This is a genomic window from Microbacterium sp. P03 (assembly GCF_043556235.1).
In the GTDB taxonomy this organism is placed as follows: domain Bacteria; phylum Actinomycetota; class Actinomycetes; order Actinomycetales; family Microbacteriaceae; genus Microbacterium.
Genome location: NZ_JBIGIM010000003.1, coordinates 1 through 55,692, shown reverse-complemented (window position 1 = coordinate 55,692; position 55,692 = coordinate 1). Strand labels below are relative to the sequence as shown.

The 55,692-nt window shown below is 70.4% G+C and carries 55 protein-coding genes and 1 tRNA gene (1 of these 56 only partly in view); 38 read left to right on the top strand and 18 right to left on the bottom strand.

All coding sequences use genetic code 11. From position 1 onward, the window contains the following. Positions 1-1,088: the 3' portion of an alpha-amylase family glycosyl hydrolase gene (locus ACFXOO_RS09930; protein WP_394563432.1), read on the top strand. It extends 199 nt beyond the left edge of the window; 1,088 of the gene's 1,287 nt are visible here — the last part of the coding sequence; its start codon lies off the left edge, out of view; its stop codon occupies positions 1,086-1,088. Positions 1,089-1,157: 69 nt separating this feature from the next. Further along, positions 1,158-2,570, top strand: coding sequence for a GMC family oxidoreductase (locus tag ACFXOO_RS09925; protein WP_394563431.1), 1,413 nt, complete (start codon positions 1,158-1,160; stop codon positions 2,568-2,570). Positions 2,571-2,583: 13 nt separating this feature from the next. Here the strand turns inward: ACFXOO_RS09925 and ACFXOO_RS09920 are convergent, their stop codons facing one another. Further along, positions 2,584-3,282: an alpha/beta hydrolase gene (locus ACFXOO_RS09920; protein WP_394563430.1), complete on the bottom strand. Its 699-nt coding sequence runs from the start codon at positions 3,280-3,282 to the stop codon at positions 2,584-2,586. A 95-nt stretch (positions 3,283-3,377) separates the two neighbouring features. Here ACFXOO_RS09920 and ACFXOO_RS09915 point away from each other — a divergent pair, with 95 nt between their 5' ends. Continuing rightward, complete coding sequence (locus ACFXOO_RS09915; RefSeq protein ID WP_378842570.1) at positions 3,378-3,896, top strand: glycine cleavage system protein R; 519 nt, start codon at positions 3,378-3,380, stop codon at positions 3,894-3,896. A 4-nt stretch (positions 3,897-3,900) separates the two neighbouring features. On the opposite strand, the gene ACFXOO_RS09910 is transcribed toward ACFXOO_RS09915, so the two are convergent. Continuing rightward, positions 3,901-5,697 (bottom strand): alpha/beta hydrolase fold domain-containing protein, encoded by a 1,797-nt coding sequence (locus tag ACFXOO_RS09910; RefSeq protein ID WP_394563429.1) that lies wholly within the window; start codon positions 5,695-5,697, stop codon positions 3,901-3,903. After that, positions 5,694-7,055, bottom strand: a complete 1,362-nt coding sequence (locus ACFXOO_RS09905; RefSeq protein WP_378852748.1) for a DUF222 domain-containing protein — start codon at positions 7,053-7,055, stop codon at positions 5,694-5,696. Before ACFXOO_RS09905 ends, ACFXOO_RS09910 begins: the two co-directional genes overlap by 4 nt. 314 nt (positions 7,056-7,369) lie before the next feature. Here ACFXOO_RS09905 and ACFXOO_RS09900 point away from each other — a divergent pair, with 314 nt between their 5' ends. The 3 genes from ACFXOO_RS09900 to ACFXOO_RS09890 all read left to right on the top strand — a co-directional run bounded on the left by ACFXOO_RS09900 (position 7,370) and on the right by ACFXOO_RS09890 (position 11,239). After that, a complete protein-coding gene (locus ACFXOO_RS09900) occupies positions 7,370-9,103 on the top strand; it encodes an AMP-binding protein (protein ID WP_394563428.1) in 1,734 nt (577 codons plus the stop codon). A 65-nt stretch (positions 9,104-9,168) separates the two neighbouring features. Continuing rightward, positions 9,169-10,230, top strand: a complete 1,062-nt coding sequence (locus ACFXOO_RS09895) for a GNAT family N-acetyltransferase (protein ID WP_378852752.1) — start codon at positions 9,169-9,171, stop codon at positions 10,228-10,230. A gap of 151 nt (positions 10,231-10,381) precedes the next feature. Continuing rightward, positions 10,382-11,239 carry an SGNH/GDSL hydrolase family protein gene (locus ACFXOO_RS09890; RefSeq protein WP_394563427.1) on the top strand — a complete coding sequence of 286 codons (858 nt, stop codon included), beginning with the start codon at positions 10,382-10,384 and terminating at the stop codon, positions 11,237-11,239. On the opposite strand, the gene ACFXOO_RS09885 is transcribed toward ACFXOO_RS09890, so the two are convergent. Both ACFXOO_RS09885 and ACFXOO_RS09880 read right to left on the bottom strand, forming a co-directional pair. Continuing rightward, the gene (locus ACFXOO_RS09885; RefSeq protein ID WP_378842582.1) at positions 11,208-11,642 is read right to left on the bottom strand and encodes a hypothetical protein; all 435 of its coding nucleotides are present in this window, start codon (positions 11,640-11,642) and stop codon (positions 11,208-11,210) included. The genes ACFXOO_RS09890 and ACFXOO_RS09885 overlap by 32 nt on opposite strands. A gap of 142 nt (positions 11,643-11,784) precedes the next feature. Next, positions 11,785-12,525 carry a sulfurtransferase gene (locus tag ACFXOO_RS09880; protein ID WP_378842584.1) on the bottom strand — a complete coding sequence of 247 codons (741 nt, stop codon included), beginning with the start codon at positions 12,523-12,525 and terminating at the stop codon, positions 11,785-11,787. Between the two features lie 70 nt (positions 12,526-12,595). On the opposite strand from ACFXOO_RS09880, the gene ACFXOO_RS09875 reads away from it, so the two are divergent. From ACFXOO_RS09875 to ACFXOO_RS09865, 3 genes are read left to right on the top strand one after another with little or no spacing between them, the layout of a single operon-like run. Then, positions 12,596-13,285, top strand: a complete 690-nt coding sequence (locus ACFXOO_RS09875) for an acyl-CoA synthetase (protein ID WP_378842586.1) — start codon at positions 12,596-12,598, stop codon at positions 13,283-13,285. Further along, positions 13,282-13,629 carry an amino acid transporter gene (locus ACFXOO_RS09870; RefSeq protein ID WP_394563426.1) on the top strand — a complete coding sequence of 116 codons (348 nt, stop codon included), beginning with the start codon at positions 13,282-13,284 and terminating at the stop codon, positions 13,627-13,629. The genes ACFXOO_RS09875 and ACFXOO_RS09870 overlap by 4 nt, the downstream gene beginning before the upstream one ends. A 59-nt stretch (positions 13,630-13,688) precedes the next feature. Further along, positions 13,689-15,083, top strand: coding sequence for a pyridoxal phosphate-dependent decarboxylase family protein (locus ACFXOO_RS09865; protein ID WP_394563425.1), 1,395 nt, complete (start codon positions 13,689-13,691; stop codon positions 15,081-15,083). Positions 15,084-15,102: 19 nt separating this feature from the next. On the opposite strand, the gene purB is transcribed toward ACFXOO_RS09865, so the two are convergent. Both purB and ACFXOO_RS09855 read right to left on the bottom strand, forming a co-directional pair. Then, complete coding sequence (purB, locus tag ACFXOO_RS09860; protein WP_394563424.1) at positions 15,103-16,482, bottom strand: adenylosuccinate lyase; 1,380 nt, start codon at positions 16,480-16,482, stop codon at positions 15,103-15,105. A gap of 35 nt (positions 16,483-16,517) precedes the next feature. Continuing rightward, the gene (locus ACFXOO_RS09855) at positions 16,518-17,024 is read right to left on the bottom strand and encodes a low molecular weight protein-tyrosine-phosphatase (RefSeq protein ID WP_394563423.1); all 507 of its coding nucleotides are present in this window, start codon (positions 17,022-17,024) and stop codon (positions 16,518-16,520) included. 111 nt (positions 17,025-17,135) lie between these two features. Between ACFXOO_RS09855 and ACFXOO_RS09850 the strand changes: the two genes are divergently transcribed. Beyond that, positions 17,136-17,423, top strand: a complete 288-nt coding sequence (locus ACFXOO_RS09850; RefSeq protein WP_394563422.1) for a hypothetical protein — start codon at positions 17,136-17,138, stop codon at positions 17,421-17,423. Further along, on the top strand, positions 17,423-18,793 hold the full coding sequence (locus tag ACFXOO_RS09845; protein WP_394563421.1) for a hypothetical protein: 1,371 nt from the start codon (positions 17,423-17,425) through the stop codon (positions 18,791-18,793). The genes ACFXOO_RS09850 and ACFXOO_RS09845 overlap by 1 nt, the downstream gene beginning before the upstream one ends. Positions 18,794-18,809: 16 nt before the next feature. On the opposite strand, the gene ACFXOO_RS09840 is transcribed toward ACFXOO_RS09845, so the two are convergent. Continuing rightward, on the bottom strand, positions 18,810-19,217 hold the full coding sequence (locus ACFXOO_RS09840; protein WP_378842599.1) for a phage holin family protein: 408 nt from the start codon (positions 19,215-19,217) through the stop codon (positions 18,810-18,812). 148 nt (positions 19,218-19,365) lie between these two features. Here ACFXOO_RS09840 and ACFXOO_RS09835 point away from each other — a divergent pair, with 148 nt between their 5' ends. The 4 genes from ACFXOO_RS09835 (at position 19,366) to ACFXOO_RS09820 (ending at position 24,158) form a co-directional block, all read left to right on the top strand. After that, on the top strand, positions 19,366-20,496 hold the full coding sequence (locus ACFXOO_RS09835) for a histidinol-phosphate transaminase (protein ID WP_394563590.1): 1,131 nt from the start codon (positions 19,366-19,368) through the stop codon (positions 20,494-20,496). A gap of 10 nt (positions 20,497-20,506) precedes the next feature. After that, on the top strand, positions 20,507-21,634 hold the full coding sequence (locus ACFXOO_RS09830) for a thiamine pyrophosphate-dependent dehydrogenase E1 component subunit alpha (RefSeq protein ID WP_378842601.1): 1,128 nt from the start codon (positions 20,507-20,509) through the stop codon (positions 21,632-21,634). Between the two features lie 65 nt (positions 21,635-21,699). After that, positions 21,700-22,665, top strand: a complete 966-nt coding sequence (locus tag ACFXOO_RS09825; protein ID WP_378843035.1) for an alpha-ketoacid dehydrogenase subunit beta — start codon at positions 21,700-21,702, stop codon at positions 22,663-22,665. Positions 22,666-22,796: 131 nt separating this feature from the next. After that, a complete protein-coding gene (locus tag ACFXOO_RS09820; protein ID WP_378852760.1) occupies positions 22,797-24,158 on the top strand; it encodes a dihydrolipoamide acetyltransferase family protein in 1,362 nt (453 codons plus the stop codon). Between the two features lie 15 nt (positions 24,159-24,173). Here ACFXOO_RS09820 and ACFXOO_RS09815 read toward each other — a convergent pair whose 3' ends face one another. Continuing rightward, positions 24,174-24,536: a VOC family protein gene (locus tag ACFXOO_RS09815; protein ID WP_378852762.1), complete on the bottom strand. Its 363-nt coding sequence runs from the start codon at positions 24,534-24,536 to the stop codon at positions 24,174-24,176. 59 nt (positions 24,537-24,595) lie between these two features. Here ACFXOO_RS09815 and ACFXOO_RS09810 point away from each other — a divergent pair, with 59 nt between their 5' ends. Continuing rightward, on the top strand, positions 24,596-25,042 hold the full coding sequence (locus ACFXOO_RS09810; RefSeq protein WP_378842607.1) for a MarR family winged helix-turn-helix transcriptional regulator: 447 nt from the start codon (positions 24,596-24,598) through the stop codon (positions 25,040-25,042). Between the two features lie 42 nt (positions 25,043-25,084). On the opposite strand, the gene ACFXOO_RS09805 is transcribed toward ACFXOO_RS09810, so the two are convergent. The 3 genes from ACFXOO_RS09805 to ACFXOO_RS09795 all read right to left on the bottom strand — a co-directional run bounded on the left by ACFXOO_RS09805 (position 25,085) and on the right by ACFXOO_RS09795 (position 27,025). Next, positions 25,085-25,753, bottom strand: a complete 669-nt coding sequence (locus ACFXOO_RS09805; RefSeq protein WP_378852764.1) for a DUF4166 domain-containing protein — start codon at positions 25,751-25,753, stop codon at positions 25,085-25,087. Beyond that, a complete protein-coding gene (locus ACFXOO_RS09800; protein WP_378842611.1) occupies positions 25,750-26,376 on the bottom strand; it encodes an SRPBCC family protein in 627 nt (208 codons plus the stop codon). The genes ACFXOO_RS09805 and ACFXOO_RS09800 overlap by 4 nt, the downstream gene beginning before the upstream one ends. A 253-nt stretch (positions 26,377-26,629) precedes the next feature. Further along, positions 26,630-27,025 (bottom strand): ester cyclase, encoded by a 396-nt coding sequence (locus tag ACFXOO_RS09795; RefSeq protein ID WP_378852766.1) that lies wholly within the window; start codon positions 27,023-27,025, stop codon positions 26,630-26,632. Positions 27,026-27,463: 438 nt separating this feature from the next. Between ACFXOO_RS09795 and ACFXOO_RS09790 the strand changes: the two genes are divergently transcribed. Genes ACFXOO_RS09790 through ACFXOO_RS09755 form a run of 8 tightly spaced genes read left to right on the top strand, consistent with a single transcriptional unit; the run spans position 27,464 to position 34,533 of the window. Beyond that, positions 27,464-28,444, top strand: coding sequence for a metal ABC transporter solute-binding protein, Zn/Mn family (locus tag ACFXOO_RS09790; RefSeq protein ID WP_394563420.1), 981 nt, complete (start codon positions 27,464-27,466; stop codon positions 28,442-28,444). Continuing rightward, on the top strand, positions 28,441-29,256 hold the full coding sequence (locus tag ACFXOO_RS09785; RefSeq protein ID WP_378842621.1) for a metal ABC transporter ATP-binding protein: 816 nt from the start codon (positions 28,441-28,443) through the stop codon (positions 29,254-29,256). Before ACFXOO_RS09790 ends, ACFXOO_RS09785 begins: the two co-directional genes overlap by 4 nt. Further along, a complete protein-coding gene (locus tag ACFXOO_RS09780; protein WP_378842623.1) occupies positions 29,253-30,149 on the top strand; it encodes a metal ABC transporter permease in 897 nt (298 codons plus the stop codon). The genes ACFXOO_RS09785 and ACFXOO_RS09780 overlap by 4 nt, the downstream gene beginning before the upstream one ends. Positions 30,150-30,178: 29 nt before the next feature. Continuing rightward, positions 30,179-30,592: a Fur family transcriptional regulator gene (locus ACFXOO_RS09775; RefSeq protein ID WP_378842625.1), complete on the top strand. Its 414-nt coding sequence runs from the start codon at positions 30,179-30,181 to the stop codon at positions 30,590-30,592. Next, positions 30,579-31,607 (top strand): permease, encoded by a 1,029-nt coding sequence (locus tag ACFXOO_RS09770; protein ID WP_378842627.1) that lies wholly within the window; start codon positions 30,579-30,581, stop codon positions 31,605-31,607. Before ACFXOO_RS09775 ends, ACFXOO_RS09770 begins: the two co-directional genes overlap by 14 nt. Further along, positions 31,600-32,403: a TIGR03943 family putative permease subunit gene (locus ACFXOO_RS09765; RefSeq protein WP_378842629.1), complete on the top strand. Its 804-nt coding sequence runs from the start codon at positions 31,600-31,602 to the stop codon at positions 32,401-32,403. Before ACFXOO_RS09770 ends, ACFXOO_RS09765 begins: the two co-directional genes overlap by 8 nt. Further along, positions 32,393-33,844 carry a hypothetical protein gene (locus ACFXOO_RS09760; RefSeq protein ID WP_378842631.1) on the top strand — a complete coding sequence of 484 codons (1,452 nt, stop codon included), beginning with the start codon at positions 32,393-32,395 and terminating at the stop codon, positions 33,842-33,844. The genes ACFXOO_RS09765 and ACFXOO_RS09760 overlap by 11 nt, the downstream gene beginning before the upstream one ends. After that, positions 33,841-34,533 (top strand): DNA-3-methyladenine glycosylase, encoded by a 693-nt coding sequence (locus ACFXOO_RS09755; RefSeq protein ID WP_378843037.1) that lies wholly within the window; start codon positions 33,841-33,843, stop codon positions 34,531-34,533. The genes ACFXOO_RS09760 and ACFXOO_RS09755 overlap by 4 nt, the downstream gene beginning before the upstream one ends. A gap of 24 nt (positions 34,534-34,557) precedes the next feature. On the opposite strand, the gene ACFXOO_RS09750 is transcribed toward ACFXOO_RS09755, so the two are convergent. Further along, complete coding sequence (locus ACFXOO_RS09750) at positions 34,558-39,555, bottom strand: SCO7613 C-terminal domain-containing membrane protein (RefSeq protein ID WP_394563419.1); 4,998 nt, start codon at positions 39,553-39,555, stop codon at positions 34,558-34,560. A gap of 264 nt (positions 39,556-39,819) precedes the next feature. On the opposite strand from ACFXOO_RS09750, the gene rpmB reads away from it, so the two are divergent. The 5 genes from rpmB (at position 39,820) to ACFXOO_RS09725 (ending at position 43,283) form a co-directional block, all read left to right on the top strand. Further along, positions 39,820-40,056, top strand: a complete 237-nt coding sequence (rpmB, locus tag ACFXOO_RS09745; RefSeq protein ID WP_378842635.1) for a 50S ribosomal protein L28 — start codon at positions 39,820-39,822, stop codon at positions 40,054-40,056. Continuing rightward, positions 40,056-40,226, top strand: a complete 171-nt coding sequence (rpmG, locus tag ACFXOO_RS09740; RefSeq protein WP_018173550.1) for a 50S ribosomal protein L33 — start codon at positions 40,056-40,058, stop codon at positions 40,224-40,226. Before rpmB ends, rpmG begins: the two co-directional genes overlap by 1 nt. Positions 40,227-40,229: 3 nt before the next feature. Then, on the top strand, positions 40,230-40,535 hold the full coding sequence (rpsN, locus tag ACFXOO_RS09735) for a 30S ribosomal protein S14 (RefSeq protein ID WP_378842637.1): 306 nt from the start codon (positions 40,230-40,232) through the stop codon (positions 40,533-40,535). 296 nt (positions 40,536-40,831) lie between these two features. Beyond that, positions 40,832-41,119, top strand: coding sequence for an HU family DNA-binding protein (locus ACFXOO_RS09730; protein ID WP_378842639.1), 288 nt, complete (start codon positions 40,832-40,834; stop codon positions 41,117-41,119). Positions 41,120-41,324: 205 nt separating this feature from the next. After that, positions 41,325-43,283, top strand: coding sequence for a cytochrome c oxidase assembly protein (locus ACFXOO_RS09725; protein ID WP_378843039.1), 1,959 nt, complete (start codon positions 41,325-41,327; stop codon positions 43,281-43,283). A 38-nt stretch (positions 43,284-43,321) separates the two neighbouring features. Here the strand turns inward: ACFXOO_RS09725 and ACFXOO_RS09720 are convergent, their stop codons facing one another. Continuing rightward, positions 43,322-44,440, bottom strand: coding sequence for a hypothetical protein (locus ACFXOO_RS09720; protein ID WP_394563418.1), 1,119 nt, complete (start codon positions 44,438-44,440; stop codon positions 43,322-43,324). Positions 44,441-44,543: 103 nt separating this feature from the next. On the opposite strand from ACFXOO_RS09720, the gene ACFXOO_RS09715 reads away from it, so the two are divergent. After that, a complete protein-coding gene (locus ACFXOO_RS09715) occupies positions 44,544-45,914 on the top strand; it encodes an ATP-dependent RecD-like DNA helicase (RefSeq protein WP_378842643.1) in 1,371 nt (456 codons plus the stop codon). Between the two features lie 40 nt (positions 45,915-45,954). On the opposite strand, the gene ACFXOO_RS09710 is transcribed toward ACFXOO_RS09715, so the two are convergent. Together ACFXOO_RS09710 and ACFXOO_RS09705 are read right to left on the bottom strand one after the other, a co-directional pair. Continuing rightward, a complete protein-coding gene (locus ACFXOO_RS09710; RefSeq protein WP_394563417.1) occupies positions 45,955-46,608 on the bottom strand; it encodes a heme oxygenase (biliverdin-producing) in 654 nt (217 codons plus the stop codon). Positions 46,609-46,655: 47 nt separating this feature from the next. Beyond that, the gene (locus tag ACFXOO_RS09705) at positions 46,656-46,964 is read right to left on the bottom strand and encodes a DUF2470 domain-containing protein (protein WP_378842647.1); all 309 of its coding nucleotides are present in this window, start codon (positions 46,962-46,964) and stop codon (positions 46,656-46,658) included. On the opposite strand from ACFXOO_RS09705, the gene ACFXOO_RS09700 reads away from it, so the two are divergent. Both ACFXOO_RS09700 and ACFXOO_RS09695 read left to right on the top strand, forming a co-directional pair. After that, positions 46,963-48,330, top strand: coding sequence for a serine hydrolase domain-containing protein (locus ACFXOO_RS09700; RefSeq protein ID WP_394563416.1), 1,368 nt, complete (start codon positions 46,963-46,965; stop codon positions 48,328-48,330). The genes ACFXOO_RS09705 and ACFXOO_RS09700 overlap by 2 nt on opposite strands. Before the next feature lie 31 nt (positions 48,331-48,361). Then, the gene (locus ACFXOO_RS09695; protein WP_394563415.1) at positions 48,362-49,309 is read left to right on the top strand and encodes an EamA family transporter; all 948 of its coding nucleotides are present in this window, start codon (positions 48,362-48,364) and stop codon (positions 49,307-49,309) included. 49 nt (positions 49,310-49,358) lie between these two features. Here the strand turns inward: ACFXOO_RS09695 and ACFXOO_RS09690 are convergent, their stop codons facing one another. Next, positions 49,359-50,309 (bottom strand): nucleoside hydrolase, encoded by a 951-nt coding sequence (locus ACFXOO_RS09690; protein WP_394563414.1) that lies wholly within the window; start codon positions 50,307-50,309, stop codon positions 49,359-49,361. A gap of 97 nt (positions 50,310-50,406) precedes the next feature. On the opposite strand from ACFXOO_RS09690, the gene ACFXOO_RS09685 reads away from it, so the two are divergent. Next, a complete protein-coding gene (locus tag ACFXOO_RS09685) occupies positions 50,407-51,246 on the top strand; it encodes a ribokinase (protein ID WP_378842655.1) in 840 nt (279 codons plus the stop codon). Positions 51,247-51,686: 440 nt separating this feature from the next. Here the strand turns inward: ACFXOO_RS09685 and ACFXOO_RS09680 are convergent. Beyond that, positions 51,687-51,760, bottom strand: a tRNA-Gly gene (locus ACFXOO_RS09680). Between the two features lie 164 nt (positions 51,761-51,924). Here ACFXOO_RS09680 and dcd point away from each other — a divergent pair. The 5 genes from dcd (at position 51,925) to ACFXOO_RS09655 (ending at position 55,440) form a co-directional block, all read left to right on the top strand. Continuing rightward, positions 51,925-52,530 (top strand): dCTP deaminase, encoded by a 606-nt coding sequence (gene dcd, locus ACFXOO_RS09675; protein ID WP_394563413.1) that lies wholly within the window; start codon positions 51,925-51,927, stop codon positions 52,528-52,530. Continuing rightward, complete coding sequence (locus ACFXOO_RS09670; RefSeq protein WP_378842659.1) at positions 52,523-52,996, top strand: GNAT family N-acetyltransferase; 474 nt, start codon at positions 52,523-52,525, stop codon at positions 52,994-52,996. Before dcd ends, ACFXOO_RS09670 begins: the two co-directional genes overlap by 8 nt. Before the next feature lie 113 nt (positions 52,997-53,109). Then, complete coding sequence (locus ACFXOO_RS09665; protein ID WP_394563412.1) at positions 53,110-54,483, top strand: polymorphic toxin type 15 domain-containing protein; 1,374 nt, start codon at positions 53,110-53,112, stop codon at positions 54,481-54,483. Positions 54,484-54,502: 19 nt separating this feature from the next. Further along, a complete protein-coding gene (locus tag ACFXOO_RS09660; RefSeq protein WP_378842663.1) occupies positions 54,503-54,877 on the top strand; it encodes a hypothetical protein in 375 nt (124 codons plus the stop codon). Then, positions 54,874-55,440 carry a T6SS immunity protein Tdi1 domain-containing protein gene (locus ACFXOO_RS09655; RefSeq protein WP_394563411.1) on the top strand — a complete coding sequence of 189 codons (567 nt, stop codon included), beginning with the start codon at positions 54,874-54,876 and terminating at the stop codon, positions 55,438-55,440. Before ACFXOO_RS09660 ends, ACFXOO_RS09655 begins: the two co-directional genes overlap by 4 nt. Positions 55,441-55,692: the final 252 nt, after the last annotated feature.

Below are 55,692 nucleotides of genomic sequence, written 5' to 3'. Positions count from 1 at the left end.
CCACGCACGGCTACGACACACTCGACTTCGATGTGGTCGATGCGCGTCTGGGCGGGGACGAGGCGTTCGACAGGCTGGTCGCGGAATGCCGGCGGCGCGGCATCCGGATCCTGCTCGACGGGGTGTTCAACCATGTCGCGCCCGCCTTCGCCCATCAGGGGTGGATCCGCTGGGGCGCCGACGGCGAGCCCGAGACGTTCGAGGGGCACGGCGGTCTGCTCGAGCTCGACCACGACGACCCCGACGTCGTGGACGCGGTGGTCGAGGTGATGAGCCGGTGGCTCGAGCGCGGGGCGGACGGCTGGCGACTGGATGCCGCGTACGCCGTCGATCCGCGATTCTGGGCGCGCGTGCTGCCGCGGGTGCGGGAGCGTCATCCGTCCGCGTGGTTCTCGGGTGAGGTCATCCACGGGGACTTCGGCGCGTTCGTGACCGCCGCGACCGTCGATTCCGTGACGCAGTACGAGCTCTGGCAAGGCATCTGGCACGCGATCTCCGACCGCAACCTGTTCGAGTTGGCGCACGCCATCGAACGTGACAACGCGATGCTCGACGTGTTCGTCCCGACGACGTTCGTCGGCAACCACGATGTGACCCGGCTGTCTTCGGCGATCGGCGCGGATTTCGTGCCGCACGCGGTCGCACTGCTGTGCACCCTGGCCGGCACGCCGATGATCTACGCGGGCGATGAGGACGGCCTCACCGGAGTCAAGGAGGAGCGCTTCGGCGGCGATGACGCCGTGCGTCCCGCTTTCGCCGACGCTGCACCCGCCGCCGATGCTTTGAGTCCCGCCGCCCGGGCGCTGCGGACGGTGCATCACGACCTCCTCTCGCTGCGACGGCAGCACGCCTGGCTGCACAGCGCCCGCACCGATGTCATCGACGTGGCGAACACCTCCATCGTCCTGCGCACGGCGACGGCCGACGACGGGGTGGTCACCGCGCTCAATCTGGCGGACGGACAGGTCGAGCTTCCCGCGGCGGATGCGATGCGGGTCCTGGCCGGTGAAGCCACGGTCGCGGACAGCATGGTGCGCCTGCCCCCCCGCGGCTGGGCGGTCCTGTCCACCCGCCCGTCCGGCGACTGACCGGGCGACGGACTCGCCCGGTCCGGCGCCGCGGCGGCAGCGCTGCGGCAGATGTGCGACGCTGGCAGGGTGCAGCGGGCGGTGGTGATCGGGGCGGGCAGCGCCGGATGCGTCGTCGCGTCGAGGCTCGCCGATCGTTACGACGTCGTCCTGATCGAGGCGGGGCGTCCCGCGGATGCCGGTGCCGTCGGCGACGCACACGACGCGGTCGCCCATCCGCAGACGTGGGCGTTACCGGGTCAGCTGACCGCGGACCGCCGGTGGACGGCGATGCCCGGTCGCGTCGTCGGAGGCTCATCGGTGGTCAACGGGGGGTACTTCGTCGCGCCGGGGGAGTCCGATCTGCGCGACTGGCACGAGGCAGGGGGAGACGCCTGGGAGCCGAGCAGGGTCGCCGCTCAGCTCGATGAAATCACGACGCGGTGGGGCGTGCCGTTGGCCCCCCAGACGCACCCGATCGCTGTCGCCTTCGCCGCCGCCGCTGAGGCCTCCGGCCTTGACCGCGGTCTGCTGGCCCTGCGCACCACGGTCGCCGACGGCGTGCCCCGCAACATCGCCGACGAGCTCACCCCGCGAGGGTCGCTCACCGTGCGCAGCAACTGTCGGGTCCTGCGCATCGAGGTCGAGGATGGCCGTGCGGTGGCCGTCGACATCGCCGACGCCGAGGGGGAGCGCGAACTGATCACCGCCGACGAGATCGTCGTGTGCGCGGGAGGCTTCGGCACCCCGCGTCTGCTGCTCGCCTCGGGCATCGGCCCTGCCGATCAGCTGCGCGCCGCCGGTGTCCACCCGGTGGCCGACCTGCCCGGTGTCGGCACTGCTTTCAGCGATCACCCCACCGTATGGGTCGAGTGGATGCCCACGCCCGAGTTCGCCGCGACGTCGGCGCGGCCGGAGGATGCGTATGGTGCGTTCCCCGTGGCGCTGCAGCTCAGCGCCGACGGCGGACCGGGCGAGGACCTCGAGATCCTCGCGTGCACGCAGCCCCCCGACCTCGAGGCGCGCGCGGAGACGCGCGATTCCCCGTTCGGTGTGATCGTGGGGTTGCAGCGTCCCCGCACGCGCGGCACGGTGGCCGTGGCATCGGCCCGTCTGCTCGCAGCGCCGCGGATCGACTACCACTACCTCGAGGACGCCCGCGATCGCGCGGCGCTGCGTACGGGTGTGCGTGCCGCGGCGGGGATGCTGCGATCCGCGCCGTTCGCCGGGCTCGTGGCGGGTCTCGTCGACCTGGACGACCTGACGCTGCGCGACGACGACCTGCTCGACGGGTGGATCCGCGAGCGGCTGGGAAGCGCCGCCCACACGTGCGGGTCGGCGCCGATGGGCGTCGACGACCTGGCGGTGGTCGACGGTGCGGGTCGCGTGCGCGGCATCGCGGGGCTGCGCGTGGCCGACGCGTCGGTGCTGCCCCGCGTGCCGTCGCGGGCTCCCGCGGCGGCGGCCATGCTGGTGGGCGCGATCGTCGCAGACCAGATGTGACGCGTCTGCGGGGTCAGCTCCGCGCGGCGCCCTCGATGATCTCGGCGACGGCCTCGGGCTGAGAGAGGAACGGGGAATGGCTGGTGTCGAGTCGGTGCACCTGCGATCCGGAGCGTGCAGCCAAGGCCTCCTGGGCGAAGACGGGGAAGATCACGTCCTGTTCCGTGACGATGTACGTCGTCGGTCGATCGCGCCACGCGACGGTCGTCAGCGTGTCGGTGAATGCGCGAAGGCTCTGCGGTCGCAGCTTGGCGGTGTACGCGTCGGCCGCCGCCGGGTCGACGTCGCCGTAGAAGAGCGTCTGGGGTGGCTGGGCGTCGTCGCCCGCGGTGGCGAGCGCGCCGTCGATGTGCCACCAGTCCGGCGCGACACCGCCCACCGAGGCAAGAAGCGATTCGCCCTCATCGAGCACGAATGCCGCGATGTACACGATGTGGCGCACGCGCGGATCGGTTGCCGCCTGAGTCGTGGGCACCCCGCCGTAGGAGTGTGCGACGACCGTGACGGGGCGGTCGATGCCCGCGATCGCGGTGGCGACGGCGTCGGCGTCGTCGGCCAGCGCGAGGTCGGCTTTGTCGTCGGCGTGCACCGTGGGCAGGTCTACCGTGTGGACATCCCATCCCCGAGCGCGGAGGATGTCTGCGGTCGGTTCCCAGCACCACGACCCGTGCCAGGCCCCGTGCACGAGGAGGATCGTCGAGTCATCGGCCATGGTGGCTCCTTCGTTGGCGGATCGTCGGTGATCCGGAGTTCAGGATAGGGCGCCGACCCGCTCGGTGCGAACACCGAGCGGGTAGCATGCGAGACGTGGCCAGATTCGTCCTCACCCTCGTCGGAGCCGACCGCTCCGGTCTCGTCGCCGCGGTCGCGGAGCGCGTGCGAACGCACAGCGGCAACTGGGAGAGCAGTCAGCTGGCGGAGATCGCGGGAGTGTTCGCCGGCGTCGTCCAGATCACCGTTCCCGACGCGCAGGCGGCTGATCTGCTCGACGCGCTCGGCGCGATGGATGGTCTCGCCATCACCACCCACGAGGGCTCGGACGATCCGCCGGCGCGGGTCGACGATCGCGTGGTGGCGCTCACGGTTCTGGGCAACGACAGGCCAGGCATCATCGGCGAGGTGACGGCGGTGCTCGGCACCCACCGTGTGAACATCGACCGGATGACGACCGAAGTGCGCGATGCCTCGATGTCGGGGGGCAGCCTGTTCGAGGCATCCGTCACCGCACATGTTCCCGCCGCCGTCGACGTCGAGGCGCTGCGCGACGATCTGGAACGCATCGCCAGTGAGGTCCAGGTCGACATCGCCTTCGCTGCTCCGGCTTAGCGCCTCAGCGGGGCAGGAAGTGGCGGCGGGCGAGCGGCGCGATCTCGAGCTGTTCGGCATCCGATCCGGTGACCCAGCGCAGCTCGGCGATCTCGGCGGCGGCCACCGGCACGCTCTCGCCGATCTCGACGGCGAACACGTCGGCGACGACGACGAACCCCGGTTCGTTCGCGGCGTCCTCGCGGAACGTACCGAGGGGACGCAGGTCGTCGAGGCGGGGGCGGATGCCGATCTCCTCGTCCAGCTCGCGCACGAGCGTCTCCGCCGGGGACTCGCCCGGGTCGGGCTTACCCCCGGGCTGCATGAAGGCGGTCGTCCCCTGCTTGCGGACGACGAGGAGGCGCCCTTCGCGGTCGGTGATGACGGCCGCCGAGACACGGATCTCTCGCGTCGGTTCGGCGTCGGCATCGGCGTCGACGTCGTGCAGTCGTCGGAGTGCAGCGACGACGTCCGCGTGCCAGCGCCGGGCCGCGGCGAGAACGCCGGTGAAGATAGACACGTCGTGTGTGACGCCGAGATATCGGACCACACTCGCCTCGACGCCCGCCCGACGCAGGGCCGCACCGTAGGCGGCGCCGTCGCCGCGGAGCGGGTCGTATTCGGCGGTGAGGATGACGGCGGGTGGGAGGCCCGCATGGGATGCCGCGCGCAGGGGTGAGGCGAGGGGGTCGCGTGCGTCGGCGGGATCGGGCAGATACGTGCGGGCGACGGAGCGCATCTCGCGGATCGCGATGAAGCTCGGGATGCCGAGTGCCCACGTCGCGCGCAGGTCGACGTGCGCTCCGGTGAGGTCGACGACCGGGACTTCGAGCACCTGCAGGCGAAGCGGCACGTTCGCCCTGTCCCGGTTGGCGAGGGTGACGGCCGCCGCGATCCCTCCACCCGCGGAGGTGCCGCCGATCCCGATGCGATCGGGATCGATGCCGTGGTGGCCGGCGTTCTCGCGGAGCCACGTCAGGGCGGCGTATCCCTGTTCGACCGGCGTCGGGAAGCGGTGTTCGGGCGCGAGGGCGTAGTCGACTGCGACGATCGCGACACCGGCGTCGATTGCGCGGCGACGGTAGGCCGCATCCGTCGTCGGATAGTCGATGCCCCCGATGCGGAACGCGCCGCCGAAGAACATGAGCATCGCCGGTATCGCCGCGTCGTCGGCGGGCGGGCGATAGATGCGCACCCGCACGTCGGGGTAGCCGCTCACGGGGATCGTGTGTTCCGAGATCGGCAGGTCGGGTCCGGCCGTGCCGACGTTCTTGAGCTCGTCGCGGTCCCAGGCGAGCGCCTTGCGCCGATTCTTCGCGCGAGCGACGGCGGAGGGCGACTTCTTCGCGGCGGCCGGGCGAGCGGCCGTCTCCGGTGCAGATGTGGACGGGGCGGGAGACGCGACGGCCGGGAGGCGGCGGCCGCCCAGACCGGGGAAACGTCCTCTCAGCTCTGCCATTCGTTCCGTGACGCGGGTGAGGCGGCCCTTCAGCTGGGCGCGCACCTGCGTGAGCGCCTTCGACAGGAGGTAGCGGCGGTGGACGCGGAGGCGTTCCGCGAAGAACGGGTCGAGCGGCATGGTCGGCCGTCCTTTCGCGTGCGAGTGTGTCCCGCGAGGGTATCGCGCGGCCACCCCCGACTCCGACCCCGCCCGGACCCGGACGCCCGTCATGACCGTGGCGCTCATGACACTCACGTCGCCCACGGCGCTCATGTCGCCCACGGCGCTCACGTCGCCCACGGCGCTCACGTCACCCACGGCGCTCACGTCACCCACGGCGCTCACGTCACCCGCGGCGCTCACGTCGCCCGTAGCGCTCACGATGCGAGGTCGTAGCGGGCTCTCCCGCCCAGCCGCGGCGTGCGGTGCACGTCTATCCACGGGGGTGGGATGAACCACACGTTCATGCGCGTTCCGGGCCCATCGACGCGGATCTCCCATCCGTCGTCGTGAATGCGATGGTGACATGTCGTGCACAGAAGGATTCCGTTGGCGAGATCCGTCGGACCGGAGTCTCTGCGCCACCACCGGATGTGGTGGGCCGCCGTCATGCCGGGCGGAAGCCCGCAGAAGGCGCACCCGCCGTCTCGCTCGGCCAACGCGAGCTTCTGGGCGGGGGTGAAAAGCCGCTTCGCCCGGCCCCAGTCGAGGATCTCGCTCGCACCGCCGAGGATGCACGGGATCACCTGCGCGTCTCCCGCCATCCGGCGGGCCGTTCCGATCGACACCGGCCGGCCGATGCCATCGATCGTCGCCACCCCGTGGCCCGAGTCCAGATCATCGAGCGACATGCGCACGACCACGGTGGTCGACGGCGCCGTGGGCACCTGGTCGCATCCGAGAGCGTGGCGACACAGGTCGGCGAGGGCGTCGGCGCGCATCTGCTTCACGGAGCGCTGATCAGCGATCGCCTCTGCCGCCCCTCCGCCGCTGCCCGCCGCATCATCCAGATCACGGCGACGGAGCATGCCGGATACCAGGCCCTCGACCGCCGCCTTCACCGGAGCACCCGACTCCGGGTCGAGCACGCCCTCGACGCGGATCATGCCCCAGCGATCCTCGACGATCGAGAGGCCGCGCTTGCCGCGCAGGTCTTTGTCACGCGGCTCGAGCCCATCGGGATCGAGATGAGCCTCGGCGCGGGCGATGAGCTTCTGCAGCTGATCGGCGGCGAGGCCGTGGCACTGCTTCACGAGCGCACGTTCCATCTGATCGACGGCAAGGCGATCAGCCCGCATCTCGACCCTCTCGAGCATGGCGCAGATGGCTGACGCCGCATTGACGCCGAGGACGCCGGTCTGGAGCGCCGCGGCCACGTGCCGCCGTCGCGCGGGTGCTTTCTCGCCGCTCAACGTCATCCGTGCAGCCGTGGCCTCGCCCACGGCGACGATGCGGATGGCATCCCCCACGGTCGCGCCGGTGGTCGCTGAGATCAGGGAGGCGGGGGTGCGGAACCCTTGGCGCCGCGCCAGGGAGTCTCTGCCCAGCTCTGTGCGTGACTGTCGGGCGATCTCGGCGGCAATGGGCGCGTAGGCCGCGTCGAGGAGTCGCCGGGCGACGCCGAATGACTCGTTGACCGCCATCAGCTCGGTAGGAGTGAGCGCCCCCGGGGCGCGATCGCCGCCGACCGAACGCAGCGCGTCCAGCGCTGCGGCGAGATCATCGAGTGGTGCGGTCATGGAGCAAATCTACCGCACCCTACCGACATAGTTTAGAAGATAGTTACTATCTGTGGCTGATCGACGACTGAACTAGCGGTAGATATCTGGGAAGGAGGAGTTCCGACAGTTTCTGCGAGATGAGAACATATGGACTACTCGCCAAGGCTCGCCGAGGTCCAGGAGCTTTTCGTCTCGCCGCGCCCGCTTGCTCGGCGACCCGCAAGACTTAGGCTTCACCACGCACCACGCACCACGCACCACGCACCACGCACCACGCACCACGCACCACGCACCACGCACCACGCACCACGTCACCGACAACGGAGCCGCCCATGTCCTCTCCCGAGCGCCGGGCCACCGCCGCCACCCTCGCGATCCGAGAGGCGCGCGACTTCCTGTTCGCGCACGCCACCGATTACGACCGTGCGGTCGCGGGGTTCGCCTGGCCCGAACCCGAGGAGTTCAACTTCGCCCTCGAGTGGTTCGACGTCGTCGCCGCCGAGCACCCGCATCGACCTGCCGTGACGATCGTGTCGGCCGACCTCGCGGCGCAGTCGTGGTCGTACGGCGACCTGTCGCTCCGGTCCGACCGGGTGGCCAACTGGCTCCTCGGCCTCGGTATCACCCGGGGCGATCGGGTCATCGTCATGCTCGGCAACACGATCGAGATCTGGGAGGTCATGCTCGCCCTCACGAAGATCGGCGCCGTGTCGGTGCCCACGTCGACCCTGCTGACCGCGCACGACCTGGCCTATCGCGTCGAGCACGGTCAGGCCCGCGCGGTGATCGCCCCGACCGCCCTCGCCGATCGCACCTCTCTGCTCGACGAATCGGTGATCCGCATCGGCGTGGGCACCGATACCCCCGCCGGCTGGGTGAACACGGATGCCGCGGCCGAGGCATCCGTTCCTTTCGAGCCCGATGCCCCCACCCCCGCCTCGGACCTCAGCCTGCTCTACTTCACATCGGGGACGACGTCCCGTCCGAAGCTCGTCGAGCACACGCACATCTCTTATCCGATCGGTCACCTGTCGACGATGTACTGGCTCGGCGTCCGGCCCGGCGACGTGCACCTCAACATCTCGTCGCCCGGCTGGGGCAAGCACGCGTGGAGCAGCTTCTTCGCGCCCTTCCTCGCGCAGGCGACAGTGTTCGTCTTCAACTACGCGCGCTTCGACGCGCTCGAGCTCATGAACGTCATGCAGGCGCACCAGGTCACCACGTTCTGCGCACCGCCCACGGTCTGGCGCATGCTGATCCAGGCCGACCTGACGCAGCTGACGCACCCCCCACGGGAGCTGCTCGGCGCGGGAGAACCGTTGAACCCCGAGGTCATCAGTCGGGTGCGGGATGCCTGGGGTTCGACGATCCGCGACGGATTCGGTCAGACCGAGATGACCTGCGCGGTCGGCAACTCTCCCGGACAGGTGGTCAAGGACGGGTCGATGGGTCGCCCGCTGCCCGGCTACCCGGTCGTGCTGCTGGACCCCGCGACCGGCGACGTGGTCGCCGGCGAGGGGGAGATCGGGCTGGATCTCTCCGATCGGATCGTCGGCCTGATGGCCGGCTACCACGACGCGCCCGAGGCGACGGCGATCGCGTGCCGCGACGGGTTCTTCCACACCGGCGACATCGCGTCCCGCGACGCCGACGGCTACCTGACGTACGTCGGACGGGCCGACGACGTGTTCAAGGCGTCGGACTACAAGATCTCGCCGTTCGAACTCGAGTCCATCCTGCTCGAGCATCCGCTCGTCATCGAGGCGGCCGTGGTGCCCAGCCCCGACCCCGTGCGCCTCGCCGTGCCGAAGGCGTACATCTGCCTGACGGCGGCGGGGGAGGCCGAGCTCGAAGCGAGCGCCCGCGACATCTTCGCCCACGCCACCGCGCGGCTCTCGGGGTACCAGCGGATCCGCGTGGTCGAGTTCGTCCCAGAGCTCCCGAAGACGATCTCGGGCAAGATCCGTCGCGTCGAGCTGCGCGAGCGCGAAGCACGGCGCATCGCGGGCGCGGCGTCCGATGAGGATGCGAACGGCATCCAGTTCCACGACCGCGACTTCCGCTGAGTCGCGCCGATCCGTGCCGTCGGTGCCACCTGCGCCGACGGGGGCGGCCGACCTAGGCTGGGGGCGTGAGCAGCGACACCCCCGCGACCGATGGTGATTCCGCGACCGATCTCGGTCCCCTCGCCGAGCGCGTCGGGCACCCCGGTGAGCCCGCGCAGCCGCAGCACCCGCTGATCGCCCGATGGCGGAACGCGGCCCCGGCCGACATCGATGCGATCCATGCCGTGGTGGCCGCCGCCGACCGTGTCGACCACCCGACCTGGGTGACGCCCCGAGAAGACGTCGCCGACACCTTCGACCTGCCGCACATCGACCACGGCCGCGACACGATCCTCGCCGAGACGGCAGACGGCGTGGTCGTCGCCGTCGGCTCATCCATGCGGCACTCCTCGACCGAGACGCGCATCCAGGTCGACCTCGACGGCGCCGTCCACCCCGAGTGGCGCCGGCGGGGCATCGGGACCGCGGTGATCGGCTGGCAGTACGCGAGGGCGCTGCAGCAGCTCGCCGAGTCCGACACGAGCCTGCCCGCCGTGATCGAGGTCTACGCCCACGAGGGCGACGACGGGCTCGTCGCTCTCGCCGAACAGCTCGGGCTGCGCACCGAGCGATGGTTCACCACCATGGAGCGCGACATGGCACTCCCGCTGCCCGAGATCACCGGGACGGAGGGCATCCGCTTCGTGCCCTACACGGCCGATCGCGCCGAAGACGCGCGTCAGGCGCGCAACGACGCGTTCCGCGACCACTGGGGGAGCCTCACCTCGTCGCCCGAGCGGTGGCAGAAGTTCGTCGAGGGTCCGTTCCTGCGCCCCGACCTCAGCACCCTGGCCCTGGACGGCGATCGGGTCGTCGCCTTCGTGCTCGCGTCGGTCAACGAAGACGACTGGGAGTCCCTCGGCGCGACGAACTCCTATATCGACCTCATCGGAGTCGTGCGCGACCACCGCGGCCGCGGTCTCGCGCCCCGCGCGATCGCGCGCACTCTGCGGGCGATCGCCGATGCGGGTCTCGAGCGCGCCGTCCTCGACGTGGACACCGCGAGCCCGACGGGCGCGAACACGCTGTACGAGCGCCTCGGATTCCGCGCGACGGACCGCGAGCGGGCTCTCGTCCGACGCTTCTGAACGACGGATGCCGCGGCATCCGTCGCCCGGCGGCCCGGGCGCCGTCGATCACGGACACGACACCCCGCATCCCGTCCGGCGGTGGCGGCGTCTCCCGTCCGTCAACGGTCTCGACACCGGTCGTTCATCGATGTCTGGTTGAACGGAGCCGATGAGCCGCAGCATCCGCCACCCCGCCGTCATCGCCCTCGGTGCGCTCGGCGCGCTCCTCGCGGGCGCGGGCGTCGGGTCGACCATGCTGCTGCGGCGGCAGGCGGCTCTCGCCCGACAGCGCATCGGCAAGCCGCACGGCGAGGTGCCCGACGCCGACCGCACGTACAAGCCCGCGCGCGGCAATCCGATCGAACTGCTCGTCCTGGGCGACTCGATCGCCGCGAGCCTCGGGGTCGCCACTCCGAACGAGACATTCGGCGCGCGTCTGGCGAAAGGCATCAGCCGCAGCACCCGGCGCGCCGTCACGCTCCGGACGGCGGCCGTCGTCGGCGCCGAGTCCTCCATGCTGGCCGCCCAGCTCGCGTCACTGCCCGCGGACTACCGAGCGGATGTCGCGGTCATCGTCGTGGGCGGCAACGACGTCACCCACCGCGTACCCGTCGACACCTCGGTGCGACACCTGTCCGCCGCCGTCCGCGCCCTGCACGATCGCGGCAGCGCGGTCGTGGTGGGCACGTGTCCCAACCTCGGCGCGCTCCGCCCGGTGCCGCAGCCCCTGCGCGCCCTCGGCGGCAGGGCCTCCCGACAGCTCGCTGTCGCGCAGCGCGCCGCCACCCTCGGCCTGGGCGCGTACGCCGTCGAGCTGGCGGCCGTCGTGGGTCCGTTCTTCATCACGAACCCCGACGAGATGTTCAGCCTCGACCGCTTCCATCCCTCAGCCCTCGGCTACCGGCGCACCGCTGCGGCCGTGCTCCCCTCGGTGCTGGTGGCCCTCGGCGGCGCCGAGCGGCTCCCGTTCGGCCATCATGCGCCCGAGAACGGTCTCACCCGACCGCCCGTCGGATCAGCTCGGTAAGCGTCTTCTTCGTCGCCGGCGTGAGCTTCGCGAGGGCGTAGGACGTCGGCCAGATATCGCCGTCATCGAGCTGGGCGGGGTCGCTGAAGCCCAGCGTGGAGTAGCGGGTCTTGAATTTCGCCGCCGGCTGGAAGAAGAACACCACCTTCCCCTCGGCGTTCGCGTAGGCCGGGAATCCGTACCAGGTCTTGGGCATGAGCTGCGGCGCCTCCTTCGAGGCGATCTCGTGCAGGCCCTCGGCCAGCACCTGCTCGTCGGCCTCCATCTCGGAGATCGCTTTCAGCAGCAGTGCCTCGCCGGCCGCGCGGTCCTTGCCCGCCTTCGCCTCCGCGCGCAGCTCCTTCGCGCGGTTCTTGACGGCATCGCGCTCCTCCTGCGACAGCCCGTCCGATGTCGTGGCCATGGGTGCTCCTTCGTTCGTGCGGTGCCGGATGGCGTTCCTCACCTCGACGCTACGGGCGGGGACGTCGGCACGCTTCTCCGATCCTGCTCGATGCCGGACCGGTGCGCCAGGTCGGGCCGGCTCCGACTCGCAACGAGCCGGTTCAGCGCGGCGAGAGCCCCGGAGTCAGCGCTTCGCGCTCGTCGAAGACGAAGCAGTCGCCCGTGAAGTGCGCACCGCCGACCTGCTCGAAGTACGTGAGGATGCCTCCATCGAGCTGCAGGACGTTCGGATGGCCTTCCTCGCGCAAGTGGATGGCCGCCTTCTCGCAGCGGATCCCACCCGTGCAGAAACTCACGACGGTCTTCCCCGCGAGATCCGCGCGATGGGATGCCGCGGCATCCGGGAACTCGGTGAACTTCTCGAGGCGCCAGTCGAGAGAGCCCTCGAACGTGCCGTAGTCCACTTCGAAGGCATTGCGGGTGTCGAGCATGACCACTTCCCGCCCGGCATCGTCGTGGCCCTGGTCGAGCCAGCGACGGAGGGTCGCGGCGTCGACCGCCGGCGCTCTGCGCTCGGACGGGCGGATGGCCGGGTGATCCATGCGGATGATCTCGCGCTTGACCTTCACGAGCATCCGGCGGAACGGCTGCGTGCGCGACCAGCTCTCCTTCGGGGCGAGGTCGGCGAAGCGGTCGTCTCCACGCAGTTCGTCGACGAGGCCGCGGACGTCGTCCGGCTGCCCGGCCAGGAAGAGGTTGATCCCCTCCTCGGCGAGCAGAATCGTGCCACGCAGCGCCCGCGCTCGCGTGGACGCCGCCAGCTCGTCGCGGAGGGTCGGGAGTTCGCCCTCCCCGGTGAGCGGGGTGAACAGGTAGGCGGAGATGTTGAGCACGCGATCCATCGGCCCGGAGTCTACTGCGGCGCGACGACTTAGACTGGAGTGTCCCCGTCTCTCCTCTGGAACCATCGTGATGTCAGCCACTCCCGCCCGCACCTTCGACGTACGGCACCTGCAGATCGCCCGCGCGATCTTCGCGGCGATCGCGGCCATCATGATCACGTTCTCGCCCGATCACTCCGCGGCGGTGGGACTCTCGGTCTTCAGCGGCTTCGCGATCGCGACCGGTCTGGTCTTCCTCCTGGCGGCATGGCTGGTGTATCCGGCAGGCGCGCGGTGGCCGTCGGGGACGATGGGCGCGCTGTCGATCGTCGCCGGCATGATCGCGGGCATCGTCGGCATCCGCTCCACCACCCTCTTCTTCTCGGTCGTGATCTCCTGGGCGCTCGTGATGGGTCTCGTCGAGACCGTTTCCTGCGTCCGCGAGCGCAGCGCCGCCTTCGCCCGAGGCGATGCGGTGGCCCGGAACGCCGCGCGCGACGGCCTCACGGTCGGCATCATCACGATCGTCGTCGGCGTCGCGCTGCTGTTCGTCCCGGCCCAGTACGCGCTGCAGTACTACATCGACGACGCGAACCAGTACTTCACCCTCACCGGGATCACGATCGGGGTCGGCATCTTCGGGGGGTATGCCGCGATCATCGCCGTGTACCTCGCGATCGCGGGCCTCTCGCCCCGGACCCGCCCCGACGAGGCATCCGAAGCATCACAGGACCGCGTGGCCGCGCAGCCCGCCGACGAGGCGCCCGGAGGCACCGCATGACCGATCCGACACCCAAGCCCACGACCCGTCGCGACCTGATGAAGCCGGTGCAGCTGCTCGCCTTCGCCTTCGGAGCGGCTCTGTTCGCGGGCGTCGTGACGCTCATCTCGATGGGGTTCTTCCAGCAGCGCGAAGCCGGTCAGTCCGAACGGGCGCTGGTGGTCGGCGCGATCGTGTTCGGTGTGACGTTCATCGTCGTCCTGGTCGGTCTCGCGCTGATGCTGCTGGCCGTCGACCCCGCCCAGGTCACGAAGGGGCTCGACCGCCCGGTGCTGCTGGACAAGACCGGTGACCACAATGCGCCGGATACCTCGCCCTCCGGTGAGACAAAGCCGCGAGGCTGACACCACGTATCGTGTGCGATGGCGCGCATGAGCGTGCCTCTCGATCGCCAGGAGACACGATGCCCGCACCGATCCGCCCCGAGGGGATGCACACGATCTCGGAGGGGACCACCTCCACCGTCGACGAGGTGCTCGAATACGCCCGCCGTCGTGCCCTCTACGCGGGGGTGCCGCTCGACAAGCCGATGACCCCGAGAGACCTCCAGCGCCTCGCCTCGGGATCCATCACCGCCGAGGGCATCGGCTCGCGGCGCGCGATCGCCATGTTCGAGAACGTGCTGGCGCCCGCCTGCCTCTCGACCGACCACCCCGGATACCTGTCGTTCATCCCCTCGGCGCCGAGCAAGGCCGCGCTGGCATTCGACCTCGTCGTGTCGGCGTCGTCGATCTACGGGGGCTCGTGGGTCGAGGGTTCGGGTGCGGTGTTCGCCGAGAACGAGGTGCTGCACTGGCTCGCTGCGGAGTTCGGCCTGCCGGCCGGTGCCGGCGGCGTGTTCGTGCAGGGCGGCACGATCGGCAACCTGTCGGCGCTGGTGACGGCGCGCGATGTGGCTCGACGCCGCAATCGTGAGTCCGGACGACCCGACCCCGCCCGCTGGGTCATCGTCTGCAGCGCCGAGGCGCACTCGTCCATCGCGTCGGCCGCCGCCGTCATGGACGTCGACGTCGTCGCCGCCGCCCCCGGCGCCGACGGGCGCCTGCGCGGTGACGCGGTCGCGGCGGTGCTCGCGGAGCACGGCGACGCGGTCTTCGCCGTGGTCGCCACGGGCGGCACGACGAACTTCGGCATCGTCGACGACATCGCGTCGATCGCCTCCGCGACCAAGGGGGCGCCCGGCCGGGAGATCTGGCTGCACGTCGACGGCGCCTACGGCATCGCCGCCATGCTCGTCGAGGAGATGCGGCCCGCATTCGCGGGAGTAGAGCACGCCGACTCGGTCATCGTCGACCCGCACAAGTGGCTCTTCGCGCCGTTCGACGCGTGTGCGCTGCTCTACCGGGAGCCGGCCCTCGCCCTCGGCGCGCACACGCAGAAGGCCGAATACCTCGACACCCTCACCGAGAAAGCGGACTGGAACCCCTCCGACCTGGCCGTGCAGCTCACGCGCCGCGCACGCGGACTGCCGCTGTGGTTCTCCCTCGCCACCCACGGGACGCAGCAGTATCGCGAGACGATCGGCCACAGCATCCGACTCGCCCGTCGCATCGCCGACGAGATCACCGCGCGCGACGGTCTGTCGCTCGTGCGCGATCCGCAACTCTCGGTCGTGGTGTTCCGCCGCGAAGGGTGGAAATCGGCCGACTACCAGGCCTGGTCGGACCGTCTGCTCGAGGAGCAGCACGCGTTCGTCGTGCCGAGTTCGCACCATGGCGAGCCCGTGCTGCGCTTCGCGATCATCAGCCCGATGACGTCGTACGAGCTGCTCACCGGAATCCTCGACACGCTCGCCTGACGACAGGACGCCCCGGCCGCTACGGGCGCTCGACCAGCTCCGAGGCGAGGCCGACGTAGCTCGCCGGCGTCAGCGCGAGGAGTCGCTCTTTGGCGGCCTCGCCGATGTCGAGGCCGCGCACGAACTCGGCGAGATCGGCGGCTCCGACACGGCGACCCCGGGTGAGGTCCTTCAGCAGCGCATAGGGGTCGGTGATCTTCGAGCGGCCGGCGGTGATCTCCGCGCGGACGACGGTCTGGATCGCCTCGGCGAGCACTTCCCAGTTGGCGTCGAGGTCGGCCAGGAGCACGTCTTCTGCCAGTGAGATCTCGCCGAGACCGCGCTGCAGGTTGTCGAGCGCGAGCAGCGAGTGCCCCAGGGCGACGCCGATGTTGCGCTGGGTGGTCGAGTCCGTCAGGTCGCGCTGCAACCTGCTCGTGACCAGCGTCTGCCCGAGGGTCGCCAGCAGTCCGCCCGCGATCTCGAGGTTGGCTTCGGCGTTCTCGAAGCGGATGGGATTGATCTTGTGCGGCATCGTCGAGGATCCGGTGGCGCCCTCGACGGGGATCTGCGCGAAGTATCCGAGCGAGATGTAGGTCCAGACATCCGTGGCCAGATTGTGCAGGATGCCGCCGGCATGACGCACCCGGTCGTAGAGCTCCACCTGCCAGTCGTGCGATTCGATCTGCGTCGTGAGCGGGTTGAACCCGATGCCGAGGCTGTCGATGAACGCCCCGCACAGCTCGATCCAGTCGACGTCGGGCTCGGCCGCACTGTGCGCGGACCACGTGCCGGTCGCGCCGGAGAACTTCGCCAGGTACTCGGATGCCGCGACCTGCGCCGCGACGCGCTCGAGACGCCAGGCGAACACGGCGAGCTCCTTGCCCATCGTGGTGGGGGTCGCGGGCTGACCGTGGGTGCGCGCCAGCATCGGCGCATCCCGGTGCTGGATCGACAGGGCGCGGATCGTGTCGATGACGCTCACCAGCTTGGGCAGCCACACCTCCACCACCGCCCGCTGGACGGTCAGCGCGTACGACGCGGAGTTGATGTCTTCACTGGTCGCGGCGAAGTGGGTGAGCTCGGCGATGGCGTCGAGCCCGAGCGTCGAGAGGCGGTCGCGAACGAGGTACTCGACGGCCTTGACGTCATGACGGGTGACGGCCTCCTTCGCGGCGAGCCAGTCGATCTCGCTCTGCCCGAAATCGACGTAGAGCGCGCGCAGGCGCTCCTTGTCGGCGTCGGAGAGCGGTGCGGTCCCGAACAGCGAGCGGTCGGTCAGCACGATCAGCCATTCCACCTCCACTTCGGTCCTCGCACGGTTCAGACCCGCCTCCGAGAGATGGTCGGCGAGCTCGGCGACGACGGCACGGTAGCGGCCGTCGAGCGGGCTGAGGGGCTGAGGGGGAAGTGAAGGCACGGTGCTCCCGTCGGGATGCGGCGCGCTGCCCGCGGTCAGGTCGCGGGGCGGATCGCAGGTTCGAGCTGCCGGAAGAGCGACCGGCTGGCGCTTTCGATCATAGCGAGCACCTCGTCGAACATTCCGGGGCCGGCATAGTACGGGTCGGGCACGTCCAAGGTCGAGGCGCGGGCGTCGAACGACATCAGGAGGGCCACTTTGTCGACGTCGGACTCGTCGCGTGCCCACGTGTGCAGGATGCGCTCGTGGCTCCGGTCGAGGGCGACGATGAGGTCGCTGCGCGAGAAGTCCGCGGGGGTGAACTGCTTCGCCCGGTGGTGGGTGCCGTCGTAGCCTCGACGTTCGAGCGCCTGGATCGTGCGCTGGTCCGCGCGCTCGCCGACGTGCCAGTCGCCGGTGCCGGCACTGGTGGAGACCACGCGATCACCGAGGCCCGCGGCATCCGCGAACCATCGGAAGACGACCTCGGCCATCGGGGACCGGCAGATGTTGCCCGTGCAGACGAAGACGACCCGGAAGGGCTCGTCGGCGCTGGCAGTCATCCCCCCATTCTGGCCCCGATCCCCTCCTGCACAGGAGCCGATTCGCCCCTTTCCTCCCCGGATGCGGCGACACCGCCGATCGACCGGTGATCGCGAGCGGATGCTGGGACCATGGCGATCGACGACTCCTGCGGCGGCGGCGCATTCACCGCAGACACGCTGCGACGGGTGGGGCGGCAGCTCTCCGAGGCGTCGCACCGGCTGGGCCTGGTCGCGCACTCCTCGGCCCACCTCGCGGCGGCGACCGATTGGCAGACCACGGCGGCCCGGCGTTTCCACGATGCGGTCGCGGTGTGGCGCGCCGAGGGAGCGGCATTGGTCGGCGGAGTGGATGACACCGCGGGGCGGGTGGAGTGGGCGCAGCTTCGCGCCTCCCTGCGGGACGGCGGGTGGTGCTGATGACAGGTGCGGCGGGTGCGACAGACGGTGGGGACATCGACATCCGAGGCGGGGGCGTCGTCGCGGTCGACACGACGACGCTGCGCGAGGTGGCCGCCCGCTTCGCCGACCTGGCTGACGAGCTGCGGCAGATCGGCGTCCTCGTCGGATCGGCGGGCGGGCAGCTGTTCGCGCTCGGGAACGAGGGCTGGGACCTCGCGAACGAGGTCGAGCAGCTGCGGCGGCGGGTGCAGCAGGCAGACGACGCCGCGTCGGACTTCGACATCGAGCTGCGCAGCGCGGCCGCCACGTACGAGACCATTGAGCTGCGCGCCGAGCGTGCGGTGGCAGCGGCCGCCGGAGACGTCGACGGTGTCGTCGCCCTCGACGCCCGCGCGGCCCTCATCGCCGGCGAGTTCCCCGGAGCGGCGGAGGCCGCCTCCGCCCAGCTGAACGGGCGGGGGATGCTGTGGCCGAGGGGTCTCGCCGAGCAGGCGTCGGCCGCGCAGCCGTGGTGGCTCCCCGGCGTCGGCCCGGTGGCCGGGCTCGCCACGGCGGGGTTCTGGCAGGGCGTCCGCGCGGCGGGGGAGGGAACGGTCCCCTCCGGTGCGCTCCTGCGGCCGACCGGCGCGACCGCAGCCGTCACGGTGCTGCACCGCTCGCGGACCGAAGCGGCCCCGACATCGCTCGCCGGCGCCGCGGCGCGGATCCCCGGTGGTGAGGGCCAGGAGCGGGTGCGCGTGGAGAAGTACACGATGCCCGACGGCTCCCGGCAGTTCGCCGTCTACGTGGCCGGAACGCGGTCGGTCGACGCGCGCGGCGGTCGCGACGCCTTCGACATGACCTCGAACCTCCAGCTGTACGGTGGGGCGCGCTCGTCGTCATACGAAGCGACCGTCGAGGCGCTGCGACTCTCGGGCGCGCGACCCGGTGACACCGTGCACGAATTCGGGCATTCGCAGGGGGCGATGATCGCGGCCCACGTGGCGCTCGAAGGCGGATACGACACGAAGACCCTCGTCTCGTTCGGTTCGCCCGTCGAGGCCGACGTCGGCGCGGGCACTCTCAGCGTCAGCCTGCGCCACACCGACGACCCGGTCGCCGGTCTCGAAGGTGGCGGCCACGCCGAGGCGGTGGGAGCGCGGGGCAGCTTCGTCGCCGAGCGTCTCGCCGACCCCGCGACGGGCTGGCGCGACGTGAAACTGGCCGCTCACGGGATCGACGGCTACACCGCGACGGCGGAGATGCTGGACGTCTCGCCCGACCCGCGCATGGCGCCCGTTCGTGCGCTGTTCGCCGAACTCGGCACGGCCACATCGGTCGAGACCGTCCAGTACGCCGCGGAGCGTCCCCAGGCCATCCCGCATCCACAGCCGGGGGGACTCCCCTGACGACGCGGGCGCGGGCTCAGTCGCGGCGGCGCGACTCGCGCTGCTGCGGACGCAGGAACAGGCCGAGCACCCAGTTGATCAGCGAGATGACGAGCGCGGCCACCACGCCCCACCAGAAGTCCTCGACGCGGAGACCCCACGTCCACCATTGGGTGAGCCATGCCGTCAGCCACAGCAGGAAGCCGTTGATCAGGAGCGAGATCAGGCCGAGGGTGAGGATGTACAGCGGAAAAGCGAGCACCTTGATGACGGTGCCGATGATCGTGTTCACGATCGCGAAGACCGCGGCCACGATGAGCAGGGTCAGGATCATCTGCAGCGTCTCGCCCGGGGCGAACGGAATGATCGTGACCATCAGGGCGGGCATCAGGGTGACGACCCAGATGGCGAAGGCGTTGATGACGACGCGGATGAGGAAGCCCATAATGCGCCCAGTCTGGCACGCGGGTCGAGCCCTTCGCAGAGCACCGCCCGCGCATCGGCGCTTCTAGACTCGGACCGTGACCACAGCTGCTGATTCCCCGACCGACGCAGGTGCTCCGCACGGCGCCAGCGAGAGTGCGGCGTCGAGTGTGCCCGCGGATGCGGTTCCCACCGCTCCGGCACCCGGTGCCGCTCCCGTGCGCATCCGTCCGGAGATCGCCGCGCTCGCGCCCTATCGTCAGGGCAAGCAGGCCGGTGCGGACGCCTTCAAGCTGTCGAGTAACGAGAACCCTTTCGATCCGCTCCCCAGCGTGGTCGCCGCGCTGCACAGTGTGATCGGAGTGAATCGCTACCCGGATGCCTCGGCCGCGCGCCTCCGCCACCGTCTGGCCGACCGCTTCGGGGTCGCTCCCGACGAGGTGCACGTCGCAGCCGGCAGCGTCTCGATCCTCGCGCAGCTGCTCCTGGCGGCCGCGTCGCCGGGCGACGAAGTCGTCTACGCCTGGCGGTCCTTCGAGGCCTACCCCGGCCTTGCGCTGATCGCCGGAGCCACACCCATCGAGGTGCCGCTCACCGCCGACTCCCGCCACGACCTCCCGGCGATGGCCGCCGCCGTCACCGACCGCACGCGCGCGATCATCGTGTGCAGTCCGAACAATCCCACGGGCCCGATCGTGACCCACGACGAATTCGAGACGTTCCTGCGGTCGGTGCCCGATGACGTGCTCGTCATCCTCGATGAGGCGTATGCGGAGTTCGTCACCGACCCTGCGGCGGTCGACGGCATGCGCGTGCTCGGCCTCGCCGGTCATGCGAACGTCGTCGCGCTGCGGACGTTCTCGAAGGCCTTCGGACTGGCGGGCTTGCGCGTCGGTTACGCGATCGGCCACCCGCGCATCCTCGACGCCGCCCGCAGCACCAGCATCCCGCTGTCCGTCACTGCACAGGCGGAGGAGGCGGCTCTCGCAAGCCTCGACGCCGAGGTGGAGCTGCTCGAGCGAGTGGCCCACATCGCGGATCGGCGCGATCGCCTCGTCGCCGGTCTCCGAGACGCCGGGTGGCGCATCCCCGACGCGCAGGGCAACTTCCTGTGGCTCGCGACGGGCGAGGACACGGTCCGCGTGGCGACCGCCTTCGAAGAGGGCGGTCTGATGGTGCGTCCATTCGCGGGGGAGGGCGTGCGCATCTCAGTGGGAGAGGAGGACGCTGTCGAGAAGATCCTACGGATCGCAGCATCCGTTGTGGGCACCCTCCCAGAGGGGCACTCGGCGCGGGGGTAGCGTTAGGACCGTGAGCCTGCCTGAAGATCCTGCACTCGTCCGGGTGCTGGCCGCCGACGGGTCGCTGGCCCCGACCGCCGCGGCCGAGCGCTACCTGCCCCTGATCGACGCACTCGGCGATGCGGAGCTCGAGGGCTTCTATCGCGACATGACGATGATCCGCGCGTTCGACCGCGAGGCGACCAACCTGCAGCGCCAGGGCCAGCTCGCCCTCTGGCCGCCGAGCTTCGGGCAGGAGGCCGCGCAGGTCGGCTCGGCCCGCGCCGCCCGACCGCAGGACCACTTGTTCCCCTCCTACCGGGAGCACGTGGTCTGCATGATCCGCGGCGTCGACCTGGTCGACATCATCCGCGTCATGCGTGGACTCACGCACGGCGGGTGGAACCCGTTCGATCCGAAGAACGGCAATACGCACATCTACACCCTCGTGCTCGGCGCCCACACGCTGCACGCGACGGGACTCGCGATGGGCATGGTGTTCGACGGCAAGACGGGGACAGGCGACCCCGAGCGCGACGAAGCGGTCATCGTCTACTACGGCGACGGCGCCTCCAGCGAGGGCGACATCCACGAGGCGATGGTGTTCGCGGCGAGTTATCAGACCCCCGAGGTCTTCTTCCTGCAGAACAACCAGTGGGCGATCTCGGTGCCGGTCGCCACCCAGTCGCGCACCCCCCTGTTCCGCCGCGGCGAAGGCGCCGGCATCCCGAGCGTGCAGGTCGACGGCAACGACGTTCTGGCCAGCTACGCCGTGACGAAGCTCGCCCTCGACGAGGCGCGCGCCGGGGGCGGTCCCCGGGCGATCGAGGCACTCACGTACCGGATGGGCGCGCACACCACGAGCGACGACCCCACGAAATACCGCACCTCGGACGAGGAGCTGTCGTGGGCGCGGCGCGATCCGATCGAGCGGATGCGCACGTTCCTCCGGGGCCGCGGGGCGTCGGACGCCTTCTTCGCCGACGTCGACGGAGAGGCGCGGGCCCTCGCCGATGACGTGCGCGCGCGCACGATGAGCCTCGAGACGATCCCGGTGAACATGATCTTCGACAACGTCTACAGCGAGCAGCATCCGCTCGTCGAGTCCGAGCGCACGTGGCTCGCCGGCTATGAGGAATCGTACGAGGGGGGCGCATGAGCAACGCGATCAGCGGCGAGGTCACGCAGGCCGCGCCCGAGGAAGTGGCGTCACCCGTGACGACGATGCCCTTCAGCCGCGCGCTCAACGCCGGCCTTCGACGAGCCATGGCCGCGTCCGACCGCGTGCTCATGATGGGTGAGGACATCGGCCGGCTCGGCGGGGTGTTCCGCGTGACCGAAGGTCTGCAGGCGGAGTTCGGCGAACGGCGCGTCCTCGACACGCCGCTGGCGGAGTCCGCGATCGTCGGCACCGCGATCGGCCTGGCGATGGGCGGCTTCCGTCCGGTCTGCGAGATCCAGTTCGACGGTTTCGTCTTCCCCGCCTTCGACCAGATCACCGCCCAGCTGGCCAAGCTCACCTATCGGCACGAGGGTGCACTGCAGATGCCCGTCGTGATCCGCATTCCGTACGGGGGGCACATCGGGGCGGTCGAGCACCACCAGGAGAGCCCCGAGACGTACTTCACGCACACGCCAGGACTGCGGGTCGTGTCGCCCTCGACGCCGAACGACGCCTACTGGATGATCCAGGATGCGATCACCTCCCCCGACCCGGTGATCTTCCTCGAGCCGAAGAGCCGTTACTGGCAGAAGGGCGAGGTCGATGCCTCGGCCCGCGCGCTCCCGCTGCACGCGAGCCGCATCGTCCGGCGGGGTACCGACGTCACGATCGTCGCGCACGGCGCCATGGTCGCGACCGCGCTGCAGGCTGCCGCGCTCGCCGAGTCGGAGGGGACCAGTGCCGAAGTGATCGACCTGCGGTCGCTCTCGCCCGTCGACTACGGGCCGATCCTGGACTCGGTGCGACGCACCGGCCGGATGATCTATGCGCAGGAGGCGCCGGGGTTCGTCTCGCTCGGCAGCGAGATCGCGGCGACCGTGATGGAGCGCGCGTTCTACTCCCTCGAGGCGCCGGTGCTGCGGGTATCGGGCTTCGACACCCCGTTCCCGCCGGCCAAGCTCGAGGGGATCTACCTGCCCGACGCCGATCGCATCCTCGAGGCCGTCGACCGCGCTCTGGCGTACTGACCGCCCGCCCCCGACCTCCGTCCCCGCCCGCCCACCATGACCGCGATACCCTTCCAGCGCATCGAGACCACCGCTCTGAGCGAGGGTCTCGACGCGGCGCCGGGGTCTCGCCGGTATCGAAGGGAAACCGCATGAGCACGCAGACGTTCCACCTCCCCGATGTGGGCGAGGGCCTGACCGAAGCCGAGATCGTCTCGTGGCGGGTCGCCCCCGGTGACACCATCGCCGTGAACGACGTGGTCGTCGAGATCGAGACCGCGAAATCGCTGGTCGAGCTGCCCTCGCCGTTCGAGGGCGTCGTCGGCGAGCTGCTGGCGGGCGAAGGCGACACCGTCGAGGTCGGAGCGGCGATCATCACGATCTCGGGGGCGAGCGAGAGCGCGATCGCGGATGTGCCCGAGGCGGCCGAGCCGGAGTCCGACGGCAGCGGTTCGGTGCTCGTCGGATACGGGAGCGCCGGTCACGTCCAGTCGCGACGCCGCAGACCTGCAGAACGGCCGGTCGTCTCGTCTGTGGGTGTGATCGCGAAGCCGCCCATCCGCAAGCTTGCCCGCGATCTCGACGTCGATCTGGCCGATGTCGTCGCCAGTGGACCGGCGGGCGAGGTCACGCGGGAGGACGTGGTCAAGCACGCGTCGCAGGCCAGCGTGTTCCGCAACATCGAGACACCGGAGTGGAACGCGGTGCGCGAGGAGACCATCCCCGTGGCCGGCCGGCAGCCCGAGGCGGCCCGGGTGGTCTCGCCCGAACCCGTGACCGTCGCGGCGCCGCCGGCCGACGCCGCCGGGCGCGAGGAGTCGATTCCGGTGCGGGGCGTCCGCAAGGCGACCGCATCGGCGATGACCAGCAGTGCCTACACGGCTCCGCATGTGTCGGTCTGGACCGACGTCGACGCCAGCCGCACGATGGAGCTCGTGAAGCGCCTGAAGGCATCGCCCGATTTCGCCGACACCAAGGTGTCGCCACTGCTGATCATGGCCCGCGCCGTGATCTGGGCGTCGCGTCGGACGCCGATGGTGAATGCCGCCTGGATCGACGACGCCGAGGGCGGCGGTGCGCAGATCCGCGTGCGCCACTACGTGAATCTCGGAATCGCGGCCGCGACACCTCGAGGCCTCCTGGTCCCCAACATCAAGGACGCGCAGGACCTGAACATGCGCGGGCTCGCCCAGGCGCTCGAGAAGCTGACGCTGACGGCCCGTGAGGGCAAGACGACGCCCGCCGACCAGCAGGGCGGCACGATCACGATCACGAACATCGGCGTGTTCGGGATGGATGCCGGAACCCCGATCATCAACCCCGGCGAGGTCGGCATCGTCGCCCTCGGCACGATCCGGCAGAAGCCGTGGGTCGTGGACGGCGAGGTGCGGCCACGCTGGGTGACGACCGTGTCGGGGTCGTTCGATCACCGCGTGGTGGACGGCGACGGCGTCTCGCGGTTCATCGCCGACATCGCCTCCATCCTGGAGGAGCCGGCGCTTCTCCTCGATTGAGAGGCCTGTGCCCCTTCACGCGCGGTCGTGGAGTGTGATGAGGTAGCCGTCGGGATCGGCGAAGGTGAAGGTCCAGCCGAACGGACCCTCGGTCAGCTCGGACGCGATCGTCACACCGTCGGCCACCAGCGCCTCGTGGATCTTCCGCGACTCCGGGGCGTGCATCCACACCCCGATCCCGCGGCCCAGTGCGCCGGCGTCGAGATCGAGGCCCGGGAGCGGCGAGCGCACGGCGAAGGCAGCGGGCTTCGTGTCGAAGACCACGGCATGCGGCGGCCCGGGCTGGCGCCTCAGGCCGAGGTACTGCTCGTAGAACGCCGCCGAGCGCGCGATGTCGCGCACCTGCAGAGAGACGAAGTCGGGACCGGAAACCGTCATGGTGAGCTCCTTCTTTGTGTCAGTTATCTGACATAGCCACCGTATGTCAGAATACTGACATGAGTCAAGACGACCGCAGGATCGAGCTCGTGACTTCCCCGGGCTACCTGCTGAAGGTGGCCTCGAGCGCGCTGCGCGCGGCCATGGAGGACGTGCTCCGCCCGCTGGGCATGACGGTCACTCATTACTCCTGCCTCGAACTCCTCGCCCAGCGTCCGGGGTCGTCGAATTCCGACCTCGCCCGTGGCGCATTCGTCACCCGGCAATCGATGAACGTCCTGCTCCGGACGCTTCAGCGCGACGGCCTCGTCACCCGATCGGACCAGGCGACCTCCGGCCGCGCCCTTCCGACCGAGCTGACCGATGCGGGACGCCGTCAGCTCGCCGCAGCGAGCGCGGCGGTGCGCGACGTGGAAGACCGCATGACCGCCGATCTGCAACCCGGCGACCGCGAGAGACTCGTGACCCTGCTGCGCAGGTGCGCGGATTCCCTCACCGACGGCTGAGCCCAGGCAGCCCGAGCACCCGAGGTCCGCCCGCCACGGGAGTCAGGTGCGGCGTTCGTGCCGGCGCGGCTTCAGGCGTGCCGGGGCATCCGTCGCGGGTGACCACTCGCACTCGAAGCTGCCGCGGTAGCCGAACAGGAAGCCGAAACGGTGATTGCGCACCTCGAGGTCGACGTGGAAGCGCTGATCGGCGTCGTCGAAGTATTCGTGCAGCCGCGCGCGACCGCTGAAGAGCAGGGGGAATCGGAAGGCGACCGGACCTTCGTAGAACCGCTGGGCGTCAGAGGTGAGGATGAGCCCGCCCCGGTCGTCGACCTGCAGGTCGAGGTCGACCGCGAGGTGCTGGTGGGTGCCGAGATAGTCGACGATCCGACCCTGCTCGAGGATCATCGTCGCGTCGAAACGTCGGTGGTGGGCGCCGACGGTGTACTCCCGGACGAAGGTGACCGTCTCGCGCCCCAGCGGGTCGCGGTAGGGGTAGTTCTCGACCGTGAACGGCACATCGACGCCGATGTCGGGGATCAGGATGCTGCGCAGTCGGCCGATCTGCAGGAACGGAACGGTCCACCACGGTCCGCGGCGGATCGTGGTCATCACGCCGCGGCCGGTGCAGGCCTCGGCCGAGTCCAGCCCGACGCCGAACCGACGGCGCATCATGGGGTGCAGGCGGGCGAAATCGTCGCCGAGGGCGCGCTCGAAGATGGAGGTCATGCGGGGATGCCCGGATCCGGGAGCGCGGCCAGCGTTGCGGGGGCATCCTGCAGCTGATCGCCGCGCCGCGACCCCGACGCGGGCGCCCGCCGGCAGCGGCCCGCGCGTGGCCGGTCGGCACGCCACCACCACAGCGCGCTCCAGAGCGGCCAGCGTTCCGGGGGCACACCGGTCTCCAGCCAGATGCGCAGGCGGTCGAAGCTCCACGCCGTCGCCCAGCCGAGCACGGGCCGGACCACCACGTCCAGGACGCCCCACCCCGGCGCGTAGTCGTAGCCGGTGAGGAACAGCGTGCCTCCGTCGGTCGGCACGTAGCGCCAGTAGCCGCGGCCCGCCCGGATCGGGGAGAGGCGGTCGGCGGTGTGGAACCGCAGCGCCGATGTGCGGGCGCCGCCTGAACCGCGTCTCTCACCCACGCTGACGCCCGTGCCGTGGACGACGTGGAACGGCACACGCCGTTCGTACGTGAAAGCCGTCGCCCCGGCATCCGTCACGGCCATCGGGGTGATCCGCGTGAACCTGACGTCCCAGCGCACGTGCTCGGCGGGTGTCTGGCTGGCGTCCCACACCGCGTCGAGGTCGGCCGCTATCCGCGCTTCCACGTAGATCCCGTTGCGTCCCACACCCCGACGCTACGACACGCCGCGCGGGACGGGCGGGCGACGTTCCGACGACGATCGCGCTATTTCGTGTAGCGCGTGCGTCCGCCCACGATGGTCTGCATCACGTGGGCCTGCAGCGCGAGCGCACGACTTCTCGCCGAGTGGACACCGTGCCTGAGCGCCAGGGCCGTGCGTTGGCGCCAAGTCGTGCTCTCGGGACCGATTCGACGAGGGGCCGGATGTGCGCCCACGCTCTGCGCCGAACTCAGCGTGATCAGGCCGGGGTTCGGAGCTGACCGAGCAGTTCGGCGTCCCCCGTTCCGGAGTGCTCCGTGAAGCGTCCGCCGACCACGCGATACATTGCGTACTCGGCCACATTCGCGTGGCGTCGGGTCGCCGCGATGCCGCGGAACGCGCCCAGGTGCGTGCCGCTGGCGCGGAGATGCACGGCGAGGCGGTCGTCTTCGACGATCAGCTGGATGCGGCGCCATCGCCAGTCGGGGAAGGCGTCGAACAGGTCGGCCATGTCCTCGACCCACGCGTTCGCCCCGCCGGGTAGGTGCGCGCGCTTGGCTGACGGAGCGACGAAGCTTCGGATCGCTTCCAGATCGTGCCGATTGCACGCGTCGAGGTAGTCGGCGTACCACTCGCGTATCTCCCAGGGCTCCACCTCCCCATTATCCGCGGCCACCGTCGGTAACGCCTCGCCTCGCCTCGCCTCGCCGCTCCTCGCCTCGCCTCGCCGCGTCGCGTCGGCCGCCACCCCGCCTCGCCCGTCGGCCGTCGCCCCCCCACCCCCGCGCGACGAACGGTCGCGACATGCCGTCACCGCGGGCGCGGCGGGCGGCCGCGCGGCGTGTCGCGACCGCTCGCGCAACGTCGGGCACGGTCACGCAACGGTGGAGTCGCAGGGCGCACGAGCGCAGGACGCGGAGGGTGCCCATGGGCGGCAGGGCACCGAGGGCCAGGCCCCCGCGAACGGTCGCGACACGCCGTTACCGCGGGCGCGGCGCGCGGCCGCGCGGCGTGTCGCGACCGCTCGCGTGACCCATCCCACACTCCCGCACCTCGACTTGAGAACGATTATCAATAGCCATAGTGTGGAGGCATGACCAATTCGCAGCGCTCCCTCCGACGTCTGATCCCGGTCGTGGCGACGGCCGCAGCATCCGCTCTGCTGCTCGCGGGATGCGCGAGCGGCGCCGCGGGCTCCGGCGCCGCGTCGGACGACGGCAAGATCCGCGTCGTCGCCTCGACCGACGTCTACGGCCAGATCGCAGAGGCGATCGGCGGCGACCATGTGGACGTGACCTCGGTCATCTCGTCGGCCAGCCAGGACCCGCACGAGTTCGAGGCCACCGCCAGCGACCAGCTCGCGGTGCAGCGGGCGCAGTTGCTGATCGAGAACGGCGGCGGCTACGACAGCTTCATGAACACCCTCGTCGAGGGTTCCGGATCGACAGCGCCGCTCATCACGGCAGCGGAGCTCTCGCCGGCATGGCCGAGCGACAGCGAAGACCACGCGCACACCGAAGGCGCCGATGACGATCACGGTCATATCGAAGGCTTCAACGAGCACGTCTGGTACGACCCGACCACGATCTCGGCGGTCGCAGACGCCATCGCGAGCGAGCTGACGACCCTCGTCCCCGAGGCGTCGGCTGACATCACCGCCAACGTGGCGACCTTCCAGAGCGGGCTCGACGGCATCGAGGGCGAGGTCGCGGCGCTGAAGAGCGCTCACGGCGACACGGAGGTCTTCGCGACCGAGCCGGTGCCGATGTACCTGGCCGCTGCGGCGGGCATGACGAGCGTCACCCCCGGCGCTTTCAGCGAGGCGGTGGAGGAGGGGCAGGATGTCGCGCCCGCCGTCCTGCTCGAGTCGCTGAACGTCATCAAGGCCGGCGGCCTCGTCGCGGTGCTCGCGAACGCGCAGACCGGCGGACCCGAGACCCAGCAGGTGATCGCACAGGCCGACGGACAGGGCATCCCGGTGCTCGAGTTCACCGAAACCCTCCCCGAGGACACGACGTATATTCAGTGGATGACCGACAACGTGGCGCTGCTCGCCTCCGCGCTCGACGGATGACCGCACCCGCCATCCTCGAGATCGCGGGCGCCTCGCTGCGCCGCGCCGGCCGAGAGCTCTGGACCGGGCTCGACCTGCGGGTCGAGCCCGGCGAGCTGATCGCGGTGCTCGGGCCGAGCGGGTCGGGCAAGACCACGCTGCTGCGCGCCATCCTGGGTCTCGAAGCCCTCAGCGGTGGCAGCATCCGCGTCGACGGCGACGCCATCTCGGGTCGGGGCGATCGCCGCATCGGCTACGTCCCGCAGCAACGTCCGCTGCCGCCGGACACATCGATGCGCGGGCGCGACCTGATCGCGCTCGGCGTCAGCGGACACCGCTTCGGATTTCCTCTCCCGCGCCGTGCCGATCGCGCACGGGTCGAGGAGCTGATCGACGCGGTCGACGCCCGCAGCTTCGCCCAGCGTCCCGTGGGCCTGCTCTCGGGCGGCGAGCAGCAACGCCTGCGGGTCGGTCAGGCGCTCGCCGACCACCCGCGCCTGCTGCTCTGCGACGAGCCGCTCACGAGTCTCGACCTCGCGAATCAGCGCGACGTCGTGCGACTGATCGACGATTATCGACGGGATGCCGAGGCCGCGGTGCTGCTCGTCACGCACGACATCAACCCGGTGATGAACGCGGTCGACCGCATCCTCTACATCGCGAACGGCCGCTTCACGCTGGGCAGGCCCGACGAGGTGCTGGATTCGAAGGTGTTGAGCGATCTGTACGGCGCACCGGTGTTCGTCCTGCGGGCAGGCGGCCGGCTGGTGGTCGTCGGAGCCCCCGATGCCGACGAGGCCCACCACCACCACGACGAGGACGGGCACGCGTGAACTGGTCGGATGTCTGGGACGCCATGTTCGGAGGGCTGGCGGACTACGGCGACATCCTCGCCCTGGTGTCGAACTCCGTCATCGCGGGCGCGATCCTCGGGCTCGTCGGCGGGCTGATCGGGGTGTTCGTGATCCAACGCGACATGGCGTTCGCCGTCCACGGCATCAGCGAGCTCTCCTTCGCCGGGGCCGCGGCCGCCCTTCTGTTCGGCATCGACGTCGTCACCGGATCGATCGTCGGTTCCCTGATCGCGGCGGTCCTCATCGGGGTGCTCGGTGCGCGCTCGCGCGACCGCAACTCGATCATCGGCGTGCTCATGCCGTTCGGTCTGGGCCTGGGCATTCTGTGCCTGTCGCTCTACAGCGGTCGTTCGGCCAACCGCTTCGGCCTGCTGACCGGCCAGATCGTCTCGGTCCAGAACTCGCAGCTCGGCGCCCTGATGCTGATCAGCGCGATCTGCCTGGTGGGGCTCATGATCATCTGGCGCCCGCTGCGGTTCGACTCGCTCGACCCGCAGTCCGCGGCGGCACGCGGCGTGCCGACGCGCGCCGTGTCGCTCGGGTTCATGGTGCTCCTCGGCCTCATGGTGGCCGTCAGCGTGCACATCATCGGCGCGCTCCTCGTGCTCGCGCTGCTGGTCACGCCCGCCGCCGCCGCCACGCGCATCAGCACCGGTCCCGTCGCGGTGCCTCTCCTGGCCGCCCTCTTCGGTTTCGTCTCCGCGGTCGGCGGCATCCTGCTCGCGATCGCCGGAACGCTCCCCGTGAGCCCCTACATCACGACGATCTCGTTCCTCATCTACATCGTCTGCCGGGTCGTGGGTGGCAGGCAGGGCCGCGTGCTTCGCGACAGCGGCGGCCGTGCCGACCGGAGCGCGGTCGCTCTCGGGTGATCCCGAGACTGCCCTCGTAGACTTCTCCCATGGTTCAGCGCAATACGTGGCAGCGCGAGCGTGTACGCGAGGCGCTGGCCGACGCCCGCGGCTTCGTCAGCGCGCAGAACCTGCACGCGTCGCTGCGCGACGACAACACCGGCATCGGCCTGGCGACCGTCTACCGTGCGCTGGCCGGTCTCGCCGCCGACGGCTCGGCCGATTCGCTGCAGAGTCCCGACGGCGAGAACCTCTTCCGCGCCTGCGTCACCCCCGGTCACCACCACCACCTGATCTGCCGCTCGTGCGGTCTCACCGTCGAGATCGAGGCGACGGATGTCGAGCAGTGGGCTCAGCGCACGGCGGCGCAGAACGGCTTCAGTGCCGCCGAGCACGTGGTCGACATCTTCGGGCTGTGCGGCCCCTGCACCCAGGCACTGGCTGTCGAGCGTGACCCGGCTTAGTCCGGTCGCCTCGGCCTCGCCCCCACGCTCGCCGCGCTCGCGGGTGGGTGTGGCGCTCGCCGTGGGCGCTGCCGTGGTCGCGGGGCTTTTCCTGATCGATGCGCTGGCCCCGGCGTTGTACTCCGCCTCGCTGCCCACCCGCGTGCAGGACGGCCTGACGCTCTCGATCAGCGTCCTCATCGAGTCCATGCCCTTCGTCGCGCTCGGCGTCGTCCTGTCGATCGCCGTGCAGGTGTGGATCCCGCCGGGGATGATCGAACGATGGATGCCGCGCCGCGCGTGGGCCCGGCGTGCGGTGCTCTCCCTCCTCGGAATGGTGGTGCCCGTCTGCGAGTGCGGGAATGTGCCGTTCGCCCGCGGCCTCATGATGCGCGGGTTCACGGTGCCCGAGACGCTCACGTTCCTCATCGCGGCACCGATCGTCAACCCCATCGTCATCATCACGACCCACCAGGCCTTCGGGTTCTCGGACGGCATCCTCATCGCCCGACTCGTGGGCGGCTACCTCATCGCGAATCTGATCGGGTGGCTGTACAGCCGGCACCCCGATCCGGATGGGCTACTCACGGACCGCTTCCGCGAGACGTGCGAACTCGTCACACACGAGCAGGGCGGCCGCGGGCGTCGCAGCCTCGCGCAGTTCATCGTCGAACTGCGCTCGGTCATGCCCGCGCTCGTGATCGGATCGGCTCTGGCCGGTGCCGTGCAGGTGCTGATCCCTCGATCGGCGCTGCTCGCCATCGGATCCAACCCGGCGCTGTCGATCGTGGCGATGGTCGCGCTCGCGATGATCGTGTCGATCTGCTCGAATGTCGACGCGTTCTTCGCGCTGTCGTTCGCGTCGACGTTCACTCCGGGCTCGATCGTGGCCTTCCTGCTCGTCGGGCCGCTCGTCGACGTGAAGATGCTCGCACTGCTCAGGACGACCTTCACGACCCGCGTCCTCTTCGGTCTCGTGGTCGTGGTGGTGCTCGCAGGCTTCGCCATCGGGGCGGGGGTGAACCTCCTTGCGTGACGTCGGCTTCCTCGGTACCCGCTGGCTCGGGGTCGGCCTCGCTGCCTGCCTGTCGGTCGTCACGATCAGCCTGGCGCTGACGGGCCAGCTCGGGCTCTACATCAACCCCGATTCGGCGTGGTTCGCGGTGGGCATGGCGGTGCTCGTACTGATCGGCACGATCCTCAGCTTCGCCCTCCCGCTCGGCGCGGAGGCCGATCACGGACACGATCACGATGAGCCGGCCGCACCCCGCGCGCCGCAGGACGAAGCGACACACGCCCACGACCACGCCCACCGTCCCGCCCGCCCGAGCGCCGGCACGCTGGTCGCCGTGACCGGTGGGGTCGCAGCATCCGCCGTCGTCGCCTGCATCGTCCTGCTTCCCCCGGCCTCGCTCTCGGCCGAGCTGGCCATGTCGCGCGACGTCGGCGCCGCGCCGCTCTTCGCCGGGCAGGATGCCGTCACACTCGCATCGACCGGCGACACGTCGTCGTTCGGGGTGGGGGACTGGGCTACGGTCTTCGCGACGGCCACGAACCCCGACGCCTTCGACGGCGACGCGATCACCCTGACGGGCTTCGCGACTCCGGTGGACGGTGGCGACGGCTTCCAGCTGACGCGCCTGGTCATCACGCACTGCGTGATCGACGCGCAGCCGGCGAGCGTCCCGATCGTCTCCGGCGCCGCGACGCCCGAGACGGGCCAGTGGATCACCATCACGGGCACGGTGCGCGCCACCTCCGAGGGCGGTCTGGAGATCGACGCCCAGTCGATCGACGCGGTCGAGGAGCCGAAAGACCCCTATGAGTACTGACCGCTCGACGCGCAGCTCCCGTCGCCGGCTCCGTCAGTCCCGCGCATTCATCGGAGCATTCGCGATCGTCGTCGCCGTCCTCGCGGGTGCAGCTCTCGCCGGGGCGGCCGCCACCACGGCGCAGGGCCCGCGGGTGACCGACGTGCAGGTGGATCCGGCCGCGGCGGTCGCGGCATCCGGCTCGCGGATGATCATCACCACCACGCAGTCGCTGCAGACCGTCGACGCGGGTCAGGTCACCGTCACGCCGGCGACGCCCTTCACCGTCGACACCTCCGGCCGGAGCGTCGGGGTGCGCTTCACGCTGCCGCTGCACGACGAGACCGCCTACACGGTGACGGTCGCCGGTCTCGAGGGGCTCGGTGGGGGACCCGCCGCCGAGATCTCGCAGTCATTCACGACGTCGGGCATCGACGTGTACCTGCTGCGGCGCGGTCAGGACGGGGACACGATCTTCCGCACCGATCTCGCGGGCGAGACCGCGGACGCCGTCTTCACGCACGAGCACATCGAGGACTTCCGTGCGACCTCTTCGCACCTCGTCGTGTCGGTGCGATCGGGCGAGGGTACCGGCACGAACGGCGATGGCGAAGCGGAGCTGATCGTCACCGATCTGGACGGCTCGAACGCGCGCGACCTGACACTGCCGGGGGACGGATACGTGTCGAATCTGCAGAGCGCCGATCGTGGTGAGCTGATCGGCTACACGTTCTCGGACGCCAACCTGTCGGCGACGACGGGGAGGGAGAGCGCGCTGTTCACCGCGTCGCTCAAAGACGATGCCGCGGATGCCGAGCCCACGCAGATCGCGGTCGCAGGCGACGATCAGAGGGTCGCGGAGTGGCGCTTCGTGCCCGATACCGACAGCATCCTGCTCCTCGCCTTCAGCGGGAGCCTGCTGCTCACCTCCGCGACCGGCTCCGATCCGGTCGCACTCGGCAACGCGGTCTCGATCGACGGGATCGCACGAGGGTCTTCGCACGCCGTTGTCGAACGCGCCGACGCGCGCTACGCGATCGACCTGACCGACGGCACCGAGCAGCCCCTCGTCGACGCCGCGGGCGAAGAAGGGCTGCCCGGCCCCGTCACCCCGATGCCGGGCGAGGGCGGTGGCACGCTGCGCACGTTCGCAGAGGTGGAGAACAACACCACGCTGATCAGCACGACGGTCTCGGTCGTCCGAGACGACGGCATTGCGACGCCGGTGTTCACCGCACCCGCGACCGACGGGGTACTCCAGACGTGCGTGTCACCGAGCGGTCGGTACGCCGCGGTGCTGGTCGCTCCCGACATCGTCGACAACCGCTACGACGCCTACCTGCTGCCGATGACGTCGCGGCCCGAGACCCACATCATCGACCTGTCCGCCACTTCCGACGATCGCGAGGTCTCGATCCTGTCGGGGTTCGACGCGTCGTGGTGCCAGGTCCCGCCCCGATGACGACCTCGTCGCCGCCGAGGGTCCGACCCGCCACCCGCCGGGATCTCGAAGGGCTGGCGGCCGACGTCGCTCCGAGCCTGCTCGGGGCCCACCTGACGGTCACGAGTGCCACCGACGCCGAGGAACACGCCGAGACCGTCACGATCCGCCTCACCGAGGTGGAGGCCTATCACGGGCTCGGCACGGGACCGACGGCCGACCCGGGATCGCACGCGCGCATGGGTCCCACCCCGCGCAACGCCACGATGTGGGGCGACCCGGGTCACCTGTACGTCTATCTCAGCCACGGCATCCACTCGTGCGTGAACATCGTGTGCGGCCCGGCGGGGGTAGCCGGCGGGGTGCTGCTGCGCGGAGCCGAGGTGATCGAGGGGGCGGATGCCGCGACCCGGCGACGACCGGCGGCGATCCGCCCGCGCGACCTGGCGCGAGGGCCGGGCAGGCTCGGGACGGCCATCGGCCTGAAGCATCCGCTGCACGACGGGATCGACGCGATCACGGGCGAGTCTTGGCAGGGGGCTTCGGCGCGGCTCGAACTGCTGTCCGAGCCGCTGACCCGGTTCGCCTCCGGCCCGAGGGTGGGAGTCGCCGGCGCGGCGGGGACCGCGAAATTTCCGTGGCGGTTCTGGGTGCCTGATGATCCGACGGTCTCCGCCTTCCGATGGGGGCGGGGCGCGGCATCCGCGTGATCGGCGCGTTCGCGCGGGGCGGCCTCAGCGCAACGACACCACCGCGGTGAAGGCCGATCGGATCGCGCGCATCTGCTTCTCGTAACGGGCGGCCACCACGATGAGCACGGCGCCGCCGATACCGAGCCAGAGCCACCAGGGAACGGCGACGTACGACTGCGAGATCCACGGCCACAGCTGCGCGCCGGCATGCACCAGCAGCACCGCCGAGCCGAGTACGAGAGGTGCCTGCAATCGGCCCAAGGCACCGGTGAGCACCATCGCGATCGCGACGACACCCAGCGCGACCACCCGCCATAGTTCGCCCGGACCGACGTCGAGCGCGAGCGAGGGGAGCGTGAGGAGGGCGAGGCCCGGACCGAGCGTCGGCCAGGTGCGCGCGGTCGCGTCGCTGCGCAGTCGCCGGATCCCGAGCACGATGAGGCCCAGGGCGGGTGGTGCGGTCACGGCCTCGATCGGATCGACGCCGTGGAGGGCGAGCGCGCTCACCGCGAACAAGACCAGAGCGACCGCCGAGGCGACGGGGAGGGCGATGCCGAGCCGATCCCTGCGCATGACTCCGAAGGCCCCCGCGGCGGTCAGCGCCGACGTCAGGACGAAGGCTCTGATGCCGTCGACGAGAGGATCTGCGCCGAGGAGCAGCGTGCCGGCCAGCGCCCACAGCACCACGGTGACGGCGAACACGGCGCCTGCGGCGAGATCCACTCGGTGATCGCGCGTGGATCGGATCGCGGCGACGCCGATGGCGGCGACCACCCCCGCACCGGCGAGTGCCCAGAGATCGGGTTCGATGCCGACCGGGGCCAGATCGGCGACCGCCACGAAGCGGAGCCCTGCCGCGATGGTCGCCCCGAGAAGCCCTCCGAGGGCCGTGACCGCCGCCAGACCCCGCCAGCGGGGAAGACGAAGGAGTGCCGCGCCGGCGACGCCTGCGACCGCCGCGACGAGGACCGTGATCGCGGTCCGAGGCAGGTCATCGTCGGCGGAGCCGCTCGCACGCGCGGCCTGCACCACGGTGGTCGCGACGAGCAGCGCGGCCCCGGCGCCGGCCAGCACCGTCGATGCGATGGGGGGTCGGTCGTCGTCGGTCATCCACACCGAGACTGCGGCGACGAGCACGGCGCCCGCGCCGGCGACCAGGGCCGCCGCGTCTCCCCGGGGAAGCGCATCGGCGTCGGACGCGAAGAGTGCGCGCGCGCCCATCAGAAGGGAGCCGGCGGTCAGGATCATCGCCGACGGCGACGCGAGGCGGAAGGTGCGCGACGCCGGCGCGACGGCGCACCCGACGGCAGCCAGCAGCGCACCCACGATCACCAGCCACACCCGTACCGGTTCGACGGCAGAGGTGGTGCTCGGCAGCAGCGCCAGGCCGAGGCCCCCGAGCCAGACCGCGCGCTCGCTCGCGGTTCCCGGGCGGCGCCAGAGCACGAGCGCTGCACCCGCCATGACGGCGAGCGCGAGCGGGATCGTGACGGCCTCCACCGTGGTCACGGTGCCCACGCCGAATCCGACCCCCGCGAGAACGAGTGCGGCGCCGAAGGCGGTCCACCGCGTGATGGTGCCCAGTGGCCGCCGATCGCGAGCGGCGGCCGCGAGATGGAGTGTAAGGGCGAGCCCGATCGAGATGGTCAGGACGAGGGGATGCCGCGCCTGGCCGATCAGCGACATCGTGGCAAGCCCCACCGCGAGCGGAGGGACGACCAGCGCGAACGCCGCCTCGGGCGAGGCATCCGCTCGTCCTCGCCGGCCGGCGATGAACCCGAAGGCCGCCGCGTAGGCGAGGAGGACGAAGCCCGCCGCCCACCACCCCTGCAGCGCCGCGCCGACGATCGTGCGCTCGAGTGCCACCAGGGCCGACACGACGAGAGCGGAGGTCGCTGTGGCGACGGCGGTGCCGCGGGTCCGCCGGAGCGGCGTCCACGACACGACGAGAGTCAGGGTGGTGGCGACGGCGGCGACGACGCCTCCGCGGACGTCGGACCCCGACCAGCTCGCCAGTGCGGGCATCGCGAGTCCGATCGTCACCCCGAGCACCGCGGCGACGGTCGCCTCGGCCCGGCGTCGCAGCCATGTCATCAGGACCGCCAGGACGATCAGCCCGATCGACGGCGGCAGTGCATACGCCTCGATGGTCGGCGCGTCCCCTGCGAGGTTCGCTGCGAAGGGTGCGAGCCACAGCCACAGCCCGATCGTCGCGAAGCCGATCGACGGCCAGATCAGCAGCCGCCGTGGGGCCGCCGACACGGTGGCGCCGGGGGCGGTGGTCGAGAACACGCCGGGTAGGGATGCCGCTTGCGGAGCCGCCCACCCCCGGCACACGGATGCTCCGGCGAAGCCCGCTGCCGCGATCACGCTCACCGCCCACCATCGATCGGACGCGGCCGACATCGCCACGGCGGCCGCGGTCGCGAGCGCCCCGCCGTCGACGAGCGCGCGCACGCGCCGACGCTCGGGCGTGGGAGTCGCACGCGTGCCGACGATCGCGGCCGCCCAGGTCGTGGCCGCCGCCGAGCCCACGATCGCCGGCGCGGAGTCGGCGGCCAGCCCGGCGGCGTCGAGGACGGCGAAGACGCCGGTTCCCACGAGGGGGGCGACCAGCAGGGCTCCTGCGCGGGCGGCCGCCCCGGTGATGGGCGTTCTCCCCACGGCCACGATCGTGAGGAGCGCGACGAGTGCGGCGGAACGGATGATCCCGGCGACGGGTTCTCCCAGCAGGCCCGGCCCGGCATCGTCGGGCGACAAGGGAAGGAGCGGCGCGACGAGGCGTGCGAACGACATGACGATGAGCGTCAGCGCGCTCACGGTGAGCGCCGATCGGGTGGACCGGTCGGGTGCCGCCGCGGCCGCGAGCACAAGTGCGGCGAGCGCGATCCACGAGAGGAGGATGAACGGCACCTCGGTGGCGGAGACGACGGATCCGGATGCCGCGGCCATCGCGGCCGGCGCGACGAAGGCCGAGATCGCGGCGACCATGACAGCGGAGACGGTCAGTCGCACGGCGAGCGCGCCGCGTGCCGCCGCGACGACATGAAGGCAGATCGGCACCGCCAGTGCCACACCCACGCCGACGAGCCAGAGCGCCGGCGCGGTCGTACCCGCCAAATAGGCGACGGTCGCCGAGAGGAACGCGGCGATCCACCACCCGCGCGCGGCCTGTGCGTGGCGTGCGACGGCGGCGACGGCGACCGTGGCGACCGCTGCTCCCACGCCCACCACGACGGCGGGGATCGCGGACAGGACACCGGCGCCGAGGAGGAGCGCCACGGCGACCACCACCCGCGCGTCGCGCCACCCCGGGCGTCGCAGAGTGGGAGCGACGAGGAGCAGCGCCGCGACCGCCACGGCTCCGAGCCCACTCCACAGCGCCGCGTCGACGCCGGTCGTCAGGAGCGGCGATCGCGCGAACGTCGGTGTCTGCCACGGCGTCCACGCGACGATCAGGTCATGGGATGCGCGCGCGGCCCACATGATCACGCCGATCACGAGACTGGTGCCGCCGATGAGCGTCGCGCCGATGGAAGCGACCCGCAGTTCGCGGCGTGGCCGTTCGCGACCTCGAAGCCGATCAATCAGGGCGGCGACCGCGACGGCGATCACCGGCCCGAGGAAGAACGTCTGCAGATTCAGCTCGCCGCGCACCGCCACCTGCCAGCCGAGCATCCCGGCGACGACGGCGCCGAGTGTCGTGACGGCCGCGAGGAGCACTCCGCGCCACGGCAGCTCGTCCGCGCCGTCGACGGGCGCGGCATCCGAGGCCCCACCTTCCGGTGAGGCCTCCGTCTCGACCTCTGCCGCGAGATCGTCGGCGTCGGACAGTATGCCGTCGGCGGCCGCCGGGGCGTCGGTGCGTGCGCGCAACAGGAAGGCGTGGATCGCGCTGAGCCCGACGATCGCCACGGTCGACCAGAGCGGCAGGACGATGCTGTCGGGTGACGAGACGGCCGCGACCGCTGCCGCGCCGACCAGCGACATCACCCCGACCACGGCGAGGGTGACGTGTTCGGGCACCGCGTCGGCACGAGCTCGTGCCGCCGACCACGGCGGAGGCAGGGTGTGCGCCATGCCGCCCACGCTCGCGCCCAGCAGCCCCGCGACGATCGCGGCGTTCGACTCGAGGCCGCTCAGACCGCCGACGAGCAGGCCCAGCCCCGTCGGCAGAGCCAGCACCGCGACGAGGTCGGGTGCGCGCAATCGCGAGAGGCGAGCCCAGACCCGCAGCAGCACCCCGACGACCAGCGCGGCCACGCCCGCGTAGACCGCGGGTCGCGTCGCTCCCGCGCCGAAGAGGTCGTTGGCGCGCACGGCCCACGCGTCCAGCGCCAGCAGGATGACGCCGAGTACCGCGATCCCCTCGGCCGTCGCGGTGAGCTCGCGGCGCCTCAGGAAGGATGCCGTCGCTATGGTGGCGGCGGTGACGCCGGCGATGATGAGCGCGCGGACGGCGATGCCCGCGACGAACCAGGCCAGCAGCAGGAAGAAGACGGCGGCGACGCCCACAAGGGAGACGCCGACGATCAGCAGCAGCACCGGCACGCTCAAGCGCCGCCGAGGCCGGCGGGGCGGAGCAGCGGGCGGTTCGATCGCGACGACGGGCTCCGCGGTGGCCCCGGGCGCCACTGCCGGACGCAGATCGTCGATGTGGGGCGGGGGCAGCTCTCCCCACGCGTTCACGGGGACAGGCGTCGCGACGGCAGGTATGGCGGGGGCAGGCGTGGCGGGGGCAGGCATGGCGGGGGCAGGCATCGCGCGGACAGGCGCGGCCGGCGGGGCGACCGGCGCCGCGGGAGCCGCTGCGTGCGCACGACGTATCTCGGCGATCACCGCTCGCCGCTCATGATCGATGTCGACCGCCCGGAGCCCCAGCTCCACCAGGCGCGCTGCGCGAGGGTCGCCCAGCACCAGGCCGCACTGACGGCAGGTCATCTCGGTGATCGGCGTGAAACACGCCGGGCACAGGTGCGTGTCGATCAGATCTGTCGCCGATGACGGCCACACCGTGTCTTCGTCCTGCGGATTCGTCATGAGTCCCCCGGATGCTGAGACCCCCATGCTGGCACCACCTCGATGCGTTCCGCCGCATATGCGCGGGAGCGGGGGAACGCGGAGCTCCCACCCGTCGTGGGGAGGAATCGCTGCGTGCTAAACTCGACGTTTGTCCGCGTGCACTCCTGCACGTGGTTCGCTCCCCCTCTTCATACGGGCCCATCGGCCTGTGTGCGGCGTGGGTGCAGACAAGGGATCTTGGGTGGGGCCGTCCGGCCTCACGGTATTGAAGGAGAAGAAACCATGGCAGCAGTGTGCCAGGTGACTGGAGCGGTTCCCGGCTTCGGTCACAGCATCTCGCACTCGCACCGCCGGACGAAGCGTCGCTTCGACCCGAACGTGCAGAAGAAGACCTATTACGTCCCGTCGCTCGGCCGCAACATCAAGCTGAACGTCTCGGCGAAAGGCATCAAGGTCATTGACGCGCGCGGCATCGAGTCCGTCGTCAAGGACATCCTCGCGAAGGGTGTGAAGCTCTAATGGCCAAGAAGGCTCAGGACGTTCGTCCGATCATCAAGCTGCGTTCGACCGCCGGCACGGGCTACACCTACGTGACGCGCAAGAACCGCCGCAACAACCCCGACCGCATCGTGCTGAAGAAGTACGACCCGGTGATCCGCAAGCACGTCGACTTCCGAGAGGAGCGCTAAGCCATGGCCAAGAAGAGCAAGATCGCGCGCAACGAACAGCGCAAGGTGATCGTCGCCCGCTACGCGACCAAGCGCCTCGAACTGAAGAAGGCGCTCGTGTCGCCGACCTCGACCGACGAAGAGCGCGAAGCCGCACGCATCGGGCTGCAGAAGCTGCCCCGCAACGCATCGCCGGTGCGCGTGCGCAGCCGCGACGTCATCGACGGTCGCCCCCGAGGCAACCTCACGAAGTTCGGCATCTCGCGTGTCCGGTTCCGTGACATGGCACACCGTGGCGAGCTGCCCGGCGTGACCAAGTCGAGCTGGTAACCACCCGCAGCGCCAGACAGGCGCAGCATCCGGAAGGCCCGGCGATCCACGGATCGCCGGGCCTTCCGTCGTTCCCTCCTCCTCCCGACGCCGACCGCACCCGCCGTCACACGGGCCACAGGAGTCACACGAAACCGGCCGACACGCCGCCAATATGACGTCGGATGCCTCGAAATCCGCGTGATTCCGCGGAAAGTCGGTATATTCGAGCCCGGTCGATCCGACCAGCCGAGGGCATGTGTCCTTCGGTCCGAGTAACGAAAGGCGGCAAGTGCGCCGCCTTGGAGGACACCCACATGGCTGACAAGTCCATCACCAAGACCGAACTCGTTGCGAGCATCGCCAGCGCCACCGGCCAGAGCCAGGCCGCCGTTTCGGGCGTGCTCGACTCCCTCTTCTCGACCGTCTCCGACGCTGTCGCCAAGGGCAGCAAGGTGTCGATCCCGGGGTGGATCGCGTTCGAGCAGGTCGAGACCTCGGCTCGCACCGGCCGCAACCCGCAGACCGGCGCCGAGATCGCCATCCCGGCCGGCAAGCGCGTCAAGGTCACCGCCGGTTCGAAGCTGAAGGCTGCCGTCAAGTAGACGAGCTCCACACGCAGCACGCCCCGCACGCGGGACGTCACGAGGGGGGATGCCGCGGCATCCCCCCTCTCGCGCGTCCGGGGTCCATGGATCGGCGCTCCCGACCCGTGCTGCGACCTAGGCTTGAGGGGTGATCCCCACGGCCGCTCCACCCGTCGCCGACGCGACGAACGGGGCACCCCCACGCCTGGGCGCCCCCCGCCTGATGCGGCTGGCCGGGCCGGCGATCCTCGTCGTGGTCGCCCTCGTCGCACTGGTGCTGGGCCTGGCGTACGGCGGCGGCGCGGCACCGCTCCTGATCGGCGATCCCGGGCCGATCGTCCGCTGGGGACTTCCGGCGGCGACGCTGCTGGTCAACCTGTCGGCCGCGGGGTTGGTCGGCAGCCTGGTCGTGGGCCTTTTCGCGCTGAAGGCGGGCGAGCGCGAATTCGATGCCGCGCTGGATACGGCATCCATCTCGGCCTCCGTCTTCACGATCGCGGCCGGCGTCACCGGATTCCTCACCTTCCTGAACGTCATCCCCGCGGCCGTCAGCGCCGACGCCGCGTTCGGCCAGCAGCTCGGCCGCTTCCTGGTCGAGACCGAAGCCGGTCGCGGCTGGCTGATCACCACGATCGCCGGCGCGGGCCTCACGGTGCTCACCTTCGCGGTGCGCTCCTGGACGGCGACGCTCGTCATCGCGATCCTGGCGATCGCCGCGATGGTGCCGATGGGCACGCTCGGACACTCCGGCGAAGAGGCCAATCACAACATCGCCGTGACGGCCCTCGTCCTGCACATCGTGGCGGCAGCGGTGTGGCTGGGCGGCCTCATCCTCATGATCGTCGTGCGTCCACTCATGTCGCGCGAGAAGATGGCCGCGGCACTGGTGCGGTACTCCAGCATCGCTCTGGTCGCCTTCATCGTGGTGGCGATCTCGGGCACGGTGCGCGCGGCGATCAGCGTGGTCACCTGGGAGGGGCTCCTCTCGCCCTACGGCGCCCTCGTGATCGTCAAGGTCGTCGCCCTCGTCGCGCTGGGCGTGCTCGGCGCGTGGTACCGCCGGCGCCTCATCGGCAGAGTGCGGGAGGATGCCGCGTCCCGCGTCTTCTGGTGGCTGATCGGCGTCGAACTCGCGTTCATGGGGGTGGCGAGCGGCGCCGCCGCGGCCCTGGCGCGTACGCCTCCGCCCGTCGACACCCTCCTCGCCGAACAGACGCCCGCGGTGATCCTGACGGGTGCGACGCTGCCGCCGGAGCTGACCCTGGAGCGCTGGTTCACCTCGTGGAGCATCGACCTGCTGTGGGCGTTCGCGGTGGCCTTCGGGCTGTTCTTCTACCTCGCCGGCGTCTGGCGCATGCACCGCCGCGGCGACCGCTGGGCGCCCTATCGCACCGTCTTCTGGGTGCTCGGGATGCTGCTGCTCCTCTGGGTGACGGGCGGCCCGGTGAACGCGTACCAGGACTATCTGTTCAGCGTCCACATGGTCGGCCACATGCTGCTGACGATGGCGATCCCGCTGCTGCTCGTGGCCGGCGCGCCCGTCACGCTGGCCGCCCGCGCGATCCGCAAACGGGATGACGGAACCCGCGGCGGACGCGAGTGGATCCTCTGGGCCGTTCATTCGCCGGTCGCCCGCGTCCTGACGAACCCGTTCGTGGCGGCGGCCCTGTTCGTCGGATCCCTCTGGGTGTTCTACTACACCGACCTGTTCCGCTGGTCGCTGTACGACCACCTCGGCCACGAATGGATGGTCGCGCACTTCCTCATCACGGGCTATCTGTTCGTGCTGACCCTGATCGGCATCGATCCGGTTCCGTTCCGGCTCCCGTACGCGGGGCGGCTGCTGCTGCTCATCGGCGTGATGGCGACCCACGCCTTCTTCGGCATCGCGATCATGATGCAGTCGGGGCTCATGGTCTCGGAGTGGTTCGGAGCAATGGGGCGCACGTGGGGCGCGACGCCGATGGAGGACCAGTACGTCGGCGGCGGCGTCGCGTGGTCGGTGGGCGAGATCCCGACGCTCATCCTCGCGATCACGGTGGCGATCCAGTGGAGCCGCAGCGACGACCGAGCGCAGAAGCGCCGCGACCGTGCAGTGGATCGCGCGGGAGACCTCGAGCTCGACGCCTACAACGAGCAGCTCGCCGCCCTCGCTGAGCGCGACGCCCGCGCCTCCCGCTGAGCGTTGAGGGATGAGCGGATGCCGCAGCATCCGTCACGTCATCGTTCGTCGGTGCCCGTCACCGAGATCGAGGCCGTGCCGTCGGCGAGGATGTCGATCGACCCGTGGAGCGCGAACGGGACGTCTTCGGACACGCGCGTGATGCGGCCGTCGTAGAGCGAGCGGATGTCGACGTCGATGTGCGCGACCGCCTCGGTGCGCTCGATCTTCCAGTCGGCGCCGTCAGGTGTCACCGTGACGCTCGGCTGGGTGACGATCGACCAGGTCGGCGGGGAGACGATGCGGTCCTGCACCGGGTACCCGAACGGGCACGCGGTCGGCTGCAGCACCTGCTGGGTCGCGCATCCGGTGAGGAAGTTCTGCACCTGCTCCTCCACGACGGCGACGAACTGCGCCGTCGGCTGCGCCTGCAGGTCGACGGGGATCGATACGAGCGGCGAGTCCGAGACCACCGCGGTGCCGGCGGCGGTGGCCACCGGGGTGTCGACCGTGACCGAGTAGAGGCCGGGGGAGAAGACGAGCAGCGGCACCGCGGCAAGCGGGTCGGCGTCCGCGAGGTCGGGTGAGATCTGTCGCTTGTCGATCGTGAATCCGTTCACGCTGAAGCTCATGGAGCCGCGCACCGTGAGGTCGATGACGGCCAGCGGGCTCGTCGCGAACCTCCAGCGCGGCGTGATCCCGATCCACCCGTCGGAGGTCACGTCGAAGGTCGTGCTGCCGGCGTAGTCGCCCGCGCGGTACGACATCGTGACGCGCGTGAGGCCGCCATCGGTGGTCTCGGACACCGCCTGGATGTCGGTCAGGCTTGCGAGCGCATCCCGCCGCAGCAGCGCCTCGGAGCTGACTTCGGGCATGCCCGCCGCGCGCAGAGCGGCCGACTCGATCGCCACCCCGGGCAGCGTCAGCGCATCGGCAGCGCGGCCCTCCGACAGCAGCGTGAGGTAGCGCTCGACGAAGGCGGTCGGGCTGTAGAGCTGCCGGTACAGGCTGAGCGCCCCCGCCCCGATCGCGGCGACGAGCAGGACGCCGACGATGGCCAGCAACGTCAGGTCCACGGCCAGAGACGAGCGGCGAGCGGATGCCGCGCCCGCCGTCGCCGAGGCATCCGGGGTCTGCTCCGCATCTCCCGGAAGCGTCACCCCCGCCCCGTGATCCACGAGGCCAGTCTAGGAAACTCCGCCCGGGAGTGAGCCGAACGCGTCATCCACCGAGATGTCCTCGGATACGCCGGACGAAGCCGCCGCTGGCTAACATGAGGCGGTGACCACGCCTCCTCTGTCCACCGAGCTCTCGGCGGAGCAGGAGGCGCTCTTCCGGCTCATCGAGGACACGCGCGACCATGTGTTCGTCACCGGACGGGCCGGCACCGGCAAGTCGACTCTGCTGCAGTACCTCGCGTGGAACACATCGAAGCAGATCGCGGTGTGCGCACCGACTGGCGTTGCGGCGCTCAATGTCGAGGGGCAGACCATCCACTCGTTGTTCCGCCTGCCGATCGGGTTGATCGCGGGGGGCGAGCTCGATCAGTCCGATGCGACGCGGAAGATCCTCAACGCGCTGGACACGCTCGTCATCGACGAGATCTCCATGGTCAACGCCGATCTGATGGACGGCATCGACCGGTCTCTGCGGCAGGCGCGCGGACGCAAGGCCGAACCGTTCGGCGGGGCGCAGATCGTCATGTTCGGCGACCCGTACCAGCTGGCTCCGGTGCCGCCGCGGGGCGACGAGCTCCGCTACATCCAGGATCATTACCGGTCGTTCTGGTTCTTCGACGCGAAGGTCTGGGCCGGTGAGGTCGCCTCCGACGGGCTCGTCGATCTCGGTCGTCACGGCGCCGAACTGCACATCCGCGAGCTGCGCGACATCCACCGGCAGTCCGATCCCGCCTTCAAGGCCATGCTCAATGCGGTGCGCTACGGGCACGTGACCGCCGATATCGCGCAGGTGTTGAACGACACCGGAGCACGCAGACCCCCGGAGCCCACCGACGGCGAGACCCCGATCATCACCCTCGCGACCCGCAACGACATCGTGAATTCGATCAACCGCCGTCACCTCGAGGCGCTGCCGGGCAGGGCGCAGACCGCTGCCGCCGAGATCAGCGGTGACTTCGGCCGGGGGGAAGCGGGCTACCCGGCCGACTCGGAGCTGCAGCTCAAGGTGGGTGCACAGGTGATGTTCCTGCGCAACGACACGTCGTCGTACGGCGATCCGGCACGGTGGGTGAACGGCACCATCGGGACCGTCACGCGGATCGCGGGCGGCACGGTGCGGGTCGACGTCGACGGGGACGAGTTCGACGTCGAGCCGGCCGTCTGGGAGAGGTTCCGCTACGCGTACGACCCGGGGGCGAAGTCCCTCTCGCGCGAGATCGTCGCGGAGTTCACCCAGTTCCCGCTGCGGCTGGCGTGGGCGGTGACGATCCACAAGTCCCAGGGCAAGACCTACGACCGCGCGATCGTCGACCTGGGGTCGGGGGCGTTCGCCCCCGGGCAGACGTACGTCGCCCTGTCGCGCCTCACGTCGCTCGACGGTCTGTACCTTTCGCGACCGCTCCGGCCGAGCGACATCCGCGTCGACCCCGACGTGCAGCGGTTCATGGCGTCGGTGCGGGCCGCGGCATCCTGAGCAGGTCCGTCCGTCCGCCGAGCGCGACGCGGGACGCGGGTCAGGCGACCGCCGACGCCTTCGCGGCGGCGAGGTCCACGAAGAGGTCGGTGTTGAAGCGGTACGCCACCAGAACCTCGTCGATGACGCGCTCCTGCTCGGCGGCGTCCCAGGGCGCGGCATCCAGCTGCTCGCGGTAGAAGTCCTTGAACTCCTTCGGATCGGCGATGTCGCCGAAGATGTAGAAGCCGATCCCGTTCGTCTCGAACCCGAATCGACGCGCCATGAGCCGTCCGATGAAGAGCCCGCCCGAGAGGTCGCCGAGGTAGCGCGTGTAGTGGTGGGCGACGAAGCCCCCCGGCCAGGTCGCTCCCACCCGCTCGATGCGGTCGACGTAGCGCTGCGTGGTGGGCAGCGGCGTGATGCGCTCGCGCCAATCGGGGCCGATCAAGAACTCGAGGTCCGCTGCGAGCGCGGGAAGACGCGTCAGCTTCTCGCTGATGAAGACGGATGCCACGGAATCGCGTCGCATGCGATCGGCTGCGGCCTCGAGGGCGGAGTAGATGAACCAGTGCTGCGCGACGAGCGCGACGTAGTCATCGCGCGTGCCCTTGCCCTGCATCAGGTCGGACATGAAGCCGGCGTGCTCGCTGCCGGAGTGCGCGCTGCTGGAACGTTCGCGGAGGGCTGCGGAGAAGGGGATCACGGAGTCCATGACCTTCATGGTAGCTCAAGGTAAGGACGTCCTAAGTTACGAATGTGCTACGAGTGCGGACGCGGCTCGACGCCGAGGCGGGCACAGGCCGCGTCGTAGAGCGAGACGATCTCGCGCCGCACCTCGCGACGTTCGGTGATGGCTCCCCCGGGCCAGGGGACCCGGAGGTCACGGACCGCGCCGCCGGCGGTCGTGACACTCCACACGCCGCCGTCACCGTCGAAGCCCGTCATGGTCGATGCGGCCAGCGTCCGGTCGCCGAATGCCCGCACGATCAGCAGGTTGTCGTCGGAGTGATCGTCGTTCATGTGTGCGAGCACGCCCTCGACCGCGGCGTTATCGAATCGATGCGTCATGGCCCGAGCCTACGAGCGGAACCTGACGGGGATCGTCGCGGTGGTGTGTTTGAATCGAGAGTCGGACGACCCGGGGGTGAACATGCGAGCCGCAGGCTGGGGCCGTCGTGCCGCCGCGACGGCAGCGGGGGCACTCGCCATCATGCTGACGCTGGCCGGATGCTCCGCCAACGGTGCGGTCACGCTGGACGTGCCTACCCAGGTGGACGCGCAACTTCCGGCTGAGACCGTGCAGCAGATGCAGGATGCGGTGACCTCCGCCATGGTCGCGACCGGTTCGTCCGGGGCGATCGTAGGCGTCTGGGCGCCGTGGAGTGGCACATGGGTCACGGGCCTCGGTACGGAGTCGGCCACCGACCCCACGCCCGTGGGCGTGGACGACGGGTTCCGGGTCAGCCGAGTCACACGCGCGATGACGTGCGATGCGCTCTACAGCATGGTCGGCGAGGGCAAGCTCGCCCTTGAGGACTCGGTGACGAAGTACGTGTCGGGGGTGCCCGACCTGGAGAACATCACCCTGGGTCAGCTGTGCGACAGCACCTCGGGGATCGGCAGCTACAAGCCGCGTCTGTTCGGCATGTGGCTGGCCAACCCCGACCGCGACTGGAACCCCCGGGAGCTCGTGAGCTACGGGCTCGGTCAGCCTCTGACCGGCACGCCCGGCACGGCCTTCGTCGATTCGGATGCGGGATACGCGCTGCTCGGACTCGCCCTCGAACGCGCCGCGGGGATGAGCGCGTCCGACGTGCTGGAGACGTACGTGTTCAGCCGGCTCGAGCTGGGCTCGACCAGCCTTCCCGGGGGGACGGCCGCGCCGCCGGCGGTGGCGGGAAGCTCGCTCCTCGGTCACCACTCGATGGCGGGTGCCGACGGCGTGATGAACTGCACCGAGCCCCTCGACATCACGACGTTCTCGTCCAGTACCGGCTACACCGATTCGGGGGCCGTCTCGACCATCGCCGACCTCGGACGTTACAGTCAGTCCCTCGCCACCGGCGCCCTCGAGCCGAGCGGCATCGATCGCCTGGCCGAGCCGCTCGTGATCGCCGGCGCACCGTCGTGGCTCACGACGCGGGGTGGCGTCATCCAGGCCGCGTCGCTCGTGGGCCAGTTCGGCTCGGTGCCCGGCTACATGTCGGCGGCGTTCAGCGACACCAACACCGGCCTCACCGTGGCCGTGGTGCTCAACAACTCCGGCGCGGCGGACACCCTCGGGGCGTACCTCGCGTGGGAGCTCGCGGCGATCGCGTCCAAGGCGCCCGCGGCGGGCGGACAGTCGGCACCCGATGCCGGGCTGCCGTGGACCGCGCAGCAGTTCCACGACACCATCGCGGCCAACGCGATCTGCGCCGCTCCCGCTCCGTGACGCGCGCCTCGCGCGCTTCCGGTCCCGCACGATGAACCCGCGCTCCGGGCCGGGGTCGGCGGTGCTGCTCGTCGTCGTCGGCCTCGCCTGCCAGGAAGTGGGTGCGGCGCTGGCGGTGCTGCTCTTCCCCTCGGTGGGCCCGCTCGGCATCGTGATGCTCAGACTCGTGTTCTCGGCGGTCCTGCTCCTCCTGATCACCCGGCCGAGCCTGCGCGGCCACAGCGCGTACGGTTGGCGCTCGGTCGTCCTGTTCGGCCTGGTGCTCGCGCTCATGAACGGTCTGTTCTACCTGGCCCTGGAGAGACTGCCGCTCGGCATCACCGTCACGATCGAAGTGCTCGGGCCGCTCATCCTGTCGATCGTCGCCAGCCGTCGACGATCGGCCTGGCTGTGGGCGTTACTCGCCCTCGCCGGCGTCATCGCGCTGGGCGGCGGCGGGTGGGAGCGCCTGGACCCGCTGGGCGTGGCGTTCGCGCTCGGTGCCGCCGCGAGCTGGGCGTTCTACATTGTCGCCTCGGCCCGGGTGGGCCGGGAGTTCCCGAAGCTCGACGGGCTGGCGCTCGCGATGACGATCGGCGCGCTCGTGTCGCTGCCGTTCGGCATCCTGTCGGCCGGTCCCGCGCTCCTGCACCTGAATCTGCTCGCCCTGGGCGCGGCCGTCGCCGTCCTGTCCTCGACCATCCCGTACGCGCTCGAGCTCGTCGCCCTGCGGCGGCTCCCGGCCGCCGCGTTCGCGATCCTGATGAGCGTTTCACCCGCAATCGCGACGCTGGCCGGATTCCTCCTCCTCGGGCAGCAGATCACGTGGCTCGAGGGTGCGGGCATCGCGCTCGTGATCGCGGCGAGCATCGGCGCGGTGCGGGCGTCGTCACGTGCGGCCGGGCGGGCGAGGCGGCAGGCGACGGATGCCGCGGCCCCGGCATCCGCATCGTCAGCGTCGTCCACGACGGATGAGCCGTTCGCCGAACCCGTCGGCTGAACCCGGCGGTCCGCGCTCCCGTCCGAGCTCGCCGGCAGCACTCCGGCCGTCACACCCCGAGCAGCGTCGACACGAGATGCGGGGCGATCGGGTCGTCCACACGCAGCACCACGCGCACGCGGGCACCCTCGTGGTCGCGCGGCCCGATGCGCTGCCCGCGCAGGTCGGCGATCGTCTGCCCCCTCCCGGGCCCGTCGGTCGTGTCGACGCGGACCGGCACACGCGGGGCGACGTCGATGCGCGCACCGCCCGCGGCGATCACGGCGGCGAGCGGGTCGTGGAGCGAACTCGTGCGGTGCCCGTAGATCGGCAGGTAGAAGTCGAAGTAGTGGTCGAGGATCTCGCCGAGCGCCTGCACGAACGGGTTCGTGGAGGCGAGGAGTGCGGCGCGGTCGTCCTCCGACAGCGTGTGCTCCATCGTCACGTCCAGCGGCACCAGGGTGACGTCCCAGTCGGCGCTGAGCGCGGCATCCGCCGCTTCCGGGTCGTTGAAGACGTTCGCCTCGGCGACAGGACTGATATTGCCGGGTACGAGTGCGGCGCCTCCCATGGCAGTGACGCCCGCGATGCGGCCGGGGAGCGTCGGGTCGGCCTCGAGAGCGAGCGCGATATTGGTCATCGGGCCGATCGTGACGATGTGCAGACGACCCTCGTACAGGTGCGAGAGGGCGATCAGCAGGTCGACCGCCGACTGCTCTTCGGGCACCCGCGTCGCCGGCGGGAGCTGCACGCCCCCGATGCCGTTGTCGCCGTGCACGTGCGGCGCACCGCCGTCGTACGGATGGCTGAGGTGGTCGTGAGCGCCGACGGCGACCGGGATGTCGTCGCGGCCCGCGAGTGCGAGCAGGTCGAGCGTGTTGCGCGCGGCCTGCGCGGCGCTCGTGTTCCCGCTGACCGTGCCGACGCCGACGAGGTCGATCGCGGCGCTCGCGAGCAGGTAGCCGAGCGCGACGGCGTCATCGACACCGGTGTCGCAGTCGAGGTAGACGGGGGTGGTCATGGTGCTCCTGAGGATGGGGATGAGGGAGGGGACCACGCTGTGCCGCCGTCATACGGTTATACCCGACCGGCCCGCGGCGCCGTGGTGGAATGACCCCATGACCTCTTCACCTCTCGGCGCCCTCGCGGTGGTCGGCAGCATCAACGTCGACCTCACGGCCTCCGTCGATCGTCTTCCGGCCGCAGGCGAGACCGTGCTCGGCGGCACACTGCAGCGCCACCCCGGCGGCAAGGGTGCGAACCAGGCGGCCGCGGCCGCTCGGCTCGGGGGGACGGTGCGCATGATCGGCGCCGTGGGCGACGACAGCGACGGGCAGTGGATGCTGCAGACCCTGCGCGACGTGGGCGTGGACACGTCGGGGGTCTGGCTGGGGGAGCAGGCGACCGGGACCGCGCTGATCACGGTGGATGCCAGGGGCGAGAATCAGATCGTCGTCTGCCCCGGCGCCAATGCCGACGCGGTCATCGACGGGGTGACATTCACCGAGGGCGAGGCGGTGCTGGCGCAGCTCGAGATTCCGACGGACGTGGTGGCGGCCCTTGCCGAGGCGGTGCCCGGGTTCCTCGCGATCAATGCGGCGCCGGCACGTCCGCTGCCCGACGCGCTGATCCGCCGCGCAGACCTGATCATCGTCAACGAGACCGAATTCATCCTGCTGCCCGAGGTCGATGCGGCGACGCTGGTGGCCGTGACGTATGGCGGCGAGGGGGCGGCGCTGCGTGCGGGTGGTCGCGAGATCGCGCGCGTTCCGAGCCCGAGCGTGCAGGTGGTCAGCTCAGTCGGTGCCGGCGATGCCTTCTGCGCCGGCCTCACGCTCGCGCTGCACGCGGGGTGGGGTCACGAGGACGCTCTGCGCGCCGCCTGTGCGGTGGGCGCGGATGCCGTCACCTACCCCGATGCGCAGCCGCCGCTGCGGCGGTTGGCCCAGTACCTCTGACGGGCGAAGGAACAGCGCGGCACCGCCTTCAGCGACGGTCGGCGTTCGCTCAAGAACACCTCAGGTGCGCAGTCCTCCGGACCTCATCTCGACGCGAATCTCAAGAATGGCTCAGGTTCCGGTGAAGTGGGCTGTCCCCCGTTCGGGGGACAGTTAGTCTCGTGTTGTCGGCAGGTGAGAGGCTGGGGAGCTTCTGGGGAGTTGACTCCACCTGACGGCACAGAGAGACATTCTGGGGATGTGAGGAGACGCGGTCTGGGGCCGCGTCTCCTTCTCTCTGACACCGTCGTCCGCGTGCACTGGGGGCTCGCGACGTAGACGTGCTCGGCGTTACCAGAGCTGAGACGCGGCGGGTCGATTCGGCACTGTGCGGGCCGCCGGATCGGCCCGCCGTTCCGTTTCCGGTCGAGGGCACGACCTGAGGCCGCGTGTCGGAGCGATGGAGGGGATGACGGGAATCGAACCCGCGCTATCAGCTTGGGAAGCTGAAGTTCTGCCATTGAACTACATCCCCGGGCAGAGCCTTGCGGCGCCTCGTAAGCATAACAAACGCGGATGCCTCGGCCGCGGCATCCGCTCGTCTGCGCGTTCTCGGTCTCCGCGATGCGCCCGCAGGTCGACCCGGCGCAGATGAGTCGCCGCCCCATTCGCAGGCACCCGCGCGGCTAGGCTGAGCGGGTGCTGCTGAGCGACCGCGATATCCGTGCCGAGATCGATGCGAAGCGCATCGGCCTCGATCCCTGGGACTCCTCGATGGTCCAGCCGTCGAGCGTCGATGTGCGCCTCGATCGCTACTTCCGGCTGTTCGACAACCACAAGTACCCCTTCATCGACCCGGCCGAGGATCAGCCCGACCTCACACATCTGATCGAGGTGCGTCCCGATGAGGCGTTCATCCTGCATCCGGGCGAGTTCGCACTGGGCGCCACCTTCGAGCAGATCAGCCTGCCCGACGATGTCGCCGCACGACTCGAGGGCAAGTCGTCGCTCGGCAGGCTGGGCCTGCTGACGCACTCCACCGCGGGTTTCATCGACCCCGGCTTCTCGGGGCACGTGACCCTCGAGCTCTCCAACGTCGCGACGCTTCCGATCAAGCTGTGGCCGGGTATGAAGATCGGGCAGCTCTGCTTCTTCCGGCTGTCTTCGGCCGCGGAATCGCCCTACGGCTCGGGCCCGTACGGCAACAGGTATCAGGGGCAGCGCGGGCCGACGGCATCCCGTTCGTCCCAGAACTTCCACGTCACCGATGTCGGCGTGACCGATCTCGGATCGCACGGTGAGTGACCGCCGAGTCACCTACCACCGGGCGGTCGTTCGCGACATCGCGCCCGAGACCCTCTACCGCCTGCTCTGGCTGCGGGTCGCGGTGTTCGTGGTCGAGCAGCAGGCGGCCTACGCCGAACTCGACGGCCGCGACATCGAGCCCGACACCGAGCTCTTCTGGGTCGAGCTCGACGGCGTTCCGGCGGCGACGCTCCGGCTGCTTCGCGACAGTGAGGGGAAAGAAGACGGCGGCACCGCTCGGATCGGCCGGGTGGCGACGGCCGTCGATGCGCGGGGTCGCGGCCTCGCCGCCGAGCTGATGACCCGAGCCGTCGCGCGGGCGGAGACGCGGTGGCCGGGCTCCGGGATCGCGCTGGACGCGCAGGAGCACCTCGCGGCGTGGTACGCACGGTTCGGCTTCACGGTGAGCGGACCGGTCTACGAGGAGGACGGCATCCCGCACGTCCCGATGACGCGCGCGGGCTGAAACACGATGTCGGACGGATGCTGCGGCATCCGTCCGACCGCTCTTGACGTGTCTGCCAGACCCACTAGCCTTGTCCAGCGAGAACGCGGGGGCGTCGCGGAGAGGGTGATGAGGTGACGGACAATCCACTGGTGGCGGAGAGCATCGACACCGCCACTCCGTTCAGCGGCACCGGCCTCCTCGACGACGGCACGCAATTGGCTCATGCGATCGAGTCGGGCGATTGGATCGAGGGAGGACTGGCGGTCTTCGCGGGTGCGCTCGACACCGTCGCCGCGGTCTCCGACCCGCTCGGTTCGCTCATCGCCGCGGGACTCGGCTGGCTGATCGACCACTTCGAACCGCTCAAGGGCTGGTTCAACGACCTCACGGGAGATGCCGGCGAGGTCGCCGGCTTCGCGCAGACATGGAGCAACGTGTCGCAGGCCCTGCACGCCTCGGGGGACGAGCTGACGCGCATCCTCGCGGACGTGGCTGACCTGCACGGCGAGGCGATGGATGCCTACCGGCGCTTCCAGGCGGATGCCGCGCAGCACATCCACGGCGCGGGTGACTGGGCGGGTGCCATGAGTACCGGGCTGTCGATCGCGTCGACCATCGTGCAGGTCGTGCACGACCTCGCGCGGGACGTGATCTCGCAGCTCGTCGGCTCCGCGATCTCGTGGGCGGCGGAAGCAGTCTTCACCCTGGGCCTGGCCACCCCGTGGATCATCGAGCAGGTCTCGACGCGTGTGGCGTCGCTGGCGGGCAAGGTGGGCACGCAGGTGACGAAGCTCCTCGCGGCGTGCAAGAGGCTGGCGACTCTGCTCGACGAGCTGAAGACCCTGCTGTCGAAGGCGGGGACGCTGCTGGAAAGCGTGCTGCGCCGTGGCGGGTCGGCCGGACGCGACCTCCCGGTCAGCACCGGGCGGGATCTTCCGGGCGGCACGACGCTGCGCGACTTCGAGTTGCCGACGCATCTGAGTCCCGACGCGCAACGTGCCCTCGATGACATGGTGAACGAAGTGCCGCCACGGTTGACGAGGCTCGACAACGGCGACTATCAGCTCGCCGACGGCGTCGACGTCGACAGCTTCACCCGCCAGCAGCCACATCACGACATGGACGAGTTCAATCGGCAGGTCGAACTCCAGCGGAACGGACTGAACGACCTGTCCGTCGCCGAGTGGCGGCACAATGTCGGGCACTACCGTGAGCACGGGCGCATGGGTGAAGATCTGCAGGCTCTCGAGCGGGCAGAACGCGGGGGCGTGCCGGGTGACGGTCAGGCCGTTCTCCACGGCCCCGATCAGGTCGCGGGTGGTCGACCGGAGAGATTCGACGGATTGGGCGACGCCGGGATCAACTCGTCGCTGGGATCGCAGTGGAAGAATCGAGTGAATGACCTTTGGGACGATGTGGATGAGTCGGTCGCCGACATTCCGCGCGACCTCTGGCCGTACATCCGCCTGAATGTGCACCTCGGTCTCGATGATGTGAGCGGATGACCCGCTCGGGAGAGGAACCATGTCCCCCTTGTCCGACGAGGTGACCGGCCTCTTCTCCGCGGCTGCCGGCGTCGATGCCGCACAGTGGGGACAGGCGATCGAGACGCACCGCGCCATCCGCGCGCCCTACCGCGCGGCCCGCAAAGCGTCGAAGCCGTCCGCCTCCGAACTGGCGGCCGTGCAGAAGTCGCTGCTGGCTACCCTGCGTCCGCATGCCGATCGCATCCGCGAAGCGGGAGAGGGCGCCTTCATGGACGTGACGCTGCTGGTCGAGAACGGCGCGTACGCGATGCTGAAGCGATCGTCGCTGACGGAGGATGATTTCGAGACGCTGGTCGCGCCGCTGCGTGCGGCGGGAATCTCGTCGGCCGTGCTGGATGCCACGTCGGCATGAGCGTCTTCACGCAGGTCACGCCTCTGGCCCCGATCGCCGCGTCGACGATCGATGCGCGTGTGGGGCGCGTTCCCGACGAGATCATCGAGGCCTGGCGCGAGCACGGCGCCGGCTACCTCAGTGACGACGGCTTCGTGCGGCTGATCGATCCGGATCGGGCCGACACCATGCTCGAAGGCGTGATCGGGTTCCCGGAGGGGGCGACCGTCGTGTTCGCCACCGGACTGGGCGACCTCATCGCCTACGTCGCGGGACGCTGGTGGGTCGTGCTGTTCCGCTGGGGCACGATCGACGTCACCGAGGTGGATGTCACCGACGCCTTCCTGTCGATCATCCAGTCGGACGCCGGGCAGGATCGGTTCCTCGAACGACAGCCCTATCCGGCTGCGGCCATGAGGGAGCACATCCCCGGAGTGGACCAGTGCTTCGGTTTCGTTCCGCTGCTCGCGCTGGGTGGGCCGCCGACCGCCGATCACCTGCAGCTCGGCGGCCTGTGGGAGCACATCGCACTCATCGTGCAGCTCGCGGGCCCGCCGCAGCCGCGGGGACAGCTCGCACTGTAGGGGCTGAGTTCTGACGAATGCCGCGGCATCCGTCCGACTGCCTGCGCTCGCGTGATGCTCGGCGGCTCTTGTGTTACTCCACAGCACCGCTGTAGGTGGTCGATTTCGAGGTTATCCACCGGTTTGCGATTCGGCCGCTGATCTGGTTGTTTTTGGCGGTTCGGTGTCGGTGGTCGCCGGCAGAATGGGGGGTATGGAAGCACTCGCTGACACGCTGCGACAGGTCGAGTTGATGCTCGGTGCGGTGGTGGG

Excerpts from the sequence above, each read along its gene's own strand:
- ACFXOO_RS09785 (WP_378842621.1), top strand. The coding sequence starts at position 28,441 with ATGACCGCACCCGCCATCCTCGAGATCGCGGGCGCCTCGCTGCGCCGC.
- ACFXOO_RS09690 (WP_394563414.1), bottom strand. The coding sequence starts at position 50,309 with ATGACCACCCCCGTCTACCTCGACTGCGACACCGGTGTCGATGACGCC.
- rpsN (WP_378842637.1), top strand. The coding sequence starts at position 40,230 with ATGGCCAAGAAGAGCAAGATCGCGCGCAACGAACAGCGCAAGGTGATC.
- ACFXOO_RS09890 (WP_394563427.1), top strand. The coding sequence starts at position 10,382 with ATGAGCCGCAGCATCCGCCACCCCGCCGTCATCGCCCTCGGTGCGCTC.
- ACFXOO_RS09750 (WP_394563419.1), bottom strand. The coding sequence starts at position 39,555 with ATGACGAATCCGCAGGACGAAGACACGGTGTGGCCGTCATCGGCGACA.
- ACFXOO_RS09705 (WP_378842647.1), bottom strand. The coding sequence starts at position 46,964 with ATGACGCATCGATTCGATAACGCCGCGGTCGAGGGCGTGCTCGCACAC.
- ACFXOO_RS09755 (WP_378843037.1), top strand. The coding sequence starts at position 33,841 with ATGACGACCTCGTCGCCGCCGAGGGTCCGACCCGCCACCCGCCGGGAT.
- rpmB (WP_378842635.1), top strand. The coding sequence starts at position 39,820 with ATGGCAGCAGTGTGCCAGGTGACTGGAGCGGTTCCCGGCTTCGGTCAC.
- ACFXOO_RS09875 (WP_378842586.1), top strand. The coding sequence starts at position 12,596 with ATGTCAGCCACTCCCGCCCGCACCTTCGACGTACGGCACCTGCAGATC.
- ACFXOO_RS09655 (WP_394563411.1), top strand. The coding sequence starts at position 54,874 with ATGAGCGTCTTCACGCAGGTCACGCCTCTGGCCCCGATCGCCGCGTCG.
- ACFXOO_RS09820 (WP_378852760.1), top strand. The coding sequence starts at position 22,797 with ATGAGCACGCAGACGTTCCACCTCCCCGATGTGGGCGAGGGCCTGACC.
- ACFXOO_RS09685 (WP_378842655.1), top strand. The coding sequence starts at position 50,407 with ATGACCTCTTCACCTCTCGGCGCCCTCGCGGTGGTCGGCAGCATCAAC.
- ACFXOO_RS09810 (WP_378842607.1), top strand. The coding sequence starts at position 24,596 with ATGAGTCAAGACGACCGCAGGATCGAGCTCGTGACTTCCCCGGGCTAC.
- ACFXOO_RS09900 (WP_394563428.1), top strand. The coding sequence starts at position 7,370 with ATGTCCTCTCCCGAGCGCCGGGCCACCGCCGCCACCCTCGCGATCCGA.
- ACFXOO_RS09725 (WP_378843039.1), top strand. The coding sequence starts at position 41,325 with ATGCGGCTGGCCGGGCCGGCGATCCTCGTCGTGGTCGCCCTCGTCGCA.
- ACFXOO_RS09710 (WP_394563417.1), bottom strand. The coding sequence starts at position 46,608 with ATGGACTCCGTGATCCCCTTCTCCGCAGCCCTCCGCGAACGTTCCAGC.
- ACFXOO_RS09845 (WP_394563421.1), top strand. The coding sequence starts at position 17,423 with ATGACAGGTGCGGCGGGTGCGACAGACGGTGGGGACATCGACATCCGA.
- ACFXOO_RS09880 (WP_378842584.1), bottom strand. The coding sequence starts at position 12,525 with ATGGATCGCGTGCTCAACATCTCCGCCTACCTGTTCACCCCGCTCACC.
- ACFXOO_RS09695 (WP_394563415.1), top strand. The coding sequence starts at position 48,362 with ATGAACCCGCGCTCCGGGCCGGGGTCGGCGGTGCTGCTCGTCGTCGTC.
- ACFXOO_RS09825 (WP_378843035.1), top strand. The coding sequence starts at position 21,700 with ATGCCCTTCAGCCGCGCGCTCAACGCCGGCCTTCGACGAGCCATGGCC.
- ACFXOO_RS09840 (WP_378842599.1), bottom strand. The coding sequence starts at position 19,217 with ATGGGCTTCCTCATCCGCGTCGTCATCAACGCCTTCGCCATCTGGGTC.
- ACFXOO_RS09905 (WP_378852748.1), bottom strand. The coding sequence starts at position 7,055 with ATGACCGCACCACTCGATGATCTCGCCGCAGCGCTGGACGCGCTGCGT.
- ACFXOO_RS09815 (WP_378852762.1), bottom strand. The coding sequence starts at position 24,536 with ATGACGGTTTCCGGTCCCGACTTCGTCTCTCTGCAGGTGCGCGACATC.
- ACFXOO_RS09660 (WP_378842663.1), top strand. The coding sequence starts at position 54,503 with ATGTCCCCCTTGTCCGACGAGGTGACCGGCCTCTTCTCCGCGGCTGCC.
- ACFXOO_RS09730 (WP_378842639.1), top strand. The coding sequence starts at position 40,832 with ATGGCTGACAAGTCCATCACCAAGACCGAACTCGTTGCGAGCATCGCC.
- ACFXOO_RS09850 (WP_394563422.1), top strand. The coding sequence starts at position 17,136 with ATGGCGATCGACGACTCCTGCGGCGGCGGCGCATTCACCGCAGACACG.
- ACFXOO_RS09760 (WP_378842631.1), top strand. The coding sequence starts at position 32,393 with ATGAGTACTGACCGCTCGACGCGCAGCTCCCGTCGCCGGCTCCGTCAG.
- ACFXOO_RS09805 (WP_378852764.1), bottom strand. The coding sequence starts at position 25,753 with ATGACCTCCATCTTCGAGCGCGCCCTCGGCGACGATTTCGCCCGCCTG.
- ACFXOO_RS09885 (WP_378842582.1), bottom strand. The coding sequence starts at position 11,642 with ATGGCCACGACATCGGACGGGCTGTCGCAGGAGGAGCGCGATGCCGTC.
- ACFXOO_RS09775 (WP_378842625.1), top strand. The coding sequence starts at position 30,179 with ATGGTTCAGCGCAATACGTGGCAGCGCGAGCGTGTACGCGAGGCGCTG.
- ACFXOO_RS09855 (WP_394563423.1), bottom strand. The coding sequence starts at position 17,024 with ATGACTGCCAGCGCCGACGAGCCCTTCCGGGTCGTCTTCGTCTGCACG.
- rpmG (WP_018173550.1), top strand. The coding sequence starts at position 40,056 with ATGGCCAAGAAGGCTCAGGACGTTCGTCCGATCATCAAGCTGCGTTCG.
- ACFXOO_RS09700 (WP_394563416.1), top strand. The coding sequence starts at position 46,963 with ATGGCCCGAGCCTACGAGCGGAACCTGACGGGGATCGTCGCGGTGGTG.
- ACFXOO_RS09920 (WP_394563430.1), bottom strand. The coding sequence starts at position 3,282 with ATGGCCGATGACTCGACGATCCTCCTCGTGCACGGGGCCTGGCACGGG.
- ACFXOO_RS09870 (WP_394563426.1), top strand. The coding sequence starts at position 13,282 with ATGACCGATCCGACACCCAAGCCCACGACCCGTCGCGACCTGATGAAG.
- ACFXOO_RS09865 (WP_394563425.1), top strand. The coding sequence starts at position 13,689 with ATGCCCGCACCGATCCGCCCCGAGGGGATGCACACGATCTCGGAGGGG.
- ACFXOO_RS09790 (WP_394563420.1), top strand. The coding sequence starts at position 27,464 with ATGACCAATTCGCAGCGCTCCCTCCGACGTCTGATCCCGGTCGTGGCG.